Source organism: Nonomuraea cypriaca, assembly GCF_015645445.1.
Taxonomy (GTDB): Bacteria; Actinomycetota; Actinomycetes; order Streptosporangiales; family Streptosporangiaceae; genus Nonomuraea; species Nonomuraea cypriaca.
Genome location: NZ_JADOGI010000081.1, coordinates 1 through 43199 on the forward strand (window position 1 = coordinate 1; position 43199 = coordinate 43199).

Sequence of the window (43199 nt, forward strand, 5' to 3'; positions counted from 1 at the left end):
GGGCTCGGGGCAGGGTCTGAGACCGAGGCGGGAGCGGCCTCTGAGCGCGTGGCAGACGCCCGGCCCGAAGAGGACGGTCCCGGAGAGGACGTTCCCGATGGGGACGGTCCCGGTGGGGGCGCGACGGCAGTCGTGGCGCGCGACGGCGCGAGCGACGCCGGGCGGGAGTCGCGGTGGACGCTCCTGGCCCGGGTGGCGGCGGCCGTGGCCGGCGGGATCACCCTGTTCGCCGCGTTCCCGCCGCTCGACTGGTGGTGGTGCGCGCCGCTCGGCATAGCCATGATCGCCGGCTCGCTCCACGGCGCCCGCCCGCGAAGGGCCGCCTGGCTCGGCTACCTGGGCGCCGCGGTGTTCCTGTTCCCCACCCTCGCCTGGGTGCGCACCATCGGCGACGACGTCTGGTTCATGCTGGTCGGCGTGGAAAGCCTGTTCTACGCCGCCATGGCCGCCCTGGCCGCGCTGGTGTTCAGGCTGCCCGCGGGGCCGCTGTGGTTCGGCGGGCTGTGGGTGGCCATGGAGTGGGCCCGCGGCCTGGTGCCGATCGGCGGGTTCCCGTGGGCGCGGGCGGCGTTCAGCCAGGGCGAGTCGCCGTTCACCTCCTACGCGGCGCTGGGCGGCGTGCCACTGGTGTCCTTCGCCGTCGCCTTGTGCGGCGCGTTGCTGGCCCACGCGGCGCTGGCCCGCCGCGAGAGCGGGCCGCCGCGAGCCGCCGTGGCGCGCGGGGTCGTCCCCGTGGCACTGGCCCTGGCCGTGCCGCTGCTGAGCCTGGCGATCCCCAGGCCGGGGGACGAGGGCCGCACCATCAACGTCGGCATCGTGCAGGGCAACGTCCCGGGCCGCGGCATGTACGCCCTCGGCGACGAGCCCGCCGTCGTGCTGAAGAACCACGCCAACGAGACCAAGCGCCTGGCCCAGGCCGTACGCGAGGGCAAGCTGCCCAAGCCCGACATCGTCGTCCTCCCGGAGAACTCGACCGACATCGACCCCTACCGCGACGAGTACGCCAGGCAGATCATCCACGACTCCGTGCGCGACGTCGGCGTCCCCACGCTGGTCGGCGCGGTGGTCGCGATCGGCGACGATCGCCGTGCCACCCGCAGCCTCGTGTGGGACCCGGTGACCGGGGCGGGCGACTACTACGACAAGCAGCATCTGGTGCCGTTCGGGGAGTACACCCCGTTCAAGGAGATCGTGCTGGCGCTGTGGGAGCGGGCCAGCCTGGTCGGCAGGCAGTCGGTCGCCGGCGACCGGCCGGGCGACCTGAAGCTGGGGCCGGTCACGATCGGCGCGGTCAACTGCTACGAGGTGGCCTACGACGGCACCGTGCGCGAGACCGTGCGGGCCGGCGGCACCCCGCTCGTGGTGCAGACCAACAACGCCTCCTACGCCGAGTCCAACCTTCCGCCGCAGCAACTGGCCATGTCCAAGCTGCGGGCGGTCGAGCACAACAGGGCCGTCGTCACCGCCGCCACGACGGGCATCTCGGCGTACGTCACGCCTGACGGTAAGGTCTCCTGGCAGACCCGCGAGCTGGTCGCGGACATGAACGTGGTCAAGGTGCCCGTACGCACCCAGGAGACGATCGCGACGAAGGTGGGGGCGCTTCCTGAGTGGGCATTGATGGTGATGGGAGCGGCGGCCGCCGGGCTCGCCGCGTGGCGTGGCAGGCGACGAGCGACCGGATGAGGAACGACTGACCATGGAGACTCTCGGCCGGGTGCTCGTCGTGGTGCCGACGTACAACGAGCGTGACAATCTCCCACTGATCGTCGAGCGGGTCCGCGCCGCCGTGCCGGAGGCCCACCTGCTCGTGGCCGACGACGACAGCCCCGACGGCACCGGCGAGGTCGCCGACGGGCTCGCCGCGGACGACGACCACGTCCACGTCCTGCACCGGCCAGGCAAGCAGGGGCTCGGCGCGGCGTACATCGCCGGGTTCCGCTGGGGGCTGAACGAAGGCTTCGACGTCCTGGTCGAGATGGACGCCGACGGCTCGCACCAGCCCGAGGAGCTGCCCAAGCTGCTGGAGGCGCTGTCCGACGGCGCGGACCTGGCCATCGGCTCCCGCTACGTGCCCGGCGGCAAGGTGGTCAACTGGCCGCACCGGCGCGAGTTGCTGTCCAAGGGCGCCAACGTCTACACCCGCGTCATGCTCGGCCTGCCCGTACGCGACGCGACCGCCGGCTTCCGGGCCTACCGGGCCGCGACCCTGGAGAAGGTCGGCCTGTCCGGCGTGGAGTCCCAGGGCTACTGCTTCCAGGTCGACCTGACGCTGCGCACGTCCAGGAACGGGCTGCGGGTGGTGGAGGTGCCCATCACGTTCGTTGAGCGTACGGTCGGCAAGAGCAAGATGAGCGGCAAGGTCATGTCCGAGGCGCTGTGGCGCATCGGCCTGTGGGGCGTCACCGGCCTCCCCAAGCGCCTACGCCGCCCCAACCGCCCCTACCCACCCCCCTGTCGTGGCGTGCCGGGTCGTCCCTGTGGTTGGTGTCGCCCGCCCCGGCCGTTCGCGAGCGGAGCGCGGAAGCCGTTCGGTTCGGCTCGGCGGGGGTGGAACGCTTCGGGCCGGCCAGGCGTTGTTCCAGCTGTACGCGCGTGTGCGGAATCGAGGAAAACGATGCGGCTGCTGCTCTTTCTGGCCTTCCTGCTCATCCCCGTCCTGGAGGTCTGGTTGCTGATCCAGGTCGGCTCGGTGATCGGCGGGCCGGCGACCGTCGCCCTGCTCATCGCCGACAGCCTTCTGGGCGCCTGGGTGGTGCGGCGCGAGGGCCGCAGGGCCTGGCGCGCGCTCCAGGAGGCGCTGCAGGTCGGCCGGATGCCCGAGCGGGAGCTCGCAGACGGCGGCCTGATCCTGGTGGGCGGCGCGCTGCTGCTGACGCCGGGCTTCTTCACCGACGTGTTCGGGTTCCTGTGCATCCTGCCGTTCACCCGGCCGCTGATGCGCCGCCTGGGCGCCTGGTTCTTCGATCGCAGGGTGAAGCGGATGGCGGCCGCGTCACCGTACGCACATCTGTTCGGGACGCCAGGCTTCCCGCCGGAGCCGGGCGCCCGGGTCCCGCAGGACGGCAGTCAGAAAAAAGACGGCCAGAGAGATGGCAGGGTCGTGCACGGCGAGGTCATCCGAGAGGACCGCGACGCGTAGCAGGGCCGGCGGCTCGAAGAAAAACCCCCGAGCCGCCGGCCCGGGGGTTTCACCGTGAGAAGATGTCAGGCGCTCTTACGACGCTGAGCCCGCAAGACCGCGAGCCGCTCGTTGAGCACCTCCTCCAAGTCCTCGATGGACCGCCGCTCCAGGAGCATGTCCCAGTGTGTCCGAGGGGGCTTCGTCTTCTTGGACTCCGGCTGCTCGCCGTCCACGCGAACCGCGGTCACGCCGCACATGCGGCACTCCCAGGTCGCGGGAATCTCGGCCTCGGCGGCAAGCGGAACCTCGAAGCGATGGCCCTTGGGACAGGTGTAGGACACCTCCTGGCGTGGGGCCAGATCCGTGTTACGGTCGTTCTCGTAGCTGGTTGCCCCGAGCCGGGTGCCACGAAGCGCGCGCTCGCCCATGTCTAAATGCCTCCTACAGGGCCCCCATACGTGGGGGGTCTGTCTCCCACGGTGTCTAACGCTTGGTACCGTGATGGGATTCCCATCCGCGAGGTGATCCAATCGCGCTTGGGGCCTCGGTTCTTCACAGACCCCGCTGATTCAGCGAATCGCGCGCCGTCGCCCGGCCCCGGACAGGGCCGCCGCCAGCCACAATCCGCCGATCATGACGAGAGCGCCGTGCGCGATCCGCAGCGGATACGGGCCGAAGAACTGCGGGATGAACAGCACGAACCCGGCCGCCAGCGCCAGTCCGCTCCACCTGTGCAGGGTGCCGGACCGCCACACCGAGATCGCGGCCATGATCGTGCCGGCGGCCAGCAGGAGCAGCCCGGCGGCGAACATGCCGATCGCGACGCCCCCGTATCTGAACTGCTCGGCCAGTTCCATCAGCGCGGGAGCCTGGTCGCGCAGGGAGCGCTGGGCGATGACGTTCAGCCCGAAGTCCTCGGCGCCGTAGTACGGCAACGTCAGCCCCGCGCCGATCCAGGTCACGACCGCCGCGCGCAGCGAGAGCCGGTCGCCGAGCACCTGGTGCAGCCCGAGCACGGCTAAGCCGAGCAGGACGAATCCGGCCATGGCGGCGGCGTGCCCGGCGACCCACGCCGTGGAGGCCATGGCGGCGGCGTCGTCCGTGGAGGGGCGGATCACCGGATAGAGGAAGAACAGGACGCCGCCGGCCGCGAAGGCGGCGGAAGTGAGCCGGGAAGCCATCGGTGCTCCTTGGAAGAGTGCGTCGCTCTAATGTGAGAGCAATGCTCTCGTCGCAGCGCACCAATGTCAAGAGCAGTGCTCTCGCTTTCGAGCGGCGTTTCCTCCGGCGAGCGGCGCTTCAGGAGTGGCGTCGGCGGGTCAGGAGGGGAACCAGCGTTCTGTCGCCGAGCCTGGTCATCGCCGCCAGCGGCTTGACGGCCGCGCCGGCCAGCAGCGGCAGGCCGGGCCTGCCCGTGGCCCTGGCCAGTGCTGGGACGAGCGCGGCCATCATCGCGGTCAGTGCCGGCAGCGGCCGGATCCACATGGTGATCTCCTCGATGAGCCCGTCCCCGTCGATCCGGACGAGCGCCGCCTCGTGGATCTCCTGCCGGCCCAGCCGCGCGGTCGCCGTGAGCGCCCGGGTCCGCTCGTCGCCGATGTCGCTCTGGTAGCGCAGCTCCGACACGACGTCGAACACCACCGAGAACAGCTCCCGCAGCGCCTCCTTGCCCTCGAACCCGGCCGTGCCGCTGATGGGGGAGTGGAAGACCACGCCGTCGGCGATCGTGGCCATGAGCGCGTCGACATCGTGCGCCTCGCCCGCCCGCCGGTACGCCAGCGCGGGTGAGTCCTGAATGTGAACTGTCATGAGTTCACTTTATCAACTCACTATCCTGGGTCCATGAACAGGTTCGCTGAGATGCACTGCTCCATCGCCCAGGCCGCCGGTGTCGTCGCGGAGCCGTGGACGCCGCTGATCCTTCGCGACGTGTTCCTGGGCCTGCGCAGGTTCGACGACCTGGTGGCGGACCTGGGGATCTCGCGCAACCTCCTGGCCCGCCGCCTGGAACACCTGATCGCCGCCGGAGTCGTGGAGAAGCACCCCTACCAGGAGCGCCCGGTACGCCACGAGTACGTCCTCACCGATGCGGGCCGCGACATCGTGCCCGCCCTGCTGACGTTGATGGCGTGGGGCGATCGCTGGTCCACGCCGCCGGGCGGCCCGCCCGCCCTCCTGGTGCACTCCTGCGGCGAACGCTTCACCCCGGTCGTCACCTGCCCCCACTGCGGCGGCGAGGCCACCGCCGACACGGTGACGGCCGTACGCGGCCCAGGGGCGGCCCGGGGGCCGGGCACGATGCTCCTCTCGGCGCAGTCCTGACGGGGGCTCTCCGCCCTCACCGGCGGCAACCCGGCTGAACGGGCTCCCGCCTGGTCACGGGCGAGGGGCTCGGCGGTCCCTGCGCTCTTCGAGTTCTTCGGCGCTCACCGGGATGAGCATCGGCTGCCCGGCCACACCGAACATCGTCACGACGAACTCGGTTTCGGCGTCCGGCAGGTTGTTGCCGTCCTGGTAGTGGATGACGTCGCCGCCCGGCTCCCAGAACGCCTCTCCGGCCTTGATGACCCGCTGTGGTTCGCCCTCCAGTTCGAAGATCATCTCGCCTCTGATCAGGTACCCGAACGCGGGGCCGGTGTGGCGGTGCGGCGGGTTGCCCGCACTGCCCGGCGGCAAGGTGACCAGGATCGTCATCGCCTCGGCGTTGTCGGGTGCCGGGGGCGCCGGCACCGACGAGACGAGGTCCAGCTTCGGCGGCGGAGTGGTCGCGCCGGGGTTCTCGAGGTGGTGCGCATGTTCGCTGCTCATGGGTTCCTTCGTCCTCTCCGGTCGGCTGGGACAGGTGGTGCGGTGATCTTGGTCGAGTGTCGCTTCAGCCAGTCGGTGTAGTGGGTGGGGGCGATGCGGGCGCCCTTCCCGGCGGTGAGGACGTCGCCGTGGACGAGGGCGTACATGCCGGAGGTGTCGTCGATGATCACCGAGCGCCTGTCGCCCTTGGCGGCGAGGGTGATCCGGCCCAGCTCGTCCAGCGGGTACGTGTCAGGCCCGGCCAGGTCGAGGGTGCCGCCCAGGGGTGGTCCCGCCGCGACCTCGGCGACGGTGGCGGCGACGTCCGCCGCGGCGACCGGCTGGAGAGGGGTGCGAGGCAGGCGGACGGTGTCGTCGCCGGCGGTCCAGGAAAGGACGGTGTCGATGAACTCCATGAACTGGGTGGCGCGGACGATCGAGTAGGGGACGGGGCCGGCCTTGAGCAGGCCCTCTTGGAGGGTCTTGGCGCGGTAGTGGTCGAGTTCGGGCACCTGGTCGACGCCGACGATGGACAGGATGACGAAGTGTCCGGCGCCTGACCGCCGGGCGGCGGCCAGCAGGTTGGACGTCGATGTCTGGAAGAACGCGAGGGAGACGTGGTCGAAGCTCGGGGAGTTGGTCAGGTCGACGACCACGTCGGCGCCGGCCAGCGCCGCGTCCACGCCCTGGCCGGTGAGCACGTCGACCCCCGTGCGCCGCGAATGCGGCACCGCCTCGTGCCCGGCCGCGTTCAGGTTCTGGACGACCAGTGACCCGATCCGCCCGGTTCCGCCGATGACCGCGAGCCTCATGACACCTCCCGCGCTTCGGTGCTACCCGCGCTGAAGGCGCTCATCCGCCCCTGAGAAGCCGCTAAGACGCCGTGAGAAGCCGTGAGACGCCCCTGAGGCGACCCTGAGACGCCTGGTCAGATGCGTTCAGGCACCTCGTTGCCCGCGGCCCGGATGGCCTTGGGCAGGTTCGTCAGGGCGAGCAGGACGAACCCGACCACGAAGAAAATGATCATGGAGATCATCGCGATGCGATAGCTGTTGGTGAGCTGCAGCGCGATCGTGACCGTCAGCGAGCCGATGAAGGCCGACCCCTTGTCACTGATCTGCAGCAGGCTGAAGTATTCGGCCTCCCGCCCCTTCGGGATCACCTGCGAGAACAGCGACCGCGACAGCGCCTGCGTGCCGCCCAGCACGATCGCGATCGCGAACGCCATCAGGTAGAACTGCACCTCCTGCCCCTCGGCCACGAACAGCGCCGCAGCCACGATCATCGTCCACACCACGAGGCTGGCGAGCACCGTCCGCTTGGTGCCGAATCCGCGGGCCAGCCGGCCCAGCAGGAGCGCCCCGAAGAACGCCACGAACTGCACCATCAGGATTGCCGTGATCTGCACCGTCTGGTTCAGCTTGAGCGCCTCGGAGGCGAAGGCCGCGCTGTTGCCGATGACCGTCTGCACACCGTCGTTGTAGACCAGGTACGCCACCAGGAACAGCAGCGTCAGCGGGTATCTGCGCAGCTCCGCCAGCGTACGGCCGAGCTGGCGGAAGCTGCCGCCGACCGAGCGCAGCGCCGTGCGCTCGTGTGCGGGCACGGGCCGGTTGCGCAGCCGCAGCAGCGGGAAGACGGTGAACGCGGCCCACCACAGGCCCGCGGACAACATGCTGATCCGCACCGCCATGCCCTCGGACAGGCCCAGACTGGCGTGCTGCAGGAACAGCACCAGGTTGAGCGCCAGCAGCACGCCGCCGCCCAGGTAGCCGATGGCCCAGCCGCGCGAGGACACCTTGTCGCGCTCGGCCGGGCTGGAGATCTGCGGCAGGAACGAGTCGTAGACCACGACCGAGGACCCGAAGGCCAGGTTGGCCAGGACGAACAGCACGCCGCCGAGCATGTAGCGGTCGCCCTCGACGAAGTACAGGCCCATCGTGGCCAGCGCCCCGGCGTAGGCGAAGCCGCCGAGCAACTCCCGCTTGCGGCCGGTGTGGTCGGCCAGCGCGCCGACGATCGGCAGCGCCACGATCTGCAGGAACACCGCGACCGTCACCATCAGCCCGAAGAACGCGGCCGGCCTGATGTCGGCGCCCAGCACGTCGACGTAGCCCAGCCCCGGGCTGGCGGCGGCCAGGCCGTCGAAGTCGGCCACGCACCGGTCGGCGGCCACGCCGGGGAAGTCTTTGGCGCAGGCCGCCGTCTTGGCGACCGGGATGATGTACGGGCCGAGGAAGACCGAGATGACCGTGGTGTAGAAGGCGGAGTTGGCCCAGTCGTAGAGGTACCAGCCGCGCTGCTCGCGCCGGCGCGCTGCGGGGGAGTCGTCGAGGGCCGCGGGGGGTGCGGGTACGGGCATGGTGTCGTGTCGCTCCTCTGCGGCCGGGGGGACCGGACCGCCCTGTGTCGGGGATGGCGGTGCTCGCTGCTATGGGCCGGCTGTCACGGCGCTCTCATGCGGTGCTCACGGGGCTCACCGCTACGCGGCCATGCGGCCGGGATGCCACAGGCTGCGGCGCTCCAGCACCTCGCGCAGGCCGGTGACGTTGTCGGTCATGATGCCGTCCACGCCCAGGTCGAGCAGGCGCTCCATGCGGGCCGCGTCGTTGACGGTCCACACGTGCACCTGCATGCCGATGGCGTGGGCCGTACGGACCAGGCGGCCGGTGGCCACGCGCAGGCCGCGGAAGCCGACCGGCACCTGCGCGCACGGGACCCCGGCGCGCGACAGGCGGGCCAGCAGCCGGCCGTAGCCGGAGGTGGCGGCCGCCGCGCGCAGCGCCGCCACGCCGCGCGGCCCGAGCGCCGAGCACACGTTCTTGCCGATCGCCGCCCTGGCCAGCACCAGCCGCTCGTCGGAGAAGGAGGTCAGGCAGATCCGGTCATGGGAGGCCGTGCGCCTGATCGCCTCGGCCAGCGGGGCGATGGCGGCGGCCTCCTTGACGTCGATGTTGAAGCGGGTCTCCGGCCAGGTGCCGAGGAGGTCCTCCAGGAGCGGGATCTCGTAGACCCCGCCGATCCTGGCCTGCCTGACCGCCCGGTAGGGCAGCTCGGAGATGCGGCCGCGCTGGTCGGTGACGCGGTCCAGCGTGTGGTCGTGGAAGGCCACCAGCACGCCGTCGGAGGTGGCGTGCACGTCGGTCTCCAGGTAGGTGTATCCGAGCCGGAGCGCCCGCTCGAAGGCCGCGATGGAGTTTTCCGCGCCCTCGGCGGCGCCTCCGCGGTGCGCGAAGGCGAGCGGGCCCGGATGGTCGAGAAAAGCGAAGCGGCGGCTGAGCACGTCCAGAAGTATGCCCTCAGTGAGTTGTTCGTGCGTGAACGTCGGGGTTACGAATCGGCGAGTTTCTGCCACTCCTGGCGGCGCGCCTCGGCGAGCGCGATGGCCGCGGCCACCGCCACGTTGAACGAGCCCACCCGGCCGACCTGCGGGATGTAGCAGACGCCGTCCACGGCGTCGAGCAGGGCGGGGGAGCAGCCGTGGTCCTCACTGCCGACCACCAGGCACACGTCGCGGCCGAGATCGGCCCTGTGCAGCGGGACGGCCTCCGCGGTCAGCTCGATGGCCAGCACCGCGTAGCCGTCCTCCCTGGCGGCCTTGACCGCCTCGGTGGCCGGCACCGGCTCGTGCCAGGTGACCAGCCGCTCGGTGCCCAGCGCGGTCTTGCCCGCCTTGGGGTTGGTCGGCGGGGTGGCGTTGCCGGCGAGCCAGATCTGGTCCACGCCGAACGCGGCCGCGGTGCGGAAGATCGAGCCGACGTTGAACGGGCCGGTGACCGACTCGATGATGAGGCCGAGGCGGTTGGCGGTGTTCCTGCGCCAGGTGCGGTTGAGCCGCTTGACGTCGGTGGGGCGCAGCTGCCTTCTCATCGGGTCACCTTCAGGATGCGGTAGGAGGCCCGGCTGGCCTCGCGGGAGGCCTGCCAGCCCTGCTCGCCGAGCCAGCGTTGCAGGGAGTCCGAGCCGAGGTGTTTCTGGACGACCAGGTAGGCCACGCCGTCGGGCGTCAGCCGGGTGAGCCACCTGGTGAGCATCTCGTGCAGAGCCTGTTTCCCAATCCGGATCGCAGGATTAGACCAGATAGCCCGAAATTTCACGTCTTCTGGCACTTCATCGACATGTATCGAATTTACTTTGTAAAGGCGGGCGGCCTGGGCGTTTCTGGCGGTCAGCTCCAGGCTGCGCCGGTTCACGTCGACGGCCCACACCGTCGCCCCGGGCGCCCTGGCGGCCATGGTCAGCGCGATCGGCCCGTAGCCGCAGCCCAGGTCGAGCAGGTCGCCCTCCTGGGGCGGCGGCGGGACGCTCTCCAGCAGCACGCGGGTGCCCAGGTCGATCCGCTCGGGCGAGAACACGCCGCTGTCGGTCTCCAGCCGCAGGTGCAGATCGGGCAGGACCAGGTCGACGACGCCCGGTCTGCTCCTGGTCTCGGGCTGCTCGGAGAAGTAGTGGGCCACGTGGCAAAACGTTACGGGATGCGGGAACCGAACATGACCGCGGCGCCCGCCACCAGCAGTCCGGCCAGGATCGCGGCCACGATGAACCACTGGGTGATCTCCTGGTTGACCAGCTTGTAGCCGAGCGAGGTGCCGATCTGCTCGTAGACCTCGCGCAGCTCGCTGCCGGACTCGGCGCTGTAGGCGCGGCCGCTGGTGCCGTCGGACAACGACTGCAGGGTCTGCTTGTTGACCGGCACGTTCACCGGGCGGCCGTCGATGTCGACGGTGCCCTCCTGGGTGCCGTACGCGATGGTGGAGACCGGTACGCGCGCCTGCTGGGCCGTCTCGATGGCCTCGTTCACCGATCTGCCGGAGGTGTTGTCGCCGTCGGACAGCAGCACGATCGCGGCCGGCGGCGGATCGGTGGCGGCCTGCTGGTCGAACGAGCGCAGCGAGTCGAGCGCGTTGAAGACGGCCTCGCCGATCGCGGTGCCCGGGCGGGTGGTGAGGTTGCCGATGGCGGTGACGACGGCCTGGTGGTCGGTGGTGGGGGAGATGACCACGTTGGCCGAGCGGGCGAAGGAGACGACGCCGACGTTGAAGCGCTCGGGCAGCTCCCTGGCGAACGCCTGCGCGGCGGTCTTGGCGGCGCTGATCCGGTCGGGCTGGACGTCGTCGGCGTCCATGGACAGCGACACGTCCAGGGCGATCATGATGGTGGCGCGGTCGCGGGGCACGCGTACCTCGCCCGCGGGTTTGGCGGCGCCGATGACCAGGAGCGACATCATGACGAGGAACAACGCGGGCGCGACGTGGCGGCGCCAGCCCGGCCCGCCGGGGACGACGAGGTCGAGCAGGGCCAGGTTGGTGAAGCGCACGGTGTAGCGGCGGCGGGCGAACTGCGCCACGACGTAGCCGGCCACCAGCAGCGCCACCAGCAGCGCCAGCCACAACCAGGCGGGGGCGAGGAACGTCACGTTGCTCTCCGGTGGGCGAGGTGGCTCATGCGGCGCTGACGCAGGACGAACTGCGCGACGTCGAACACCCAGTCCCGGTCGGTACGCAGCACCAGGTGGGCGATCCCGGCGCGGCGCAGGGCCCGGCGGGTGCCCTCCCGTTGCAGGGCGGCCGCTTCCGCGTACGCTTGCCGAATTTTGGGCGAAAGGTGCACTTCGCGTACCTTCCCGGTCTCGGGGTCGGCGAACGCCACCCGCCCGACGTCGGGCAGTTCGAGCTCGCGCGGGTCGATGACCTCGACGGCGAGCACCTGGTGGCGGGCGGCCAGGCGGCGGATGGGGCGTTCCCAGGGGCGTTCCGCGTCGGGGTCGAGGTCGGGGTGGGCCTCGAGGAAGTCGGACACGATCAGCCGCATGCCGCGCCGCCTGCGGCTGGCCGACAGCACCTCGATGCCCTCCGCCAGGTCGGGCGGGTCGGGGACGATCCGGCCGCGCGGGGCGTCCATGAGGGAGTTCAGCAGCCCGTAGAGCGCGGGGCGGCCGGTACGGGCGGGCATGCGGTGCACGTACTCATCGTGCAGCACCAGCGCGCCGAACCGGTCGCCCATCCGGCTGGACAGGAACCCGATCGCGCCGACGGCGGACACGACCAGGTCGCGCTTGTCGGTGTCGGCGGTGCCGAAGTCCATGCTGGGCGACAGGTCGGCCAGCGCCCAGGTCTCCAGCTCACGGTCGGCGATGAGGTCGCGCACGTGGGGGACGGTCGTGCGCGCGGTGACGTTCCAGTCCATGCGGCGCACGTCGTCCTCGCCGGGCACGTAGACGCGGCTGTCGCCGGACTCGCTGCCGGTGCCGGGCAGGAGTCCCTGGTGGGCGCCGTGCAGGAGGCCGTCCAGCCGTCTGGTGACGGTCAGCTCGAGTCGGCGCAGCGCCTGTTCCGCGGTGCTCAACGGCCCTGGTTCCAGACGACGAGGGGCGGCGGCACGGCGTGCAGGATCTGCTTGACGACCTGGTCGGGGTCGACTCCGTCGGCCAGGGCGTCGAAGGTGAGCATCATCCGGTGCCCCATGACGTCCACGGCGACGTCGCGTACGTCGTCGGGCAGCAGGTAGTCGCGGCCGCGCAGCAGGGCCAGCGCCCGCCCGGCCGAGACCAGGCCGAGCGTGGCGCGGGGGCTGACGCCGATCTCGATGGTCTCGGCGAGGTCGGCCAGGCCGTACTCGGCGGGGTTGCGGGTGGACATGACCAGGCGTACGACGTAGTCGGCGACGAGCTGGTGCACCGAGACGTCCTCGGCCGCCTGCTGCAGGGCCAGCAGCTTGCCGGGGTCGAGCACCCGCTCGGGGGCGGGCGGGGTGACGCTCATCCGGTGCAGGATCTCCAGCTCCTCGTGGGCGGTGGGGTGCGGCACGCGGACCCGGAACAGGAAGCGGTCGCGCTGCACCTCGGGCAGCGGGTAGACGCCCTCCGACTCGATGGGGTTCTGCGTGGCGAGCACGATGAACGGCTTGGGCAGCGGGTGGGTGACGCCCGCGAGGGTGACCTGGCGCTCGGCCATCACCTCCAGCAGCGCGGACTGCACCTTGGCCGGGGCGCGGTTGATCTCGTCGGCCAGCAGGAAGTTGACGAACACCGGGCCGAGCTCGACATCGAACTTCTCGTTGGACGGATGGAAGACGCGGGTGCCGATGATGTCGCTCGGCACGAGGTCGGGGGTGAACTGGATCCGGGCGAACGTGCCGCCCACGACGGTGGCCAGGGTGGCGGCGGCGAGGGTCTTGGCGACGCCCGGGACTCCTTCGAGCAGGCAGTGTCCACGGGCCAGCAGGGCCACGACCAGTCTCTCGACCATGTGGTCCTGCCCGACGATGACACGCCGGACCTCGTCGAGACTCTGACGCAGCAGTGCCGCGTCGGTTCCGCCTGGCAACTCTTCGGCGACGCTCATGACGCCATTCCACCAAACGTGCCGCAAACGTGCACGACGCCACGTCTGTGCTTTCATGGCAAACGTGGCAAGTCCCCTGCAGTACGGCGATCCGCCCCGGCTGGGGCCGTTCGTGGTCCAGGCGCGCCTGCACGCGGCTCCGGCCGGTTTCGTGTACCTGGGCCAGGCGCCTGACGGGCGCGCTGTGTCGCTGGCCACGCTGACGAGAGGGGCCGCGTTCGACGCCGCGGCGCGCGAGCGGTTCGTGACCGCGATCAAGGAGGCCGCCGGGGAGCGGTCCGGGGTGCGCTCGTGGCTGGGGCGGGCGCCCAGGTCACGCGGCACGGTGCTGGAGGGCTCCCCCGAGGTGCTCGGCAGCGACACCGGGCGGGCGCCGTGGGTGGCGGTGCCGTACGTGCCCGGCCGGCCGGGGGCGGAGCGGTTCCTGGATCCGGTGATGGTGGGCGGCACGCTGCTCGGGCAGGCCCACGGCCCCGACTTCGTGCCGTACTGGCTGACCGACCGCACGCCCACGGCGCCGCCCACCAGGCAGCGCAGGCCGCTGACCGAGACGCGCAGGCGAGTGCTGATGGCCGCGCTGGCGGTGGCGCTGCTGTTGCTGCTCGTCACGGCCATCCTGTTGCTGCTGCTGTTCGGCAGGAGTGACACGGAGACGCAGCCGAGGCAGTTGCCGCCGACGGTGTTCGTGCCGACGCCGCCGCCGGTCCCGCAGAGTCCGGAGCCGCGGCCCTCGACGTCGCCTTCGCCGTCGCCCACCGAGACCGGGCCGGGCACGCCGGGCCGATCACCCGGAGACGAGCCCGGCGATGAGCCGCAGCTGTGACGGCTTGAGCCTGACGTTACGTAAGGCTCTAGCGTCGGCAGGCATGGAGTTCATCGTTCACGACACCCTCACAGTGATGGCCGATCTGCTGGAGCGGCCGCTCGAACGGCGGCCGGACGCGCTGCGGGAGATGCTGGCGCCGATGCGGGAGGTCATACCGATGCCCGGCGACATCGTCGACATCCACCACCACGGCGGCGGTTTCCGCACCGACGCCGACGACCCGCGCTACCTGCCCGCCGTCCGGCGCATGATCGAGGCCGACGTGCTCGGACAGGTGCGGCGGGAGCTGGAGCGCGCCTCAGAACGGCTGAGCGGGGCCAAGCAGGCCGACTTGGTGCAGGTGATGTTCGTTATGGGCAATCCGGACAACCAGCACCTGATGGGGACGGCCGCCGGCTACTACGGGATGGGCGGCGCGCCCGGCTGGCTCTACCTGCTGGCCTGGCCCTCGGACGAGGTGATCGGCAGGATCGCCCACTGCGCCGTGCACGAGTTCCACCACAACGTGCGCTACACCAACGTCGAGTGGAACCCGGCGACGGTGACCGTGGGCGAGCACGTGGTGGCCGAAGGGCTGGCCGAGGCGTTCGTACGCGAGTTGTCGGGGCCGGCGGCGATGGGGCCGTGGTCGTCGATGGTGACGGGCGAGGCGTTCGACCGGGCGTACGAGTTGATCATGGCCGATTTCGAGCTGGCGGGGATGCAGAACACGCCGGCGTACGTGCTGGGGGACAGCGCCACGCGGATCTTCGGGCAGGAACCGCGCGGCATACCCGACATGGCGGGATACGCGGTGGGGTTGCGGCTCGTCGACCGGGCACTGGCCGCCACCGGGCTGACCGCCGCGGAGGCGACCCTGCTGCCCGCCGCCGAGCTGATGCGCCGCGGCGACGTGCGGTAGCGGCGGTCAGCGGGAGGAGACGAAGCCGGACTCGTACGCGGCGATCACGGCCTGGGTGCGGTCGCGGGCGCCGAGCTTGGCCAGCACGTTGCCGACGTGCGTCTTGACCGTCTCCTGGCTGACGACCAGCTCGGCGGCGATCTCGTGGTTGGACAGACCTCTGGTCATGAGCCGCAGCACGTCGCCCTCGCGGCCCGTCAGCCGGTCGATGCCGGGCACGTGCCCGCGCGCCGGGCCGGCGAGGCGGCGGCCGGCCAGCGTCCTGATCGCGGCTGGGAACAGCAGCGACTCGCCCGCCGCGACCAGTTCGATCGCCCGGATCAGCTCGTCCGGCCTGGTGCGTTTGAGCAGGAACCCGCTGGCGCCTGCGCGCAGCGCGTCGTAGACGTGGTCGTCGTTCTCGAACGTGGTCACCACCAGCACCTTGGGCGGGTCGTCCAGGGCCACGAGCCGGGCCGTGGCCGCGATCCCGTCGAGGGCCGGCATGCGGACGTCCATCAGCACGACGTCGGGCCGCTCGCGGCGCACCACGGGCAGCACGGCGGCGCCGTCGGCGGCCTCCCCGACCACGCTCAGGCCCGGCTCGGCGTCGATGATGATGCGCAGTCCGGCGCGGATGAGGTCCTCGTCGTCGGCGATCACCACTTTGACGGTCATGGGGTAGACCGTAGCGGCAGGCGCACCGTGACCGTCCATCCACCTTCAGGGCCACCCTCGGGGCCACCCTCGGGGCCGGTGTCCGTGGGGCCGGCCTCGAGGTCGCCGCGCAGCAGCCGTACGCGCTCGCGCATGCCCGTCACCCCCCTGCCGCCGGTACGGGAGCCCCCGCCGCCGCCCTGGTTGGTCACCTCGAGCCGCAGGTCGTCTCCCCGTACGGCGGCGGCCAGGCGGACGGGGCCGTGGCCGTGCTTGATGGCGTTGGTGAGCGCCTCCTGGACGATGCGGTAGGCCTCCCTGGAGACGACGGCGGGCACGCCGGACAGGTCGCCCACCTCCTGTTGTACCCGGGCGCCGGAGGCGGCGACGAGCTCGTCGAGGTCGGCCAGCGTCGCCTGCGGTCCCCGGCCGGTGTGGTCGCCGTCTCGCAGGACGCCCAGGACGTGGTCGAGGTCCTCCAGGGCGGCGCGGGCGGCCTGCTCGACGGCCGCCAGGGCGGTCCTGGCCGTGCCGGGGTCGCGGTCGAGCACCCGGCCGGCCGCCGCGGCCTGCAGGGTCACGACGCTGAGCGCGTGGCCGACCGAGTCGTGCAGCTCCCGGGCCAGGCGGTTGCGTTCGGCGAGCGTACGGGCGTGCTCCTCGGCGGCGGCGAGCCGCTCGGACGGGGTGGGGCCGAGCAGGACCGGAGCCAGCCTGGCCAGCAGCGCACCCGCTCCCGCCGCCATCGCGACCAGCGCCGCCAGCACCGCCAGCCCGGTCAGCGCCCACAGCGCCGTCGTCCCGCCCGGCGTGACCCAGAAGCCGATCACCTCGATCGGCCGTCCCATGAACGGCAACGCCAGCGTGAACACCGTGAACGGCACGATCGCCAGCGTGAACCCGCTGACCACGCCGCCGACCGCCAGGTGCAGCGTGAACCACGCGGCGGTGCGGCGGCGCTCCTGCCAGGGACGGCGCGTCTGCCGCGGCGGGGTCTCGACGCGGGCGCCGAGCAGGCCCTGCGCCGCGCTGACCTCCAGCGCGCGCACCGGCAGGAACAGCCCGGTCACCGCCACCACCGGCAGCACCGCGGCGAACACGCCGACCTGGGCGGGCAGCAGCAGGTTGGTGGACTCGCCCTGCCACAGGCCCACGACCAGCACCCCGGCCATCATGTACGGCATCAGCAGCGCCCCGCCCAGGATGAGGCACGCCCACCGGCGGGGCAGGTTCCTTCTCACACTCGCGATTGTATGTCGACACTTATTCGCTCACGGAGAAATGCGCCCTTAGAGAAATGCGCCGCCAGCGAAAACGTTCCGGAATTCCGGCTCGCCGGGTCTAGCGTTTTATCGGAAATGCATCCGTACAGAAAGGCGACCGTCATGACGGAGACCCAGCGCCCGGCCTGGCCTGACCAGCTCAGCCAGCGCCTGCTGAAGGAGCGCATTCTCGTCCTCGGCCAGGAGGTCGACGACGACATATGCAACCGGCTGTGCGGCGAGATGCTTTTGCTGGCGGCCGAGGATCCCAAGCGCGACATAACGCTTTACATCAATTCCCCGGGCGGGTCGGTGCACGCCGGGATGGCGCTCTACGACATGATGCAGTTCGTTCCGTGCGACGTGGCCACGGTGGCGATGGGGTTCGCCGCGTCCATGGGCCAGCTGCTGCTGACGGCGGGCGCCCCCGGCAAGCGCTACGCCCTGCCCAACGCCCGGGTCGTCATGCACCAGCCGCTCGGTGGCATCGGCGGCTCGGCGAGCGACATCGCCATCCAGGCGGAGAACATGATCTACACCAAGCGCCGGATGGCCGAGATCATCGCCCACCACACGCGCCAGCCGCTGGAGCGCATCCAGGCCGACTCCGACCGCGACCGCTGGTTCACCGCCAGGGAGGCGATGGACTACGGCTTCGTCGACCACATCGCAGAAGGGATGAACTGATATGAACGGCCGTTACGTGCTGCCCTCGTTCACGGAGCGCACCTCCTACGGCAGCAAGGAGATGACCCCCTACACCAAGCTGTTCGAGGACCGGGTCATCTTCATGGGGGTGCCGATCGACGACGGCGTGGCCAACGACGTGATGGCGCAGTTGCTCACCCTGGAGTCGATCGACCCCGACCAGGACATCAACCTCTACATCAACTCGCCTGGCGGGTCGTTCACCGCGATGGCGGCCATCTACGACACGATGCAGTACGTCCGGCCGGAGATCCACACGGTCTGCATCGGGGAGGCCGCCTCGGCGGCGGCCGTCCTGCTCGCGGCGGGCACGCCGGGCAAGCGCGCCGCGCTCCCGCACGCCCGTGTCCTGCTGCACCAGCCGCACGCGGAGGGCGGGCGCGGGCAGTCGAGCGACCTGGAGATCCACGCCAGGGAGATCCTGCGGATGCGCGACCAGCAGGAGGAGATCCTGTCCCGGCATTCGGGGCGGGGGATTCTGGAGATCAGGAAGGACATCGAGCGGGATCGCATCTTCACGGCCGAGCAGGCGCGCGTCTACGGACTGATCGACGACATCTACGCCTCCAGAAAGCGCACCCTGACCCCGGCCCGCTGACCACCCCGCCAGGTCCGGGGACCGCCACGCTCCTTGCTGGTGATCGCCCGCCACGTCCAGAGGCCGCGCTCCGGGCGCATTGACCAACCGCCGTGCTCCCTGCCGTGGACCTCGCCCGCCACGTCCGTCCGGCGCAGGTGCCGTCGTGTTGCCGGCCGTTGGGGCATGGGTGGCGAAGGGTGACAAAGTGCGACTTGTACACTCATGAGGTTTCTTGGGGGGAAATCGGGGGAGTGGCGTGTCGCTGGAGCAGGTCCTGGTGTTGCTGGCGGCAGCGGCCGGGGCGGGGTGGATCGACGCGGTCGTCGGCGGTGGCGGGCTGTTGCAGCTTCCCGCCACCCTGATGACCGGGATGCCGACCGTCGAGGCGATGGCGACCAACAAGTTGTCCTCTGTGTTCGGCACCACCTCGGCGGCCATCGCGTACGCGCGTTCCACCAAGGTCGATCGCCAGGTGGCGTTGCCGGCGGCCGGGATGGCCGTGGTGAGCGCCGGGCTCGGCGCGTGGGCGGCGGCGGCGATCTCCACCGAGGTGCTGCGGCCCGCCGTCATGGTGGTGCTGCTGGCGGTGGCGGCGTTCGTGACGTTGCGTCCCGCGATGGGCGCCGTGCCGCAGCCGCGGTTACGGACGAACGCCAGGTTGTTCGCCGCGGTGGCCACGGCCGGGGTGGTGATCGCGTTCTACGACGGCATCATGGGGCCGGGCACCGGCACGTTCCTGATCATCGCGTTCACCACCATCCTGGGCCTGGACTTCATCTCCGCCTCCGCGTCCGCGAAGATCATCAACATCGGGACGAACGTCGGGGCGCTGCTGGTGTTCGGCGCGCAGGGGCACGTGCAGTGGGCGCTCGGGCTGGGCATGGCCGTGTGCAACGTGGCCGGCGCCCAACTCGGCGCGCGGATGGCGCTCAAGCGGGGCTCGGCGTTCGTCCGGGTCGTGCTGCTGTGCGTGGTCGTGGCCATGGTGATCAGACTGGGCTGGCAGCAGTTCGGCTGACCCGCCACGGGTCCTCACCACGGGTCCCCATCGCGGACCCGTGGGTGCGCGGCGGGAGCGCCGGTTCAGCATGCGGTGCGGCCCGACACCGATGGAGGACTCTGCGGGGGTGTCGAGGCGGCGGTTCGCGGGGCGGAGTTACTCGTCTGGGACACCGGCGTGGTTGGGATGGTCTCTCGGCAGGGTTCTTGGCGTGGCCTGGAGCGGTCGGCGGGCAGGGTTCGTGGCGTGGTCCTGATGGTCTCTCGGCAAGGTCCTCGGCGTGGTCTGGGTGGTCGGCCGGTAGGGGTGCTTGGGGGTGGTCAGGTGATGGGCTGGTGGGCGCGGGTTCTCAGTGCTGTGGCGGCGAGGGCGACGAAGGCGGCCAGCAGGGCCGGGATGGCCAGGGCTCGGGGCAGGCCCGCCAACTCGGCTGCCGCCCCGATGAGCACAGGCCCGGACAGGAAGCCCAGGTAGCCGATGGAGGCGACCCGCGCCAGCGCCCGGCCGGCGAACGCCGGATCCCGGTGACCGGCGGCCGAGAACACCTGAGGCACGATGCATGACAGCCCGGCCCCGAAGCAGGCGAATCCGGCCACCCCCGCCACCGGATGCCCGCCCAGCAGCGCCAGCCCCAGTCCCGTCGCTGCGAGCAGCCCGCAGCAGCGCACCAGCGGCACCACACCGAACCTGGCCGCCAACCGGTCGCCGGCCAGCCGGCCCGCCGTCATCATGATGGAGAACGCGGAGTACCCGGCGGCCGCGAACCCGGGCGAGGAGGCCAGGTCCTCACGCAGGTAGACCGAGCTCCAGTCGGTCGCCGCCCCCTCGCCCACCAGGCAGCAGAACGCCAGCACGCCGAGGAACACGATCCCCCTGGGACGCCCTGCCGTTCCGCCGGAAGGGCCGCCGGGAGAGGGCACCGAGCGCAGCGCCCACCGCGCGGCCCAGCACGCGAGCGTCGCGACGAGTGCCCCCATCACCAGGAACGTCACCGCCGCCGACACCGCGACATGCGCGAACAGACCGCCGGCCGCCGCCCCGGCGAACCCGCCGACGCTGTAGACGGCGTGGAACGACGACATGATCGGCCGCCCGTGGGCCCGCTCGACCTCGACGGCGTTCGCGTTCATGGCGACGTCGAGGATCCCGTGCACCATCCCGAACACCAGCAGCGTCGCGGCCAGCACGCCCAGGTTCCCGGCATAGGCGGGCGGGACGAGCACGACGCCCTGGAGCAGGGCGGCCGGGATCATGACGCGGCTGCTGCCGTACCGGTCCACCAGCCGGCCCACGGCCGTCATGCCGATCACGGCCCCGGCGGCGATGGCCAGCAGGGCGAGGCTGAACTGGCCCTCGCCGAGCCCGAGGCGTTCCTTGACGGCCGGAATGCGCGCCGTCCAGGTGCCGATGGCCGCGCCGGCCAGAAAGAACAACAGGCACACGGCCACCCGCTCGCGACCCACCCGCCCACGCCGGTGCCAGGTGGTCTCTGTGGTGTCGCGGCTCACTCGGCCTCCTTGACCGTCACACCGGCGGCCACGAGCGCGTCGCGCTCCTCGGGCGGTATGCCGGGGTCGGTGACCACCACGTCCAGACGCGAGATCGGGCACACCGCGCCGAACGCCGTACGCGCGAACTTGCCCGAGTCGCACACCACGATCACCCGCCGCGCGGACGCGATCGCCGCCTGCTTGATCGCCACCTCGGGCAGGTCGTGCGCCGTCAGGCCGTGCTCGGCGGACAGCCCGCAGCAGCCGATCACCGCCGTGTCGAACCGCAACGCCTTGATCGAGCTCTCGGCCAGCGGGCCCATGAAGTTCAGCTCGCCCTGGCGTACCTCCCCGCCGGGCAGCACCAGCCGCACGCGCGGTGCGGCGGCCAGCATCGACACCGACTGCAGCGCCAGCGGCAGCACCGTCAGGCGGCGGCCGACCAGGGCGCGGGCCACCTCCAGCGCGGTCGTGCCGCCGTCCAGCACCACCGCCTCCCCGTCGGCGATCAGCGCGGCCACCGCGACGCCGATGCGCCGCTTGACCTCCACCGCCTCGCGCTCGCGCACGCCGAACGGCGGCTCCTCGCCGCGCAGCAGCAGAGACAGCGCGCCGCCCCTGATCCGCCGCACCACACCCTGCTGGGCCAGTTCGTCCAGGTCGCGCCTGATCGTCATTTCGGACACGCCGTGTTCGACGGCGAGCTCGGCGACCGAGACGGTGTCCCGATCGCGCAAGGCGTTCATAATTGCCCGCATACGTTCCACATGTTCATATAAACACCGTTCATGTGCGCCATACAATGGATCCATGCGTGCCAGCCGCCTGCTTTCGCTGCTCCTGCTCCTGCAGACGCGCGGCCGCATGACCGCGCCCGAGCTGGCCGCGGAGCTGGAGGTGTCGGTACGCACCGTCTACCGCGACGTGGAGGCGCTGTCGGCGGCCGGTGTCCCGGTCTACGCCGATCGCGGGCCCACCGGCGGCTACCAGTTGCTCGACGGCTACCGCACCCGGCTCAACGGGCTGACGTCCGAGGAGGCGTCGTCGCTGTTCCTGGCGGGGCTGCCCGGCCCCGCGGCCGAGCTGGGGCTGGCCGATGTGGCGGCCACGGCGGAGCTGAAGTTGCTGGCCGCGCTGCCGCCAGAACCGCGCTCGCACGCCTCCCGGATGCGCGAGCGGTTCCTGCTGGACGTGCCGGGCTGGTACCGCTCGGCCGACGACGTACCGCATCTCAGTGAGGTGGCCGAGGCGGTGTGGGGGCAGCGGCCGCTGCACATGACGTACCGGCGGTGGGGGCGGCAGGAGGTCGACCGGGTGATCCACCCGTACGGGCTGGTGCTCAAGGGCGGCTCCTGGTACATGGTGGCCGTACCCGCCGAGGCCCCGCCCGCCGAGGTCGTGCGAGGCGAGGCCGCACCGCGCACCTACCGGGTGGCGCGCATCCTGGCCCTGGAGACGCTGTCCGGGCGTTTCCAGCGTCCGGAGGGGTTCGAGCTGAGCGCGTTCTGGCGTGAGTACGCCAAGGAGTTCCGTGAGCGGATGTACACCGCGGAGGCCGTCATCAAGCTCGCCCCCGGCTACGGCGACCTGCTGGCGTACACGATGGGGGCCGACGTCGTGAGCGCCGCCATGGCCGGCGCGGGGGACCCCGACGCCGAGGGGTGGCTCACGCTGCGGGTGCCGGTCGAGTCGATCACGCACGCGCGCTGGTTGCTGCTGCGCATGGGAGCGGGCGTCGAGGTGCTGGGCCCGCCCGAGCTGCGCGCCCTGATGTGCGACACCGTCGCCGAGCTGACCAAAATGTACGAATAAATCCGTCGTGTGCGTCGCCCTGCTCTGTCACCATGCGGGACATGTATCTTGTCGCGTTCGCCGGCGCGTGCGTGCTGGTGGCCATGGTGCCCGGGGTCAGCACCGCGATCATCCTGCGCCAGACCCTGCGCGCGGGCCGCGGTTCCGGGCTGGCCGCCACGCTGGGCAACGAGACGGGGATCCTGCTGTGGGGGCTGGCGGCCGCGTTCGGGCTGTCGGCGCTGCTGGTGGCCTCGCAACTGGCCTACGACGTCATGCGCGTCGCCGGGGCCGCCATGCTGGTGGTGATGGGCGCGCAGTCGTTGTGGCAGGCCCGCAAGGGGGCGCAGGCCGCCGAGGGTACGGCGGTGCCGGGGTGGCGGGCGTCGTACCTGGCGGGGACGTGCCTGGCCAATCCGAAGGCGGCGGTGTTCGCGATGTCGTTCCTGCCGCAGTTCGTCCCGGCCGGGCAGAACGTGCCGCTGACGCTGGTGACGCTCGCCCTCGTGTGGGTGCTGGTGGATCTGCTCTGGTACGGCCTGCTCATCTGGCTGGTCGCACGGGCCAGGGCGTGGCTGGGCCGGCCGGCGGTCCGGCGGCGGCTGGAGCAGGTTTCGGGTGTGGTGCTGATCGGGCTCGGCGTGCGCCTGGTGACGGAGGTCAGATGACCCGCTCCTGGTCTACCTTTGGTGCATGACGAACGACCTGGCGACCCTCATGAGGCAGGCGCAGGACGACGATCCGCTGCGGGCACTGCACGCCACCACCGCGCTGCGCCGGGAGATCGAGCGCCTGGAGGCGGTTCAGGTGCGGCGCGCCCGGGTGGCGGGGCTGGCCTGGGCGCAGATCGCCGACGCGATCGGCGTGAGCAAGCAGGCGGTCCACAAGAAGTACGGCCGCCGCTAGTCTGCCCGGCGTCGCTCGTACGCGGGTGAGCGCGAGCGGGTCGAGCCGGGCGCGCAGGGCACGGTAGCTCCGCCTGGCCCGCCATCGCCGTTGACCGGTCGGTTGCCGCGGTATCGAGGGCGGTGGTGCGTTCATATATCGCGTCCCATGGCGGCCGCGGCCGCCAGGATGTTGGCGTAGTCGCGCAGACGTGCGATCTGCCCGTTGCGCACGGTGAGCACAACGATGTTGGGAAGCGCGAACTCGCCGGTGGTGGCGCTGGTCCCGAGGGCTTCCTGCTCCACGATGATCGTTTGCGGATCGTCGCCCGCGTCCGTGAGGTGGCCGTGGAGATTGATCAGGTCGTTGATGTCGATACGGTCTTGTTCCGACAGCGCCATAGGGGCGGCCCTCCATGCTTTGAGGTGGGCCATGCCAGTAAGGTGAGGCATGGTCCGGTTAGACGGGCACAGTAACGGACTGTGTCCCCGGTTAGCAAGCGAGCGGTGATTGAGCTGGCAGGTCACGGTCCGCGGTCGCGTACCGGGCGTCCGATGCGCGCGGACGCCCGGCGCAACTACGAGCAACTGGTCGAGCAGGCGCGAATCGCGTTCGCCGAGTTCGGCGTGGACGCCTCCTTGGACGAGATCGCCCGGCGGGCGGGGGTGGCCAGCGGGACGCTGTATCGGCATTTCCCCACTCGGCTGGATCTCATAGAGGCAGTGCTCGCCGAGCAGATGGCGGAGTTGGCCGGCCTTGGCCGCGAGCTGCTGACGGCCGAGGACGAATTCGACGCGTTGTCCACGTGGTTGCGTGCCGCGCTCATTCATGCCTTGACCTATCGAGGTCTGTCGGCCGCGGTGATGAACTCGGCCCTCGACCGCGAGAGTGGCCTGGTATCGACCTGGCATGCGGAGTTGTTCGAGGTGGGGGCCGCCTTGCTGGCGCGGGCGCGGCAATCAGGGGCGGTGGTCGCCGATGCGGACGAAGCGGATGTGCTGAAGATGGTCGGCGCCATCGCCTGGGCCGCCCAGGACAGCCCGGACCGCTCAGCTCAAGCCGACCGCCTGCTCGCCCTGCTCATGAGCGGACTGCGTCACGGCGGCGTCCAGCCGCGGTGACGCCGACCACGCCGACCACGCCGACCACGCCGACCACGCCGACCACGCCGACCACGCCGACCACGCAGGCCCGCTGATGCCACTGGCCGCCCGGTTGCCGATCGAGCCCCGACGCCAGCGTGGACGGCGCGCGCGCCTCATCGACCAGCTTGACCATGCCGCCGTGCCACAACCCGTCGCTCGCGTGAGCCGGCCGATCGGATCGACCCCACTTCCTGGCGTCGCACCAGCAAGGTCATCCTGGCCCACCCCGGCGGAGACGGCTTCGTGTCGCTGAGGGTTGAGTCGGCATCGCGGACAACACCGTCGAGCAGACGATGATCCGCTTCGGACGTCGCACCCTGGGGCTCGCCTTCCACTGCCCGGCGAACGGAGGCAGCTAGCCCTTCCACTGCCCGGCGAACCAGCCCAGCGCGATGTTCCACGAGTAGCCGCGCCGGATCCGCCCCGCCACGTCCGGGGGCAGCGTGTCGAGGCCGCGATGCTCCAGCAGCACTTCGGTTCCGCCCTCGACCGGGCTGAAGGCCACCTCGATCTCCATTCGGGCGCCCTCGTTGATCAGGTCGGCCCAGACGAGGCGGTGCGGCGGCTCCCAGGCGATCACGCGGCCGGTGTCGACGTGGCCGCCGTCGGACCACAACTCGCGCAGGTAGCCGTCCTCGAACCGGATGGCGACCGCGCGGGCGGGGTCGACCCAGCTGTGGCGGCCACGTACGTACCAATGGTCGATCTCGTCGGTGAAGATCCGGAACGCGGTCGCCGGATCGACCGGCACGGTGACGCCGGCCCGGACGGAGCTCGCCGGCACGGGCGTCATCGGTTGCGCTCCACGTGGTCCTTGAACGAGCCGAGCTGCTCGGCCCAGAACGCCTGCACCTGGTCCAGCCACGCCTGCAGCGCCATGAACGGCTCCTGGCGCAGCGTGTAGAGCCGCAGCCGGGCGTCGGCGCCGCCAGCCTCAGCCTCTACGAGCCCGCCCGCCCGCAGCACCCGCAGGTGCCTGCTGAGGGCGGGCGCGCTCATCTGCACGGCCTGCGCCAGCTCACCGGCGGGCCGCGGGCCCTCGCGCAGCAGGTCGATCACCTTGCGCCGGGTGGGATCGGCGAGCGCCGCAAGTGTCGCGTCCACATCATTAACGTTGTTGTTAATCTTTGCCTGCTTCCGTTAAGCTCTTAATCCTTAACGCTACCGGCAATTATTGCGGAGGTACGCACATGACTGTCGAACTCGGCTACTACACCCTGTCCGTCCTGGACCTGGACCGGGCAGCCGCCTTCTACGGGGCGCTGTTCGGCTGGGAGTTCAAGCGAGAGCACGAGACGTACCTGCACGTCACGAACGTGGATGTGCCCATGGGCTTCACCTCCGACGGGCCCTCGTCGCAGCCGAACCTCTACTACCGCGTGAGCGACGTCGACGCGACGGCGGAGCAGGTCCGCAAGCTCGGCGGCGACACGGGCGAGGTGTTCGACAGCGCGTCCGGGCGCGGTTGCACGTGCACCGACGACCAGGGAACGCTGATCAGCCTCTGGCAGCCCGCCCCCGGCTTCTGAGCCGTATTGACGGTGCTGACGCCGATCACCGGCGCGGCCTCGAAGACCGCCCCGGTGATCGGCCGGATGATCGGCGCACGGCTCAGACGCCCGCGGCCTTGGCGTAGTCGGCGACTCCGCTCGAGAAGTCGTACACGATGGCCTGCTCGTCGCCCACCACCCAGGCGTCGTGCCCGGGCGGGCAGACGAAGACCTCGCCCGGCCCCACCTCGGCCTCGGTGCCGTCGTTCGTCCGCAGGCGCAGCCGGCCCGCCACCATGAACGAGGTGTGGTGGGCCTGGCAGGAGTCCGTGCCCACGATCGGCTTGACCGACTCCGACCAGCGCCAGCCGGGTTCGAAGGTGGCCACGCCGAAGCTCAGCCCGGTCAGGTTGCAGACGTCCAGGTGTCCGCGCGGGAAGTCGCGGCGCTCGTCCGGTTTGTCGACGCTCTTGACTTCGATCATGACATTCCCCCCTCCGTCAGGTTCAGTCTGACACCAGGCATACGCCATCACAAGGCATCTGACCTGGGCAAACGCATCAGTTTTCGACCGCGTACGTGGACTGGACGACGCCCGCGCCGAACACCTGGGTCGAGCGGTGCGCGAGCGGGACGTCACCCCCGAGCGGACCGAACAGCGGCGACCCGGTGCCCAGCAGCACGGGCACCGTGGTGATGGTGATCTGGTCGATCATCCCGGCGCGCAGGAAGGTGCGGATCACCTGGCCTCCGTCGACGTACACGCTCTTGGCGCCCCGCTCCTCCAGCGCCGTCACCAGTTCGCCGAGGTCGCGGTGGACGGTGACGCGCGGGTCGGCGCCGGCCTCCAGCGTGGTGCTGAGGACGGCCACGTGCAGCCCGTCGTGCGGCCAGGAATCGTACGTGAGCGCCGGCTCGTAGGTGCCCCGGCCCATGACGACGGTGTCGATGCCCTCGATGAACGCGTTATAGCCCAGGTCACCGCCCGCGGCCTCGCCCCGGCTGGTGAGCCACTCGAGGTCGCCGTCCGCGCGGGCGATGAACCCGTCGAGACTCGTGCCGATGAACACCGAACATCTGAACGTACGGCTGCGTGGCATGATCAAATCCTTCCCCATTTATAAACGTAGATTCATTTATAAACTATCGACCGATGTCCGGCCACGCCAAGCCGATTCTGTCGGTGCCGGTGAGCATGATGTCGCCATGGCTTCGTGGAACGAGTTCGACAGGCAGGCGCCGGAGCTCGCCGGCGTGGCCCGGCGGCTGATGGGGGCGCACCGGCACCGGGTCCTGGCGACGTTGCGCAAGGACGGCTCGCCCCGGGTGAGCGGCATCGAGACCAGCTTCATGGACGGCGACCTGTGGATCGGGTCGATGTCCGGGGCGCTCAAGGTGTTCGACCTGCGCCGGGATCCGCGGATGGCGATCCACGCCGCCTCCGACGACCCCGCGGGCGACGATCCGTCGACGTGGGAGGGCGATCTGAAGCTGTCCGGGCGGGCGGTGGAGGTCACCGGCGACGGCGTGCCGGCCTCGTTCCAGTCGCCCGAGCCCGGCTCTCACCTGTTCAGGATCGAGCTGACAGAGGCGGTGTGGACGAGGGTCGAGGGCGACGAGTTGGTCATGGACGCCTGGCACGAGGCGACGGGGGTGCGCCGGTTCCGCCGAAAGTAATCTACAAAGTAAAGGCACCGGGCCGGTTTCAATGCACGGAGAAGCCCCCGTCGACGAACAGCATCTGGCCGGTGACAAACGCGGAGGCGTCACCGGCCAGAAAGACCGCCGCGCCCGCGAAGTCGGCGGGCACGCCGTTGCGCCCGACCATGTGGCGGGCGGCCAGCGCCTCGACGCGGCCGGGGATGGCCTGGGCGGCCTCGGTGAGCGGGGTCAGCACGAAGCCGGGGACGATCGTGTTGACGCACACGCCGGCGGCCGACCACGCCTCGGCCTGGGAGCGGGTCAGCCCGGCGATGGCGGCCTTGGCGGCGCCGTACGCGCCGCTGTGGCCGAAGGCGCTGATGGACTGCTGGGAGCCGAGGTTGATGATCCGTCCCCAGCCGCGCCCGGCCATCCGCGGTCCGAAGTGCCGGCCGAGGAGGTAGGGGGCGGTGAAGTTGACGGCGAGGGTCTGCTCGTAGTCGCCGGCGGTGAGTTCGGCCATGGGTTTGCGGATGTTGTTGCCGGCGTTGTTGACCAGGATGTCGATGTCGCCGGAGGTGGCGCAGACGCGCTGGACGTCGTCGCGGTCGCCGAGGTCGGCGCGGATCCGGGAGGCGGTGACGCCGTGCCCGCGTAGCCGGTCGACGGCCTCGTCCAGTTCGTTCTCCCGGCGGGCGGCCACCACGATCTCGGCTCCGGCCCGTCCGAGGGCCTCGGCGATGGCGTACCCGATGCCGGAGCTGCCGCCGGTCACCAGGGCGCGGCGGCCGCGCAGGGAGAACAGGTCCTGTAGATAGTCAGACACGGTCGGAGAAACTAGCACCTGCCCGCGCGGCCGCTCCGCGCCCAGGCCGCTGTCAGATGAGGTAGCGCAGCCACAGGTACGGCGCGACCAGGGTGACCGTGACCACCGTGACGATCAGGCCGTACTTGGTGAACTGCCAGAAGCTGATCGGCGTGCCGTTGCGGGCGGCGATGCCGAGCACGACGACGTTGGCGGCGGCGCCGACGGCGGTGGCGTTGCCGCCGAGGTCGGCGCCGAAGGCCAGCGCCCACCACAGCACCTGCCCCGCGTTGTCACCGGCCTGGACGAGCTGGTCGACGATCGGGCTCATGGTGGCGACGTACGGGATGTTGTCCACGATCGCCGACAGCACAGCCGAGGCGCCGAGCAGTCCCATGGTGGTCAGCTCCGGCCGCCCGGCGGTGGCCTCGACGGCCAGCTCGGACAGCCGGCCGATGACGCCGGTCTCCACCAGGCCGCCGACCATGACGAACAGCCCGGCGAAGAACACCAGCGTGGGCCACTCCACTTCGGCGATGGCCTGTTCGGTGGTCACCTTGGTGGCCGCGACCAGGACGCCGGCGCCGAGCAGCGCGACGACCGACGGTTCGTAGTGCAGGACCGGGTGCAGCACGAACGCCGCCATGACCAGCGCGAGCACGGCCAGCGACTGCCACAGCAGCCGCCGGTCGGCGATGGCCTCCCGCTCGTCCAGCGCCATGATCTCCGCCGCGCGTTCGGGGTCGTAGCGGAAGGTGCGCCCGAACATCAGCCAGCACAAGAGCAGGAACACCGCCATCAGCACGATGATCATGGGCGCCATGTGGATGAGGAAGTCGTTGAAGCTGAGCCCGCCCCGGCTGGCGATGATGATGTTCGGCGGGTCGCCGACCAGGGTGGCCGCGCCGCCGATGTTGGACGACAGCGCCTCGGCGATCAGGAAGGGGGCCACCTTCAGCGCGAGCCGTTCGCACACCAGGAACGTCACCGGCGCGATCAGCAGCACCGTGGTGACGTTGTCGAGCAGCGCGGAGGCGACCGCGGTGATGAGGACGAGCAGCACCATCAACCGGAACGGCCGCCCACGAGCCCGCTTGGCGGCCCAGATCGCCAGGTATTCGAAGACGCCGGTCTGTTTGAGCACGCCGACGATGATCATCATGCCGAGCAGGAGGAAGATGACGTTCCAGTCGATCCCGGAATGCTCGGAGAAGAACGCCGCCCCGGCGTCGGTGGCGTGGATCAGCAGCATGATCCCCGCGCCGCCGAGCGCGGCCGCGACCCGGTGCATCTTCTCGGTGGCGATCAGCGCGTACGCGGCCAGGAACACCGCCACGCTCACCCAGGAGAGCACGGTCATGAGGCGAGCACCCGGTCCAGCAGCGCCTGCAGGGTCACCGCGCCGGTGAGCCGGCCGTCCTCGAGGATGGCGACCAGCGGGCTGCGGGTGCGGGCCATCAGCGCGGCCAGCTCCAGCACGGTGGCGCCGGGGTCGGTGACCGGCAGCTCACGCCGGTGCCGCGGCAGGGCTTCGCGTACGGTGCGCACGCCCAGCCCGTGCAGGAACGCGTCGGCGTGGGCCTCGTCCACCACCCGGGCCAGCGCCGGGTCGTCCTGGCAGTAGGCGGGCACGGCCAGCCTCAGCACTTCCGTGCCGGGCAGGATCGTGAACGGCGATCCGTCGTCCCCGACCACGATGAGGCCGGGCAGATCCTGGTCGGCCAGGAGTCTGGCCGCCTCGAGAACGGGTGAATCCAGGGCGACGGTGGGAAAGTCGGCAAGTAGGTCACGGGCGCGCACGCGCTCATCCTTCGCTCGGTTGGGGATGGGACGTGCCGACCAGACTTCCCGGCTCACCTACGACCACCCTATAGGCGATCCCGATGACTCCGTACATGTGTTCGCTGGCCTGGACCCGGCGCCGGATTTCTCGCCGCGGTGTCGTATCGGCGGGGCCGCCGATCGTCTTATGGATGAGGGCCCGCGGAAAGAGGCCCTCCACCAGGCTGGTTCCACGAGGGAGCGGATCATGAATCCAACGCTGAACACCATCGCCCTCGTCGTGTCCGACATGGACGCGACGATCGCCTTCTACGCCCGTCTCGGGCTGGACTTCAAGCTCGACCCGAACACCCCCGAGCACGCGGGCTGTGACCTGCCCGGCGGGCTGCACGTGATGCTGGACACCGAGGGTTTCCGCACGCCGTTCCTGCCGGGCTGGAGCGCACCCGCCGGCGGGCCGCGTACGCTGCTGTGCTTCGAGTTCGGCACCCCGGCCGGGGTGGACGCCAAGTACGCCGAGCTGGTGGGGGCCGGCTACCACGGGATCGCGGAGCCGTTCGACGCGTTCTGGGGCATGCGTTACGCCACGGTGGCCGACCCGGACGGCAACGGCGTCGACCTGTACGCCACGCTTCCGTCGGCTTGACAGCACACCACCAAAGGAGATCGGGCATGAAGTACGTGCTGATGTTCGTGGAGACCGAGGAGTTCGCCAGGGAGTTGGAGGCGATGGGTGAGCTGGAGCGGGAGGCCGCCTACGCGGCGGTGGGCCGCTGGTTCGCCGAGCACGCCGACCAGATCACCCACCACACGCACCTGCACCCGGTGCACACCGCGACCACGGTGCGGCTGGACGGCGGTGCCGAGCCGGTCGTCACCGACGGGCCGTTCGTGGAGGGCAAGGAGGTGGTCAGCGGGTTCGCCGAGGTCGAGGTGGCCGACCTGGACGAGGCGCTGAAGCTGGCCCGCTCGTGGCCGGCCTGCCCGGTCGTGGAGATCCGCCCCGCCTCATGACCGGACCGGCAGGCGAGCACGAGGAGACGCTGGCCCGGGTGGTGCGTGAGCACGCGGGCCGGCTGGCCGCGTCCCTGGTGTCGCTGCTGGGCGACTTCTCCGCCGCCGAGGATCTGGTGCAGGACGCGGTGGAGACGGCGCTGCGCCGCTGGCCCGCCGAGGGCGTGCCGGACCGGCCGGACGCGTGGCTGTTCACCGTGGCCCGGCGGCGCGGCCTGGACGTGCTGCGCCGCGAGTCGCTCTACCGTGCCAAGCTGGCGCGGCTGACGTGGCCGGAGCCCGCCCCGCGCGACGACCGGCTCCGGCTGATCTTCACCTGCTGTCATCCGGCGTTGTCGCGGCCGGCGCAGATCGCGCTGACGCTGCGGGTGGTGTGCGGGCTGAGCACGGCCCAGATCGCGGCGGCGTTCGTGGTGCCGGAGAGTACGGTGGCGCAGCGGATCACCCGCGCCAAGCGGAAGATCGGCGAGGCTGGGATCCCGTACCGGGTGCCGGCGGCGGAGGATCTGCCCGGGCGGCTGGATGAGGTGCTGGCGGTCGTCTATCTGCTGTTCAACGAGGGCTACCTGTCGAGCACGCCGGACCGGGCGCAGGCGCGCGACCTGGTGGAGGACGCCGAGTGGCTGGCCGCGCTGCTGGCCGGCCTGATGCCGGGGGAGCCGGAGGTGGCCGGCCTGCTGGCGTTGATCCGGCTGCACCGGGCGCGTGGCGCGGCCCGTTTCGACGCGGGAGGGCGTCTGGTGCTGCTGCGTGACCAGGACCGCGGCCTGTGGGACCGGCGGGCCATCGCCGAGGCCGCCGCGTCGTTGATGCGGGCCGCGAGGGCGCACCGCCGGCCGGGGCCGTACCAGGTGCAGGCGGCGATCGTGGCCTGTCACGCCGAGGCGAGCAGGTTCGAGGACACCGACTGGGCGCAGATCCTGGTCTTGTACGACATGCTGCTGCGGGTGGCGCCTTCACCGGTCACGCGGCTGCACCGGGCCGTCGCCGTGCGCTACATCCAGGGGGTGAAGGCGGCCCTGGCCGAGTTGACGGATCTGGAACGGGCGCTGGAGCGCTATCCGCTGTTCCACGCCACCCGGGCCGAACTGCTGCGCGATCTGGGGCGTCGCGAGGAGGCTAGGCGAGCGGATGAGCGGGCGCTGGAGCTGACCGCGAATCCGGCCCAGCAGGCGCTGCTGCACGAGCGCCTCAACTGGCGCTGACCGGCATGCGGTGAAAAGGGGGTTTGCGCGCGAAGACGGGTGAGGACTAAGCTCGAATGCTGCAGTCAAAAAGCAGGCTTCACAGTCCTCCCGTTAGGAGTATACCACCGAATGGGTAATCGTCAAGATGGTCTTGTGGAAGCCCTTGACGTCGAGCAGCGAACTGTGTCGTGGCTCTACGGCCGGCTCGACGTCGCCAGGGGGCGGGCGCAGGCGGCGCTGCGTCAGGTGTACGCCAGGGGCGGCGGCACCCGTCAGGCGATGGTGGAGCGCGAGGCGCTGGCCGGCGAGCAGGCGCGCAGGCTGGCGCAGCTCAACGCGGTCGAGCGCGGCCTGTGCTTCGGCCGGATCGACGACGGCGCGGGGCGCAGCACGTACATCGGCAGGATCGGGTTGCGCGACGAGGGGCACGAGTCGGTCCTGATCGACTGGCGGGCGCCGGCGGCGCGGCCGTTCTACGTGGCGACGGCCACCGATCCCGGCGGGCTGGTGCGGCGCCGGCATCTGCATCTGAAGGACCGGCTCGTGGTCGGCATCGACGACGAGGTGTTCGATCTGGAGGGGATGAGCGAGGGCGATCGGCGGACGCTGGTGGGCGAGGCTGCGCTGCTGGCGGCGTTGCGGCGGGGCCGTACGGGGCGGATGGGCGACGTGGTGGCCACCATCCAGACCGAGCAGGACCGGGTGATCCGCGCCTCGTTGCAGGGGGCGCTGGTGGTACAGGGCGGTCCGGGCACCGGCAAGACGGTCGCGGCGCTGCACCGGGCGGCGTACCTCCTCTACACCCATCGCGACACGCTGGAGCGGCGTGGCGTGCTGGTGGTGGGCCCCAACCCGATGTTCCTGCGCTACATCAGCCAGGTGCTGCCCGCGCTGGGTGAGACGCAGGTGGTGATGACGACGGTCGGGGAGATGTTCCCCGGGGTGCGGGCGAGCGCGGCGGACACGCCGGCGGTGGCGGTGGTCAAGGGCGACGTGCGGATGGCCGAGGTGGTGGCGCGGGCGCTGGAGCTGCGCCAGCGGGTGCCGGAGGGCGACCTGGTGGTGGAGCTGGACGGCTTGCGCCTGCGGGTGCCGCACGCGGTGTGCGAGCGGCTGCGCGAGCGGGCGCGGGCGGTGCGGCTGCCGCACAACATGGCGCGCAAGCTGTACGTGACCGAGATGCTCAAGGAGCTGGCCAAGGCGGAGGCGCGGGCGCTGGAGGAGTCGCTGCACCTGGAGGAGCTGGCGAACGGCGATCCGGAGCTGGCGGAGCTGGCCGAGCCGATGAATCTGGAGGGCGACCTGGACGAGCTGGATCTGGAGCTGGCCTCGTCCCGGCTGTGGGGCGAGCCGGAGGTGCGGCGGGCGGTGGACGACCTGTGGCCGGAGCTGACGCCGCGGCGGCTGGTGTCGGAGCTGCTGGCCTCCCCGGAGACGCTGTGGTCGGTGGCGCCGCCGGGGCTGGACTGGCGGGAGCTGGTGCGCCCGGCGGAGGCGGAGTGGACGGCCGGGGACGTGCCGCTGCTGGACGAGGCGGCCGAGCTGCTGGGCGAGGACGACTCGGCGCGCCGGGCGGCGGCCAGGGAGGCCGAGTCGGAGCAGGCCGGGGACGTGTTGTACGCGAGTGAGGTGCTGGAGTCGACGGGCGTGCTGGAGGAGGGCGTCTTCGCCCGGGCCGACGTGCTGGCCGGGCGGCACGCCGACGATGGTGCCGAGCTGACCACGGCCGATCGGGCGGCGGCGGACCGGACGTGGGCGTACGGGCACGTCATCGTGGACGAGGCGCAGGAGCTGTCGCCGATGGCCTGGCGGATGATCATGCGGCGGGTGCCGGCGCGGTCGCTGACGGCGGTGGGCGACCTGGCGCAGACGGGGTCGGCGGCGGGCGCGCGTTCGTGGGGCGAGGTGCTGGACCCGTACCTGGAGGGGCGCTGGCGGGTGGAGCGGCTGCTGGTCAACTACCGCACGCCGGTGGAGATCATGAGGGTGGCGGCCGACGTGCTGCGGGCGTTCGCTCCTGAGCAGGAGCCGCCGGAGTCGGTGCGCTCGGGCGAGTCTGAGCCGCGGGCGGTGCGGGTGCCGGTGGCGGGCCTGCCGGCGCTGGTGCGCGAGGAGCTGGCGGAGATCGGCTCAGAGGTCGGTCCGGAGGTCGGTCCGGAGGTCGGTCCGGAGATCGGCCCGGAGATCGGCTCGGAGGCCGGCGCCGGGCGGGTGGGCGTGGTGACGCCGGACGCCCGGCATGCGGAGGTGGCGCGGCTGTTCCACCCTGAGGGGGATCTGGACGCGCCGGTCGTGGTGCTGACTGTCGGGCAGGTCAAGGGCCTGGAGTTCGACGCGGTCGTGGTGGTGGATCCCGCGGGGATCCTGGCGCAGTCGCCGATGGGCGGTCAGGACCTGTACGTGGCGGTGACGCGGGCGACGCGGCGGCTGACGGTGGCCTACGAGGGTGAGCTGCCGGAGGTGCTGTCCCGCCTGCCTCAGAAATCTACAATGTAAAGGCGCGGGGGCTGGATGTGACAGAGCTCACCCCTGGCAAAAGCACTTCTACGAAACCAGGGCGCCGGGTCAGTCGTTGACGATTTTGTCGGCGACGGCCCGGATGGTCTGGGTGACGTGGTCGAGGGCGCGCAGCGTCTCGGTGTCGAGGTGGTCCATGATGCGCCGGTAGTGCGCCAGGCCGGCGGTGTTGATCTCCTCGATGAGGGCGGCGCCCGCGGGGGTGAGCTCGACGCGGCGTACGCGGCGGTCGTGGGGGTCCTCGTGGCGGGTGACGAGGTCCTGGACGACCAGGCGGTCGACGATGCCGGTGACGGTGCCGAGGCCGACGCCGAGGCCGTGGGCGAGGTCCTGTCCTGAGGCGGAGCCGCTGACGGACAGGATCGTCACGACCTTGAGCTGGCGCATGGTGAGGTTGCAGGTGAACAGGGGGGATTGGTGCTGGGCGAACAGCCGTCCCAGGCCCCGCTGTGCATCGGTGATCCGGCGGATCAGGTCCTCGCGTTCGTCGTTCACGCTCACCTCTCGCTTCCTGAGAAGGTTATCAGGAATCCTCGATCCATCTAAATATTCGTGCTAGGCGAAGTGTTAGTGTGGGGCGAACTCTTGGAGGGGAGCCTATGACCGCCTTCGCCCGGTTGAGCCTGGTCAACCGCAGCCTTGTGATCTTGATAGCGGTGGTGCTCACCGCGTTCGGCGCGTTCACGATCCCGCAGTTGAAGCAGCAGTTGCTGCCGTCCCTGTCGTTTCCCGGCGCGTTCGTGGTGGCGCCGTACGCGGGGGCGTCGCCGGAGATCGTCGAGGATCAGGTCACCAAGCCTATTGAGGACTCCTTCCAGGGGCTGACCGGGATGGAGCAGATGACCTCGACGTCGAAGGAGGGCCTGGCGCAGATCCAGGTGGCCTTCGAGTACGGCACCGACATCGAGTCGTCGCTGAACAAGATGCAGCAGGCGATCAGCCGGGCGACGTTGCCGGACGGCGTCGAGCCGCAGGTGGTCGCGGGCAACACCGACGACATCCCGGTGCTGGTGCTGGCGGTGGGCGACGGCGGCGACGAGCGGGCGATGGCCGACAAGCTGCGCGAGATCGCGGTGCCGGAACTACAGGCCGTGGAGGGCGTGCGCGAGGCGGCGGTCACCGGCACCCGCGAGGAGGTCGTGACGATCGAGCCGGACGCCAAGAAGATGGCGCTGGCGGGGGTGTCGGCGGCGCAGATCCCCGATGCGCTGCGGGCGAACGGCACGCCGGTGCCGGCGGGCACGCTGGTCGATTCCGGCAAATCGCTGACCGTGCAGGTCGGCACGCGGGTCGACTCGGTGGCCAAGCTGAAGGCTCTCTACCTGACGCCGGCCCAGCCCGCGCAGCCGCAGACCGGCCAGTCCCAGCAGGCACGCCCGCCGCAGACCGGCCAGACCGGCCAGACGGCGCAGACCGGCCAGCCGAGTCAGTCTGGTCAGCCGGGTCAGCCGGGTCAGTCTGGTCAGCCGGGTCAGGGTGCGGTCCCGCAGCGGCTGCCCAAGCCGAAGCCGGTCAAGCTGGGCGACGTCGCGAAGATCACGCGTGGGTTCGCGGACGCCACGACGATCACCCGTACGGACGGTAAGACGAGCCTGGGCGTGTCGGTGACGATGCTGCCCGACGGCAACGCGGTGACGATCTCGCACGAGGTCAGGGAGCTGCTGCCGGACCTGACGAAGGCGCTGGGCGACTCCTCGGACACTGCGGTGTCGGTGGTGTTCGACCAGGCGCCGTACGTGGAGCAGTCGATCGAGAGCCTGACCACCGAGGGCCTGCTGGGCCTGGTGTTCGCGGTGCTGGTCATCCTGGTGTTCCTGCTGTCGGTGCGCTCGACGCTGGTGACGGCGGTGTCGATCCCGCTGTCGGTGGTGATCGCGCTGATCGTGTTGTGGGCGGGCGACTACTCGCTGAACATGCTCACCCTGGGCGCGCTGACGATCGCGGTGGGCCGGGTGGTGGACGACTCGATCGTGGTGCTGGAGAACATCAAGCGGCATCTCGCGTACGGTGAGGCGAAACTCCACGCGATCTTGACGGCGGTGCGCGAGGTGTCGGGCGCGGTGACCGCCTCGACGCTGACGACGGTGGCGGTGTTCGCGCCGATCGCGATCGTGGGCGGGATGGTCGGCGAGCTGTTCAGCCCGTTCGCGGTCACGGTGGCGGTGGCGCTGCTGGCCTCGCTGGTGGTGTCGCTGACGGTGGTGCCGGTGCTGGCGTACTGGTTCCTGCGGGCGCCGCAGTTGGCGCCGGAGCAGGCGCGCAAGCAGCGCGAGGAGGTGGAGGCGAAGGAACGGCGCTCGCCGCTGCAGCGGGCGTACCTGCCGGTGCTGCGCTTCGCCACCCGGTTCAAGCTGGTGACGGTGCTCATCGGGGTGGCGGTGTTCATCGGCACGATGGGGCTGGCCGGCGGGCTGCAGACGAACTTCCTGGACGCCTCCGGGCAGGACACGCTCTCGCTGTCGCAGCGGATGCCGGTCGGCACCGATCTGGAGACCACGGACAAGGCCGCGGAGAAGGTGGAGGGCGTGCTGGCAGACCTGGAGGGCGTGGAGTCGTACCAGGTGAACGTCGGCGGCGGCAACGCCATGCTGGGTGGCGGTGGCGGTGGCGGCGGGGACCGGGCGTCGTACTCGGTGACGATCGCGGAGGACGCCGACACGGCGGAGGTCGAGCGGCGGGTGCGCGAGGGGATCGCCGGCCTGTCGGACGCCGGCGAGGTCACGGTCGGCGGCGCGGCCGCCGCCGGGTTCTCCTCCGACACGATCGACGTGATCGTGCGGGCGGCCGACACCGAGGCGCTGCGCACGGCGACCGGCACGGTCGCCGAGGCGATGGGCGAGGTGGACGGGCTGCGCGAGGTGTCGTCGAACCTAGAGGCGAGCGCGCCCAGGATCGAGGTGGTCGTCGACCGGGAGGAGGCGGCCGAGCGCGGCCTGTCGGAGGGTCAGGTCGGGCAGGCGGTGGCGCAGGCGTTCCGTGGCGCGCCGCTGGGGCAGATCACGTTGGACGGGCGCACCAGTGATCTGGTGCTGCGTGGCGCGGACGCGCCCGAGGACGTCGAGGCGATCGAGGACCTGAGCCTGCCCACGGCGACGGGCCTGGTGAAGTTGTCGTCGGTGGCGGACGTGCGGCAGGTGGCCGGTCCGACGCAGGTGACGAGGATCGACGGTGAGCGCTCGGCGACGGTTTCTGCCAAGGCCGACGCCAGCGACCTGGGGAGTGCGACGCAGGCGCTGACGACGAAGCTGGACGGGCTGGAGCTCGGAGCGGGGGCGTCGTACACGATCGGTGGCGCGTCGGCGGACCAGGAGGAGGCGTTCGCCGACCTGGGTATGGCGATGCTGGCGGCGATCGCGATCGTCTTCCTGATCATGGTGGCGACGTTCCACAGCTTCGTCCAGCCGCTGATCCTGCTGGTGTCGATCCCGTTCGCGGCGACGGGCGCGATCGGGCTGCTGGTCGCGACCGACACGGCGCTGGGTGTGCCGGCCCTGATCGGCATGCTGATGCTCATCGGCATCGTGGTGACGAACGCGATCGTGCTGATCGACCTGATCAACCAGTACCGCGATCAGGGCATGGGCGTGGTCGAGGCGGTGATCGAGGGCGGCCGGCAACGGTTGCGGCCGATCCTGATGACCGCGGTGGCGACGATCTGCGCGCTGACGCCGATGGCGCTGGGGGTGACGGGCTCGGGCGGGTTCATCTCGCAGCCGCTGGCGATCGTGGTGATCGGCGGGCTCATCTCCTCGACGCTGCTGACGCTGGTGCTGGTGCCCACGCTCTACGTGGCGGTGACGAGGAAGCGCGATCGCGGGCCGCGTAGCACCCAGTCCAGCCGTCCGCTGCGCGAGAGCGCCGGCGAGGCGGGAAGCGAGGACCTCGCCGGCCAGCCGGCGTGAGGCCACCCGCCCCCGGCCGGCGTTGTCCCGCCACCGGCCGGGGGCGGTCACCAGCTCAGTGGTGAGGCGGTCAGGCCGTCGCGGGCGACCGGAGGTAGGGGACCGACAGGCAGAGCAGGGCGATGTCGTCCTCCGCTGTGCCGCCATGGTGTTCCAGCAGGCCGTCGCAGATCTCGGCCTCGGTACGGCCGTGCAGCCGTTCGGCGGTCCTGGCCACGTCGTCCATCCCGCGGGCCAGGCTCGTGCCGCGTTTCTCGACGAGCCCGTCGGTGAACATCAGCACGGTGGAACCAGGGGCGATGATGTGCCCGTGGTCGGCGCGGGGCAGGTTCACGTCGACGCCGATGGGCGGGCCGCTGTCGGTGGGCAGGTAGGACGCCTCCCCGCCCGGGGTGATCAGAAGGGGCGGCAGGTGGCCGGCGCTGGCCCAGCGCAGCCGCCAGTCCCATTCCGCGCGTTGTTCCACCTGAGCCAGCAAGATCGTGGCGAGCGGCTCCTCGTGCAGCCGCTGCAGGGCGCGGTCCACCTCATGCAGGACGACGCTGGGTGAGGCGCCGTCGTCGAGGGCGATGACGCGCAGCATGTTGCTGATCTTGCTCATCGCGACCGCCGCCTGCAGGTCGTGGCCCATCACGTCGCCGACGACGAGGCGGGCTCCGTCCGGGAGGGGGATCATGTCGTACCAGTCGCCGCCGACGCTCGGGGTCTCGGTGGCCGGCTGGTAGCGGACCTGCAGGCGCAGCGGGTCCATCTCGATCCGCCGGGCGAGCAGGCTGCGCTGGAACCGCTCGGTCGCCGAGCGCAGGTCCTGGTAGAGCCGGGCGTTCTCGATGGCGACGGCGGCGGCGGCCGCCAGCCCCGTCACGATGTCCTCGTCCTCCTGCGTGAACGGCTCGCCTGAGCGTTTGTCGGCCAGATACAGGTCGCCGTGGAGGGTTCCGCGGGTCCGGATGGGCACGCCCAGCAGGTTGTGCATGGGCGGGTGGCCGCGGGGGAAGCCCGCCGCGTGGGGATCCTGGTCGACGTCGTCCACCCGTATCGGGTGGGCGTGACGCATCATCTCGCCCAGCAGCCCGCGGCCCCGGGGCAGGCGCCCGACGCGGGCGTGCACCTCCGGGTCGACGCCGGCGGTGATGAGCTGCGTCATCTCCTGGCGGGCGTTGAGCACGCCCAGCGCGCCGTAGCGGGCGTCGACCAGCGCCCGCGCGTCGTCCACGATGTGGTGCAGGACCGCGGACAGGTCCAACGTGCCGGAGATCGTCAAGATCGTGTTCATGAACCGGTGCATCCGCTCGTACAGGGCCGCGATCTCCTCCACCTCGGCCTGCAACCGCTCCACGTTCGGTGCGCCAATCACGGGCAATGGCGTGGTGCGGCGCTGTCGATCTCTCCGGCTCACCGTGCATCGCTCCCCCCGGCCACCCGCCCGCCGTTACGGGCCGCCCAAACCCCGTCAGCCCGTCCCTACCCAGGACGATGCGCACCTTTCCTCCGCGGATCCTCGGGGGTACGGGCTGGGTGCCGTACCGGCGGGCTCGTGTGAATACACTTGTCGAACGTGACTTCCAAGCCGCGTATCCCCGATGTCCTGGCCGCCCGCTACGCCTCGCCGGAGCTGACCCGCCTGTGGTCTCCCGAGTACAAGATCGTCGCGGAGCGGCGGTTGTGGCTGGCGGTGCTGCGGGCGCAGGCCGAGCTCGGGGTCGCGGTGCCGGATGGGGCGATCGCCGACTACGACAAGGTGGTCGAGCAGGTCGATCTGGCGTCGATCGCGGCGCGTGAGCGGGTCACCCGGCACGACGTGAAGGCGCGGATCGAGGAGTTCAACGCGCTGGCCGGGCACGAGCAGGTGCACAAGGGCATGACCTCGCGCGATCTGACGGAGAACGTCGAGCAGCTGCAGATCCGCGACAGCCTGGTGCTGGTACGCGACCGGGTGGTGGCGCTGCTGGGCCGCCTGGCGAGCCTGGCCGGGGAGCACACGGCCACGGTGCTGGCGGGCCGCTCGCACAACGTGGCCGCGCAGGCCACCACGCTGGGCAAGCGGTTCGCGACGGTGGCCGACGAGCTGCTGGTGGCCTACGGGCGGCTGGAGGAGCTGATCGGCCGTTATCCGCTGCGGGGGATCAAGGGCCCGGTGGGCACCGCCCAGGACATGCTGGACCTGCTGGGCGGCGACCGCGCCAAGCTGGCCGAGCTGGAGGGCCGGGTGGCGGCGCATCTGGGGTTCGCCGCCCGGTTCACCAGCGTGGGCCAGGTCTATCCGCGTTCGCTGGACTTCGAGGTGGTCACCGCGCTGGTGCAGCTGGCGGCGGCGCCGTCGTCGCTGGCCAAGACGATCCGGTTGATGGCGGGGCACGAGCTGGTCACCGAGGGGTTCCAGGAGGGGCAGGTCGGCTCGTCGGCGATGCCGCACAAGATGAACACCCGCTCGTGTGAGCGGGTCAACGGCCTGGCGGTGGTGTTGCGCGGCTACGCCTCGATGGTGGGTGAGCTGGCGGGCGACCAGTGGAACGAGGGCGACGTGTCCTGCTCGGTGGTGCGGCGGGTGGCGCTGCCGGACGCGTTCTTCGCCTTCGACGGGCTGGTGGAGACGATGCTGACGGTGCTGGATGAGTTCGGCGCGTTCCCGGCGGTGATCTCGGCGGAGCTGGATCGGTATCTGCCGTTCCTGGCCACGACGAAGATGCTGATGGCGGCGGTGCAGGCCGGGGTGGGGCGTGAGCAGGCGCATGAGCTGATCAAGGAGCACGCGGTCGGTGCGGCGCTGGCGATGCGGTCGCGGGGCGCCGCGAACGAGTTGCTCGACCGGCTGGCCGGCGACCCGCGGTTCCCGCTGGACCGGGCGCGGCTGGAGGCGTTGCTGGCCGATCGGGTGTCGTTCACGGGGGCGGCGGCCGACCAGGTGGAGGCGGTCGTGCGGCAGGTGGGCGAGGTGGTGGCGGCGCGTCCGGAGGCGGCGGCGTACCGTCCTGGCGCAATCCTGTGATCCGCGAGCTCCGCGCCGCCGGGGAGGTGCGGCCGGCGTGCGGGGACGACGACCTGGTGATGTGGTTGGCGCAGGGCATGACCGGCCAGGCGCGGGCGTGGGCGCTGGGGGACGCGGTGGTGGTGGCCTGCCCGTGGGTGTCGGCGGAGCTGGTGGCGGCGCACGGGCGGGCGGCGTTGATGGTGGACGACGACAACACGGCGGCGATCGGGGTGTACGAGCGGATCGGCTACCGGCGGGTGATGGCCGCACGTGCCGCCGGCTGACCCGGCGGTGGGCCGGATCCTGATCGGGCCAGGCGCCCGGGGCCACGGGTGGTGGGCCCGAGGTGGGCCCGAGGTGGGGTGGTCAGGCGATGGCCGGGATGGGCATGCCGAGCTGGTTGTAGAGCTCCAGCTGGTCGTGGTAGTCGCGCTCGGTGATGATCAGGCCGTTCTCGATGGTGGACACGGCGGCGCCGCGGATCGCGATGTGCCGTCCGGTCGGCTGCAGCACGCTGCCGTCGGCGAGCTGGAAGGGCCCGTCGTGGGTGCCGGTCATCGTGTACTCGGTCACGGCGGGGTCGTCCAGCAGCGGCTTGTTCCAGGCCGTGAGCTGGACGTCGGGGAAGCTCGCGAAGAGCTGGCCGAAATACCAGCCGAGCTGCTCGGTCCCCTCGACGATCCCCTCCGGTGAGACGTAGACGGCCTCGGCGGCGAAGGACCGGAGGAGGCCCCGCACGTCGTGATCGTTGAACGCGTTGATGACCTCGTCCTTGACCTGCCGGGCACTGGTCACGGCAACCACCCCCGTTCCTCCCTTCCACGCTAGGGGAAAACCGGGTGAGGTTCGGGCGGCGCTGGTGCAGAGTTGACGGCGTGATGTCCGATTTTGTGCCTGGTATCGAGTTGTCGCGTGCCTTCTACCACGAGGTGGTGGCGCCGCTGGTGCCGCGGGTCCCGCACAGCGCCGCGCTGATCGGGCCGGGGTCGGAGGTGCTGGCGTTCGACACGGCCCGCTCCGCCGATCACGACTGGGGGCCGCGCGTGCTGCTGTTCGTGGCGGGTGAGGCGGTGGCCGAGGTGGAGGCGAAGGTGGTGGCCGGGCTGCCGGAGCGGTTCCGGGGGTATCCGACCGTGTTCGGCTACCACGGTGAGGTACGGCCTGGGGTGACGGTGATCGAGCCGGGGGCGTGGCTGGAGGGGCGGCTCGGGTTCGACCCGCGGGCGGGCCTGTCGTTGCTGGACTGGCTGTCGGTGCCGTGGCAGAGCCTGGCCGAGGTGACGTGCGGGGAGGTGTTCCACGACGGCCTGGGCGGGGGCGGGCTGGAGGCGGCCAGGTCGGCGTTGCGCTGGTATCCGCAGGACGTGTGGCGGTACGTGCTGGCGTGTCAGTGGCGGCGGATCGCGCAGGAG

50 protein-coding genes are annotated in these 43199 nt (G+C 71.1%); 22 read left to right on the top strand and 28 right to left on the bottom strand.

Annotation, left to right across the window (positions count from 1 at the left end):
* Nucleotides 1-1686, top strand: a 1686-nt coding sequence (lnt, locus tag ITP53_RS25430) for an apolipoprotein N-acyltransferase (protein WP_236051173.1), incomplete at its 5' end; no start/stop codon positions are given.
* A 13-nt stretch (nucleotides 1687-1699) separates the two neighbouring features.
* A complete protein-coding gene (locus ITP53_RS61745; protein WP_195897959.1) occupies nucleotides 1700-3142 on the top strand; it encodes an FxsA family protein in 1443 nt (480 codons plus the stop codon).
* A 65-nt stretch (nucleotides 3143-3207) separates the two neighbouring features.
* Here the strand turns inward: ITP53_RS61745 and ITP53_RS25440 are convergent, their stop codons facing one another.
* The 3 genes from ITP53_RS25440 to ITP53_RS25450 form a co-directional block, all read right to left on the bottom strand.
* Nucleotides 3208-3552 carry an RNA polymerase-binding protein RbpA gene (locus ITP53_RS25440; RefSeq protein ID WP_125637410.1) on the bottom strand — a complete coding sequence of 115 codons (345 nt, stop codon included), beginning with the start codon at nucleotides 3550-3552 and terminating at the stop codon, nucleotides 3208-3210.
* 141 nt (nucleotides 3553-3693) lie between these two features.
* Entirely contained in the window at nucleotides 3694-4305 is a 612-nt protein-coding gene (locus ITP53_RS25445; protein WP_195897960.1) for a hypothetical protein, read from the bottom strand.
* A gap of 118 nt (nucleotides 4306-4423) precedes the next feature.
* A complete protein-coding gene (locus ITP53_RS25450; RefSeq protein WP_195897961.1) occupies nucleotides 4424-4933 on the bottom strand; it encodes a nuclear transport factor 2 family protein in 510 nt (169 codons plus the stop codon).
* 33 nt (nucleotides 4934-4966) lie between these two features.
* On the opposite strand from ITP53_RS25450, the gene ITP53_RS25455 reads away from it, so the two are divergent.
* Nucleotides 4967-5446, top strand: coding sequence for a winged helix-turn-helix transcriptional regulator (locus ITP53_RS25455; RefSeq protein ID WP_207756413.1), 480 nt, complete (start codon nucleotides 4967-4969; stop codon nucleotides 5444-5446).
* A gap of 54 nt (nucleotides 5447-5500) precedes the next feature.
* Here the strand turns inward: ITP53_RS25455 and ITP53_RS25460 are convergent, their stop codons facing one another.
* The 9 genes from ITP53_RS25460 to ITP53_RS25500 form a co-directional block, all read right to left on the bottom strand.
* Complete coding sequence (locus ITP53_RS25460; protein WP_195897962.1) at nucleotides 5501-5932, bottom strand: cupin domain-containing protein; 432 nt, start codon at nucleotides 5930-5932, stop codon at nucleotides 5501-5503.
* A complete protein-coding gene (locus ITP53_RS25465) occupies nucleotides 5929-6723 on the bottom strand; it encodes an SDR family oxidoreductase (protein ID WP_195897963.1) in 795 nt (264 codons plus the stop codon). The genes ITP53_RS25460 and ITP53_RS25465 overlap by 4 nt, the downstream gene beginning before the upstream one ends.
* A 116-nt stretch (nucleotides 6724-6839) precedes the next feature.
* Nucleotides 6840-8273, bottom strand: a complete 1434-nt coding sequence (locus ITP53_RS25470; protein ID WP_195897964.1) for an MFS transporter — start codon at nucleotides 8271-8273, stop codon at nucleotides 6840-6842.
* Between the two features lie 120 nt (nucleotides 8274-8393).
* On the bottom strand, nucleotides 8394-9194 hold the full coding sequence (locus ITP53_RS25475) for a glycerophosphodiester phosphodiesterase family protein (protein WP_195897965.1): 801 nt from the start codon (nucleotides 9192-9194) through the stop codon (nucleotides 8394-8396).
* A 47-nt stretch (nucleotides 9195-9241) separates the two neighbouring features.
* Nucleotides 9242-9781, bottom strand: coding sequence for a TrmH family RNA methyltransferase (locus tag ITP53_RS25480; RefSeq protein ID WP_195897966.1), 540 nt, complete (start codon nucleotides 9779-9781; stop codon nucleotides 9242-9244).
* Nucleotides 9778-10368, bottom strand: a complete 591-nt coding sequence (locus ITP53_RS25485; protein ID WP_195897967.1) for a class I SAM-dependent methyltransferase — start codon at nucleotides 10366-10368, stop codon at nucleotides 9778-9780. The genes ITP53_RS25480 and ITP53_RS25485 overlap by 4 nt, the downstream gene beginning before the upstream one ends.
* An 11-nt stretch (nucleotides 10369-10379) precedes the next feature.
* Nucleotides 10380-11327, bottom strand: coding sequence for a VWA domain-containing protein (locus ITP53_RS25490; protein ID WP_195897968.1), 948 nt, complete (start codon nucleotides 11325-11327; stop codon nucleotides 10380-10382).
* Nucleotides 11324-12256 carry a DUF58 domain-containing protein gene (locus ITP53_RS25495; RefSeq protein ID WP_328815714.1) on the bottom strand — a complete coding sequence of 311 codons (933 nt, stop codon included), beginning with the start codon at nucleotides 12254-12256 and terminating at the stop codon, nucleotides 11324-11326. Before ITP53_RS25495 ends, ITP53_RS25490 begins: the two co-directional genes overlap by 4 nt.
* The gene (locus ITP53_RS25500) at nucleotides 12253-13254 is read right to left on the bottom strand and encodes an AAA family ATPase (protein WP_195897969.1); all 1002 of its coding nucleotides are present in this window, start codon (nucleotides 13252-13254) and stop codon (nucleotides 12253-12255) included. The genes ITP53_RS25495 and ITP53_RS25500 overlap by 4 nt, the downstream gene beginning before the upstream one ends.
* A gap of 55 nt (nucleotides 13255-13309) precedes the next feature.
* Here ITP53_RS25500 and ITP53_RS25505 point away from each other — a divergent pair, with 55 nt between their 5' ends.
* Together ITP53_RS25505 and ITP53_RS25510 are read left to right on the top strand one after the other, a co-directional pair.
* Nucleotides 13310-14077, top strand: a complete 768-nt coding sequence (locus ITP53_RS25505) for a hypothetical protein (protein WP_195897970.1) — start codon at nucleotides 13310-13312, stop codon at nucleotides 14075-14077.
* A gap of 43 nt (nucleotides 14078-14120) precedes the next feature.
* Entirely contained in the window at nucleotides 14121-14981 is an 861-nt protein-coding gene (locus ITP53_RS25510; RefSeq protein WP_195897971.1) for a DUF2268 domain-containing protein, read from the top strand.
* Between the two features lie 6 nt (nucleotides 14982-14987).
* Here ITP53_RS25510 and ITP53_RS25515 read toward each other — a convergent pair whose 3' ends face one another.
* Together ITP53_RS25515 and ITP53_RS25520 are read right to left on the bottom strand one after the other, a co-directional pair.
* Nucleotides 14988-15638 (bottom strand): response regulator transcription factor, encoded by a 651-nt coding sequence (locus ITP53_RS25515; RefSeq protein ID WP_195897972.1) that lies wholly within the window; start codon nucleotides 15636-15638, stop codon nucleotides 14988-14990.
* Nucleotides 15635-16858 carry a sensor histidine kinase gene (locus ITP53_RS25520; RefSeq protein WP_328815717.1) on the bottom strand — a complete coding sequence of 408 codons (1224 nt, stop codon included), beginning with the start codon at nucleotides 16856-16858 and terminating at the stop codon, nucleotides 15635-15637. The genes ITP53_RS25515 and ITP53_RS25520 overlap by 4 nt, the downstream gene beginning before the upstream one ends.
* Before the next feature lie 117 nt (nucleotides 16859-16975).
* Between ITP53_RS25520 and ITP53_RS25525 the strand changes: the two genes are divergently transcribed.
* From ITP53_RS25525 to ITP53_RS25535, 3 genes are all read left to right on the top strand, one after another.
* Nucleotides 16976-17566, top strand: coding sequence for a ClpP family protease (locus tag ITP53_RS25525; RefSeq protein WP_268961138.1), 591 nt, complete (start codon nucleotides 16976-16978; stop codon nucleotides 17564-17566).
* Between the two features lies 1 nt (nucleotide 17567).
* Nucleotides 17568-18185, top strand: coding sequence for an ATP-dependent Clp protease proteolytic subunit (locus ITP53_RS25530; RefSeq protein WP_195897974.1), 618 nt, complete (start codon nucleotides 17568-17570; stop codon nucleotides 18183-18185).
* Nucleotides 18186-18423: 238 nt separating this feature from the next.
* Complete coding sequence (locus ITP53_RS25535) at nucleotides 18424-19185, top strand: TSUP family transporter (RefSeq protein ID WP_195897975.1); 762 nt, start codon at nucleotides 18424-18426, stop codon at nucleotides 19183-19185.
* 302 nt (nucleotides 19186-19487) lie between these two features.
* Here the strand turns inward: ITP53_RS25535 and ITP53_RS25540 are convergent, their stop codons facing one another.
* Together ITP53_RS25540 and ITP53_RS25545 are read right to left on the bottom strand one after the other, a co-directional pair.
* A complete protein-coding gene (locus ITP53_RS25540) occupies nucleotides 19488-20675 on the bottom strand; it encodes an MFS transporter (RefSeq protein ID WP_195897976.1) in 1188 nt (395 codons plus the stop codon).
* Nucleotides 20672-21469 (bottom strand): DeoR/GlpR family DNA-binding transcription regulator, encoded by a 798-nt coding sequence (locus tag ITP53_RS25545; protein ID WP_328815720.1) that lies wholly within the window; start codon nucleotides 21467-21469, stop codon nucleotides 20672-20674. The genes ITP53_RS25540 and ITP53_RS25545 overlap by 4 nt, the downstream gene beginning before the upstream one ends.
* On the opposite strand from ITP53_RS25545, the gene ITP53_RS25550 reads away from it, so the two are divergent.
* From ITP53_RS25550 to ITP53_RS25560, 3 genes are read left to right on the top strand one after another with little or no spacing between them, the layout of a single operon-like run.
* Entirely contained in the window at nucleotides 21468-22469 is a 1002-nt protein-coding gene (locus ITP53_RS25550) for a helix-turn-helix transcriptional regulator (RefSeq protein WP_195897978.1), read from the top strand. The two genes, ITP53_RS25545 and ITP53_RS25550, sit on opposite strands and share 2 nt — an antisense overlap.
* A 41-nt stretch (nucleotides 22470-22510) precedes the next feature.
* On the top strand, nucleotides 22511-23116 hold the full coding sequence (locus tag ITP53_RS25555) for a LysE family translocator (RefSeq protein ID WP_195897979.1): 606 nt from the start codon (nucleotides 22511-22513) through the stop codon (nucleotides 23114-23116).
* A 25-nt stretch (nucleotides 23117-23141) separates the two neighbouring features.
* A complete protein-coding gene (locus tag ITP53_RS25560) occupies nucleotides 23142-23354 on the top strand; it encodes a hypothetical protein (protein WP_138711476.1) in 213 nt (70 codons plus the stop codon).
* Nucleotides 23355-23485: 131 nt separating this feature from the next.
* Here the strand turns inward: ITP53_RS25560 and ITP53_RS25565 are convergent, their stop codons facing one another.
* Nucleotides 23486-23734, bottom strand: a complete 249-nt coding sequence (locus ITP53_RS25565) for a nuclear transport factor 2-like protein (RefSeq protein ID WP_195897980.1) — start codon at nucleotides 23732-23734, stop codon at nucleotides 23486-23488.
* 153 nt (nucleotides 23735-23887) lie between these two features.
* On the opposite strand from ITP53_RS25565, the gene ITP53_RS25570 reads away from it, so the two are divergent.
* Nucleotides 23888-24454 (top strand): TetR/AcrR family transcriptional regulator, encoded by a 567-nt coding sequence (locus ITP53_RS25570; protein WP_195897981.1) that lies wholly within the window; start codon nucleotides 23888-23890, stop codon nucleotides 24452-24454.
* On the opposite strand, the gene ITP53_RS25575 is transcribed toward ITP53_RS25570, so the two are convergent.
* The 3 genes from ITP53_RS25575 to ITP53_RS25585 form a co-directional block, all read right to left on the bottom strand.
* Nucleotides 24414-24611, bottom strand: coding sequence for a hypothetical protein (locus tag ITP53_RS25575; RefSeq protein ID WP_195897982.1), 198 nt, complete (start codon nucleotides 24609-24611; stop codon nucleotides 24414-24416). The genes ITP53_RS25570 and ITP53_RS25575 overlap by 41 nt on opposite strands.
* A gap of 222 nt (nucleotides 24612-24833) precedes the next feature.
* Nucleotides 24834-25271 carry an SRPBCC domain-containing protein gene (locus tag ITP53_RS25580; RefSeq protein WP_195897983.1) on the bottom strand — a complete coding sequence of 146 codons (438 nt, stop codon included), beginning with the start codon at nucleotides 25269-25271 and terminating at the stop codon, nucleotides 24834-24836.
* Nucleotides 25268-25582: an ArsR/SmtB family transcription factor gene (locus ITP53_RS25585; protein WP_328815725.1), complete on the bottom strand. Its 315-nt coding sequence runs from the start codon at nucleotides 25580-25582 to the stop codon at nucleotides 25268-25270. The genes ITP53_RS25580 and ITP53_RS25585 overlap by 4 nt, the downstream gene beginning before the upstream one ends.
* A gap of 86 nt (nucleotides 25583-25668) precedes the next feature.
* On the opposite strand from ITP53_RS25585, the gene ITP53_RS25590 reads away from it, so the two are divergent.
* The gene (locus ITP53_RS25590; protein ID WP_195897984.1) at nucleotides 25669-26007 is read left to right on the top strand and encodes a VOC family protein; all 339 of its coding nucleotides are present in this window, start codon (nucleotides 25669-25671) and stop codon (nucleotides 26005-26007) included.
* Between the two features lie 82 nt (nucleotides 26008-26089).
* Here ITP53_RS25590 and ITP53_RS25595 read toward each other — a convergent pair whose 3' ends face one another.
* Nucleotides 26090-26452: a cupin domain-containing protein gene (locus ITP53_RS25595; protein WP_195897985.1), complete on the bottom strand. Its 363-nt coding sequence runs from the start codon at nucleotides 26450-26452 to the stop codon at nucleotides 26090-26092.
* 76 nt (nucleotides 26453-26528) lie between these two features.
* Nucleotides 26529-27068, bottom strand: a complete 540-nt coding sequence (locus ITP53_RS25600; protein ID WP_195897986.1) for a dihydrofolate reductase family protein — start codon at nucleotides 27066-27068, stop codon at nucleotides 26529-26531.
* 106 nt (nucleotides 27069-27174) lie between these two features.
* Between ITP53_RS25600 and ITP53_RS25605 the strand changes: the two genes are divergently transcribed.
* Nucleotides 27175-27645, top strand: coding sequence for a pyridoxamine 5'-phosphate oxidase family protein (locus tag ITP53_RS25605; RefSeq protein WP_195897987.1), 471 nt, complete (start codon nucleotides 27175-27177; stop codon nucleotides 27643-27645).
* A 28-nt stretch (nucleotides 27646-27673) separates the two neighbouring features.
* Here the strand turns inward: ITP53_RS25605 and ITP53_RS25610 are convergent, their stop codons facing one another.
* Genes ITP53_RS25610 through ITP53_RS25620 form a run of 3 tightly spaced genes read right to left on the bottom strand, consistent with a single transcriptional unit; the run spans nucleotide 27674 to nucleotide 30214 of the window.
* On the bottom strand, nucleotides 27674-28435 hold the full coding sequence (locus ITP53_RS25610; RefSeq protein ID WP_195897988.1) for an SDR family NAD(P)-dependent oxidoreductase: 762 nt from the start codon (nucleotides 28433-28435) through the stop codon (nucleotides 27674-27676).
* A gap of 52 nt (nucleotides 28436-28487) precedes the next feature.
* Nucleotides 28488-29774: an ArsB/NhaD family transporter gene (locus ITP53_RS25615; protein ID WP_195897989.1), complete on the bottom strand. Its 1287-nt coding sequence runs from the start codon at nucleotides 29772-29774 to the stop codon at nucleotides 28488-28490.
* Nucleotides 29771-30214, bottom strand: a complete 444-nt coding sequence (locus ITP53_RS25620; RefSeq protein ID WP_195897990.1) for a CBS domain-containing protein — start codon at nucleotides 30212-30214, stop codon at nucleotides 29771-29773. Before ITP53_RS25620 ends, ITP53_RS25615 begins: the two co-directional genes overlap by 4 nt.
* 229 nt (nucleotides 30215-30443) lie before the next feature.
* Here ITP53_RS25620 and ITP53_RS25625 point away from each other — a divergent pair, with 229 nt between their 5' ends.
* The 4 genes from ITP53_RS25625 to ITP53_RS25640 all read left to right on the top strand — a co-directional run bounded on the left by ITP53_RS25625 (nucleotide 30444) and on the right by ITP53_RS25640 (nucleotide 34893).
* Nucleotides 30444-30842 carry a VOC family protein gene (locus tag ITP53_RS25625; RefSeq protein ID WP_195897991.1) on the top strand — a complete coding sequence of 133 codons (399 nt, stop codon included), beginning with the start codon at nucleotides 30444-30446 and terminating at the stop codon, nucleotides 30840-30842.
* Between the two features lie 26 nt (nucleotides 30843-30868).
* On the top strand, nucleotides 30869-31210 hold the full coding sequence (locus tag ITP53_RS25630; protein ID WP_195897992.1) for a YciI family protein: 342 nt from the start codon (nucleotides 30869-30871) through the stop codon (nucleotides 31208-31210).
* On the top strand, nucleotides 31207-32415 hold the full coding sequence (locus ITP53_RS25635; RefSeq protein ID WP_195897993.1) for an RNA polymerase sigma factor: 1209 nt from the start codon (nucleotides 31207-31209) through the stop codon (nucleotides 32413-32415). Before ITP53_RS25630 ends, ITP53_RS25635 begins: the two co-directional genes overlap by 4 nt.
* 111 nt (nucleotides 32416-32526) lie before the next feature.
* Nucleotides 32527-34893 (top strand): HelD family protein, encoded by a 2367-nt coding sequence (locus ITP53_RS25640; RefSeq protein ID WP_195897994.1) that lies wholly within the window; start codon nucleotides 32527-32529, stop codon nucleotides 34891-34893.
* Between the two features lie 69 nt (nucleotides 34894-34962).
* Here ITP53_RS25640 and ITP53_RS25645 read toward each other — a convergent pair whose 3' ends face one another.
* The gene (locus ITP53_RS25645) at nucleotides 34963-35415 is read right to left on the bottom strand and encodes a MarR family winged helix-turn-helix transcriptional regulator (RefSeq protein WP_328815733.1); all 453 of its coding nucleotides are present in this window, start codon (nucleotides 35413-35415) and stop codon (nucleotides 34963-34965) included.
* A 98-nt stretch (nucleotides 35416-35513) separates the two neighbouring features.
* Here ITP53_RS25645 and ITP53_RS25650 point away from each other — a divergent pair, with 98 nt between their 5' ends.
* On the top strand, nucleotides 35514-38816 hold the full coding sequence (locus ITP53_RS25650; RefSeq protein WP_195897995.1) for an efflux RND transporter permease subunit: 3303 nt from the start codon (nucleotides 35514-35516) through the stop codon (nucleotides 38814-38816).
* Between the two features lie 70 nt (nucleotides 38817-38886).
* Here ITP53_RS25650 and ITP53_RS25655 read toward each other — a convergent pair whose 3' ends face one another.
* On the bottom strand, nucleotides 38887-40173 hold the full coding sequence (locus ITP53_RS25655; RefSeq protein WP_195897996.1) for a PP2C family protein-serine/threonine phosphatase: 1287 nt from the start codon (nucleotides 40171-40173) through the stop codon (nucleotides 38887-38889).
* Between the two features lie 201 nt (nucleotides 40174-40374).
* Here ITP53_RS25655 and purB point away from each other — a divergent pair, with 201 nt between their 5' ends.
* Nucleotides 40375-41805: an adenylosuccinate lyase gene (purB, locus tag ITP53_RS25660; protein ID WP_195897997.1), complete on the top strand. Its 1431-nt coding sequence runs from the start codon at nucleotides 40375-40377 to the stop codon at nucleotides 41803-41805.
* Complete coding sequence (locus tag ITP53_RS25665) at nucleotides 41802-42071, top strand: GNAT family N-acetyltransferase (RefSeq protein ID WP_195897998.1); 270 nt, start codon at nucleotides 41802-41804, stop codon at nucleotides 42069-42071. Before purB ends, ITP53_RS25665 begins: the two co-directional genes overlap by 4 nt.
* A gap of 82 nt (nucleotides 42072-42153) precedes the next feature.
* On the opposite strand, the gene ITP53_RS25670 is transcribed toward ITP53_RS25665, so the two are convergent.
* Nucleotides 42154-42582 carry an ester cyclase gene (locus tag ITP53_RS25670; RefSeq protein WP_195897999.1) on the bottom strand — a complete coding sequence of 143 codons (429 nt, stop codon included), beginning with the start codon at nucleotides 42580-42582 and terminating at the stop codon, nucleotides 42154-42156.
* Nucleotides 42583-42665: 83 nt separating this feature from the next.
* Here ITP53_RS25670 and ITP53_RS25675 point away from each other — a divergent pair.
* Nucleotides 42666-43199, top strand: a 534-nt coding sequence (locus tag ITP53_RS25675; RefSeq protein ID WP_236051179.1) for a DUF4037 domain-containing protein, incomplete at its 3' end; no start/stop codon positions are given.

What these genes read in the sequence shown, in the direction of transcription:
- ITP53_RS25530 (WP_195897974.1), top strand. Translation starts at nt 17,568, where the DNA reads ATGAACGGCCGTTACGTGCTGCCCTCGTTCACGGAGCGCACCTCCTAC.
- ITP53_RS25465 (WP_195897963.1), bottom strand. Translation starts at nt 6,723, where the DNA reads ATGAGGCTCGCGGTCATCGGCGGAACCGGGCGGATCGGGTCACTGGTC.
- ITP53_RS25570 (WP_195897981.1), top strand. Translation starts at nt 23,888, where the DNA reads ATGCGCGCGGACGCCCGGCGCAACTACGAGCAACTGGTCGAGCAGGCG.
- ITP53_RS25590 (WP_195897984.1), top strand. Translation starts at nt 25,669, where the DNA reads ATGACTGTCGAACTCGGCTACTACACCCTGTCCGTCCTGGACCTGGAC.
- ITP53_RS25615 (WP_195897989.1), bottom strand. Translation starts at nt 29,774, where the DNA reads ATGACCGTGCTCTCCTGGGTGAGCGTGGCGGTGTTCCTGGCCGCGTAC.
- ITP53_RS25560 (WP_138711476.1), top strand. Translation starts at nt 23,142, where the DNA reads ATGACGAACGACCTGGCGACCCTCATGAGGCAGGCGCAGGACGACGAT.
- ITP53_RS25550 (WP_195897978.1), top strand. Translation starts at nt 21,468, where the DNA reads ATGCGTGCCAGCCGCCTGCTTTCGCTGCTCCTGCTCCTGCAGACGCGC.
- ITP53_RS25455 (WP_207756413.1), top strand. Translation starts at nt 4,967, where the DNA reads ATGAACAGGTTCGCTGAGATGCACTGCTCCATCGCCCAGGCCGCCGGT.
- ITP53_RS25650 (WP_195897995.1), top strand. Translation starts at nt 35,514, where the DNA reads ATGACCGCCTTCGCCCGGTTGAGCCTGGTCAACCGCAGCCTTGTGATC.
- ITP53_RS25450 (WP_195897961.1), bottom strand. Translation starts at nt 4,933, where the DNA reads ATGACAGTTCACATTCAGGACTCACCCGCGCTGGCGTACCGGCGGGCG.
- ITP53_RS25625 (WP_195897991.1), top strand. Translation starts at nt 30,444, where the DNA reads ATGAATCCAACGCTGAACACCATCGCCCTCGTCGTGTCCGACATGGAC.
- ITP53_RS25630 (WP_195897992.1), top strand. Translation starts at nt 30,869, where the DNA reads ATGAAGTACGTGCTGATGTTCGTGGAGACCGAGGAGTTCGCCAGGGAG.
- ITP53_RS25500 (WP_195897969.1), bottom strand. Translation starts at nt 13,254, where the DNA reads ATGAGCGTCGCCGAAGAGTTGCCAGGCGGAACCGACGCGGCACTGCTG.
- ITP53_RS25445 (WP_195897960.1), bottom strand. Translation starts at nt 4,305, where the DNA reads ATGGCTTCCCGGCTCACTTCCGCCGCCTTCGCGGCCGGCGGCGTCCTG.
- ITP53_RS25525 (WP_268961138.1), top strand. Translation starts at nt 16,976, where the DNA reads ATGCATCCGTACAGAAAGGCGACCGTCATGACGGAGACCCAGCGCCCG.
- ITP53_RS25510 (WP_195897971.1), top strand. Translation starts at nt 14,121, where the DNA reads ATGGAGTTCATCGTTCACGACACCCTCACAGTGATGGCCGATCTGCTG.
- ITP53_RS25600 (WP_195897986.1), bottom strand. Translation starts at nt 27,068, where the DNA reads ATGCCACGCAGCCGTACGTTCAGATGTTCGGTGTTCATCGGCACGAGT.
- ITP53_RS25545 (WP_328815720.1), bottom strand. Translation starts at nt 21,469, where the DNA reads ATGGATCCATTGTATGGCGCACATGAACGGTGTTTATATGAACATGTG.
- ITP53_RS25605 (WP_195897987.1), top strand. Translation starts at nt 27,175, where the DNA reads ATGGCTTCGTGGAACGAGTTCGACAGGCAGGCGCCGGAGCTCGCCGGC.
- ITP53_RS25565 (WP_195897980.1), bottom strand. Translation starts at nt 23,734, where the DNA reads ATGGCGCTGTCGGAACAAGACCGTATCGACATCAACGACCTGATCAAT.
- ITP53_RS25505 (WP_195897970.1), top strand. Translation starts at nt 13,310, where the DNA reads ATGGCAAACGTGGCAAGTCCCCTGCAGTACGGCGATCCGCCCCGGCTG.
- ITP53_RS25575 (WP_195897982.1), bottom strand. Translation starts at nt 24,611, where the DNA reads ATGGTCAAGCTGGTCGATGAGGCGCGCGCGCCGTCCACGCTGGCGTCG.
- ITP53_RS25515 (WP_195897972.1), bottom strand. Translation starts at nt 15,638, where the DNA reads ATGACCGTCAAAGTGGTGATCGCCGACGACGAGGACCTCATCCGCGCC.
- ITP53_RS25640 (WP_195897994.1), top strand. Translation starts at nt 32,527, where the DNA reads ATGGGTAATCGTCAAGATGGTCTTGTGGAAGCCCTTGACGTCGAGCAG.
- ITP53_RS25555 (WP_195897979.1), top strand. Translation starts at nt 22,511, where the DNA reads ATGTATCTTGTCGCGTTCGCCGGCGCGTGCGTGCTGGTGGCCATGGTG.
- ITP53_RS25440 (WP_125637410.1), bottom strand. Translation starts at nt 3,552, where the DNA reads ATGGGCGAGCGCGCGCTTCGTGGCACCCGGCTCGGGGCAACCAGCTAC.
- ITP53_RS25595 (WP_195897985.1), bottom strand. Translation starts at nt 26,452, where the DNA reads ATGATCGAAGTCAAGAGCGTCGACAAACCGGACGAGCGCCGCGACTTC.
- ITP53_RS25580 (WP_195897983.1), bottom strand. Translation starts at nt 25,271, where the DNA reads ATGACGCCCGTGCCGGCGAGCTCCGTCCGGGCCGGCGTCACCGTGCCG.
- ITP53_RS25470 (WP_195897964.1), bottom strand. Translation starts at nt 8,273, where the DNA reads ATGCCCGTACCCGCACCCCCCGCGGCCCTCGACGACTCCCCCGCAGCG.
- ITP53_RS25460 (WP_195897962.1), bottom strand. Translation starts at nt 5,932, where the DNA reads ATGAGCAGCGAACATGCGCACCACCTCGAGAACCCCGGCGCGACCACT.
- ITP53_RS25635 (WP_195897993.1), top strand. Translation starts at nt 31,207, where the DNA reads ATGACCGGACCGGCAGGCGAGCACGAGGAGACGCTGGCCCGGGTGGTG.
- ITP53_RS61745 (WP_195897959.1), top strand. Translation starts at nt 1,700, where the DNA reads ATGGAGACTCTCGGCCGGGTGCTCGTCGTGGTGCCGACGTACAACGAG.
- ITP53_RS25480 (WP_195897966.1), bottom strand. Translation starts at nt 9,781, where the DNA reads ATGAGAAGGCAGCTGCGCCCCACCGACGTCAAGCGGCTCAACCGCACC.